Origin of the sequence: Micromonospora sp. 050-3 (assembly GCF_046549335.1) — a bacterium.
Lineage (GTDB): Bacteria > Actinomycetota > Actinomycetes > Mycobacteriales > Micromonosporaceae > Micromonospora > Micromonospora trifolii.
In genome coordinates, this window is sequence record NZ_JAJPVX010000002.1 from 2,270,344 (window position 1) to 2,328,014 (window position 57,671).

A 57,671-nucleotide genomic window follows, 5' to 3' on the forward strand; every position below is an offset into this window, starting at 1 on the left:
GGGCAGGTCGTTAGATTCGGGCGTGATCAGCACATCCGAGCAGGTCCGAACGCGGGGAGAAGTCGATGGCAAGGGCCGCTGGCGGGTTCACTGACCTGCGACAGGTCGAGGCCGGAGTGCTGAACGTCGGCTACGTGGACGCCGGCCCGCCTGACGGGGACGCGGTGATCCTCCTGCACGGGTGGCCGTACGACATCCACAGCTTCGCCGACGTCGTGCCGCTGCTGACCGCCGCCGGTCAGCGGGTCGTCGTCCCGTACCTGCGGGGCTACGGCACGACCCGGTTCCTCTCCGACGACACGATGCGAAACGGCGAACCGGCGGCCATGGGGCTCGACCTCATCGCCCTGATGGACGCCCTGAAGATCGACACCGCGAAGCTCGCCGGATTCGACTGGGGCGCGCGGACCGCCGACGTCGTCGCCGCGCTGTGGCCCGAACGCTGTCGGGGGCTGGTCTCGGTCAGCGGTTACCTGATCGACGGGCAGAAGTCGGGCACCGTGCCGTTGCCGCCGAAGGCGGAGTTCGCGTGGTGGTACCAGTACTACTTCGCCACCGAGCGCGGCCGGAAAGGGTACGACAAGAACCGGCGCGACTTCGCCAAGCTGATCTGGCACACCGCGTCGCCCAAATGGACGTTCGACGACGCGACGTTCGACCGCAGCGCGGCGGCGTTCGACAACCCCGACCACGTCGACATCGTCATCCACAACTACCGCTGGCGGCTGGCCCTCGCCGACGGCGAGCCGCAGTACGAGGAGATCGAGGAGCGCCTGGCCGCCAAGCCGAAGATCACGGTGCCCAGCATCTCCCTGGAGGGGGATGCCAACGGTGCGCCGCACCTGGAGCCCACCGTTTACGGCAAGCAGTTCGCCGGCCCGTACGAGCACCGGACCGTCGGGGGCGGCGTCGGGCACAACCTGCCGCAGGAGGCGCCGCAGGCATTCGCGGACGCGGTGCTGGAGGTCTGAGCCGCTGGCCTCCCGGTCACCGGGGCGTCGGACGTTCCACCCGCACCGGATCGCCGCGAACCAGCTCGTCGTGGATGCGCCACCGGGCGGTGGTGACGGCACGTCGCGCCGCCTCGTCGCCCTGCTCGAGGCGTTGGCGCAGCAGGTCCAAGGCGATGCGGCGGTTGAGGCTGAACTGACGCTCCTCGTCCACCACGACCACCAGGCCCGAAGGGCGGTGCGTTGCGCGTACCGCCGTGCTGGCCTTGTTCCGGTGCTGACCACCCGGCCCACCCGTGCGGCAGGCGACGATGTCGACGTCCGCCTCGCGGAACGTCGTCGGCCGGGCGTCGCTTTCGGGCGGCTGGGCGGTGACGTACCAGTTCTTCCGGCCGACGCCCGACCGGTACGGGCTGGGGGCCTGCCAGCACAGCGTGCCGGTCCAGGAGGCCGCGAACGCCTCGGCGTCGACGCCGGAGATCCGGATCAGCACCGACCGGTAGGTGCCGGCGCGGTCGCCGGGCACCGCCTCGACCTGCTGGATCGTCAGACCTCGGCGGACGCCCTCGCCGCGCAGCCGGTGCAGCAGTTGACTCAGTGCCCAGGCGCACTCCTGTGGCCCACGCCCGGCCGACAACAACAGGAACGCGGTCATGACCGGCCTCGCCGGCCACGGTGGCCCCGCCGGTCCGGCCGTGCGGCGGACCCGAGGTCGGGAGTCTTGTAGGTGACCACTGGCGTCGTGCTGACCACCGGCGTGGCCAGCTGATGCTCCACCAGGTCGGCGATCACCTGCTCGATGCGCTTGTACGCGGTGGGCGCCTCCTCGAAGAGCAGCTGCCGATCACCGCACACCACAAGCGATCCCACCGGGGTACGGCGTAGCTCCTCGACCGTGTGCTTGGCCCGGCCCCGCCGCAGGGCGTCGGCGCGAGACATCTTGCGGCCAGCGCCGTGGGCCACCGAATGGTTGGCCTCCGGCCCGGCGTGCGCGGCCACCAGGTAGGACGCCGTTCCCCGGGTACCGGCGATCAGAACATCGCGCCCGTCGCCCGGCGCCGCGCCCTTGCGGTGCAGGTAGACCCCGTCCCGGACCTCGACCAGGTTGTGGCACTGGTCGACGATCGACGCGGTGGGCTCGGCCCCCAACGCGTGCGCCACCCGGGCGGCCAGCACCCGGCGGTTGAGCGAACCCCAACGCACGGCGTCGTCGTGCATGCCAAGGTAGGCGGCGGGGTCGGGCGCCGCCCCGGCGGCGTGGACCTCGGTGTGCGCCCGCAGGATCCGCTCGCCCAGGCCACGGGAACCGCTGTGCACGATGAGCACCAGATCGCCCGTGTCGAGCCCGAGTCGGCCCGCGTGCCGTACGTCGAAGACGGTGTCGACGCGGGCCAGCTCCACGAAGTGGTTGCCCCGGCCCACCGTCCCGAGACCGTCCAGGTGACCGGCCGGAACGTCACCGTCGACGGCGGCCCAGGCGGGGTCGTCGGCGTCGCGTACCGGGTCGAGCGCCTGGTCGAGGTCGGGGAACCGGGCGGCGAGCCGTTCCGGTACGACCCGCTTGAGCTTGATCGGAAACACGGCGATGCCGCAGCCGATGTCGGAACCCACCAGGAACGGGTACAGCACTGTCGACGCCATGGCCGCGCCGATGGGCGCGCCCTTGCCGGGATGCAGGTCCGGCATCGCGGCGACGTGCCGCATGCCGTCCAGGGCGGCGACCTGTTGACACTGTGCGAGCGCATCGGACTCGATCCAGCTCGCGGGTGAGGCGAACACCGTGACGGTGGCCGGGGCGGACGGGGGCAGGGCCTCCCGAGGGAGGTGGTGCTGGGACAAGGAGGCTCATCTCTGGCTGCAAACGCGAAAGCGGACGGCGTCACGGCCCCCGGGAGGCGTCACCGGTGGCGCGGAGCAGGGGGTGGAGTCCGTCAGTACGTCATGGATGACACTCTGGCCGAGGCGCGCCAGGCACGACAACCGATTTTCCTTCACGACGTACGCTGCCGCGATGAGCGCACCGCGTCGCATCCTGGTCTACGGGGTGTACGGCTCCGGCAAGTCCACCCTCGCGGCGCGATTGGCCGAACACCTCGGACTGCAGTGGTATCCGGTGGACGATCTGCTCTGGCAACCGGGCTGGGTCGAGGTGCCGGTCGCCCAACAGCGCAGCCGGATCGAGGAGGTCTGCCGACGGGACCGCTGGATCATCGACGGGGCGTACCACGGCTGGCGGGACGTCCCGATGGCCCGCGCCGACCTGGTCGTCGGCCTGGACTATCCACGATGGCGCTCGTTCGGACGGTTGCTCCGCCGCACCGTCCGCCGGGTGGTCACCGGCGAGGTGATCTGCAACGGCAACCGCGAGTCGCTGAGCAGTGTGCTGTCCCCGGATTCGATCCTGGTGTGGCACGTCACCGCGTTCGGCCGGGCCCGACGGCGGATGCGGGCCTGGCAGGCCGACCCGTCCGCGCCGCCCGTGGTGTTGCTGCGCTCCCCAGCGGAGCTGGACGTCTGGCTGGCCGGGCTGCCCCGCCGGTGAGGCGCGCGAACGTCGTCGGCCCACTCCCGATGGGGAGCGGGCCGACGACGTGACGTGGCCCGGCCGGGATCACACCGGCCGGGCCACCGTTCAGGACTCCAGGCGTCGACGCCGGGCCAGGAAGAACGCGACAGCGCCCAGCACGACCATCACACTTCCGACGCCGGTCATGGCCGGGACCGCACCGCTGCCGGTCACCGGCAGGATGGGGTGCTTGCCGCCGCCACCAGGTTTCCCGGGAGGTCCGGGGGGTCCGGACGGACCAGGTGCTCCGGGGCTACCGGGTGCTCCGGGGCTACCGGGTGCTCCTGGGCTGCCGGGTGCTCCTGGGCTGCCGGGTGCTCCTGGGCTGCCGGGTGCTCCTGGGCTGCCGGGTGCTCCTGGGCTGCCGGGTGCTCCTGGGCTGCCGGGTGCTCCCGGGCTGCCGGGTGCGCCGGGGCTACCGGGCGGGCCGGACGGGCCGGGCGGGCCGGTGGGCCCGGGTGGGCCGGTCGGTCCGGGCGGGCCCGTCGGCCCGGCGCAGATCGGTGCGGTGATGGTGTTGGTGTCCAGGGTGACGGCCTCGGTGCGCGCCAGCGCGCGGCCCTGGAGGGTCGCGCCCGTGGCCATCGTGATCGCGGCCTGAGCCATGATGGTGCCCACGAACGTGGTGCCGGTGCCGATCGTCGCCGAGCTGCCGATCTTCCAGAACACGTTGCAGGCCGACGCCCCGTTGGTCAGGACGACGCTGCTGTTCGACGCCGTCGTCAGCGAGGAGTCGACCTGGAAGATGAACACGGCCGACGGGTCGCCCTGGCCGTTGAGCGTCAACGCTCCGGTCAGCTGGGCCGCTCCGATCCGGTAGACCCCGGCGTTGAGCGTGTTGCCGCCGAGTTCCGCCGGAAGGTTGGTGAACGGGGTCCGGCCGGCGGCGTCGTTGAAGGCGATGGTCAGGTCGCTCTGGGCCTGGAGTGCGACAGCGTCGCCGAGGTGCACCTCGCCGCCGATGGTTGCCGTTCCGAACCCGGACGAGGTGTTTCCCGGGAATCGCCCGAGACTCTGGGCCAGGAAGCTGGGGCCGGTGTTTGTGGGCTCCGCTCCGGCCAGGACGGAGAAGTCGGCCGCCGTTCCGAGATTGACCGGTGCGTCCGCGGCGTTGGCGGCGGTCGAACTGAAGAGCAGCAGGCTTGCTGCCACCGTGGCGGCGGCGCCAGCCGCGAGCGTCGGCAGGACCACCCGCCGCCGTAGCCAATGTTTGGGTTTAGCTGTCACAGAACACCCTCCGTGGGTACTACTCGCAGGAGACGTCCAGCGAGTGGCGTCCTGCGTGATACGGCTGTATGGCGCCGATAAGCGCGCTGACCACCACATCACGCCAGGTGTTCAAATGTGGGCAAAACGGAAACAATAGCCGAGGTGTATCTATCTGAATTGGACCGACTTTCGCGTTCGTGTTCGCCGCCTCCGCGACGGGCGGGCCGGTGCGGCCAGGCGGCCGAGCGGATTTCGGCCTATCGCTGGACCGTCGGGACCGGCCTGACCGCTCGGCCGAGGACGCAGGGGGAGGAGGGACTGTTGCTGGTGGCCGGGAAACGGAACCTGCGCAGCTCCTCCACCTCGAAGCCGGCCGCGCCGATCGCGGCGACGGTGTCGCGGTTGGTGTGGCAACCGGCGAACAGCTTCGGCCAGAGCGTGGCGTCGACCAGTCGTTGGGCGCGGTGCAGACCGGTGGACTCCTCGGCGGCCACGTGCTCGAAGAACCGCACCTGGCCCCCGGGGCGCAGCACCCGGCTGATCTCGGCCAACGCGCTCGCCTGATCGGGCACTGTGCACAACACCAACGCGACCACCGCCGCGTCGAACTCGCCGTCCCCGGCGGGCAGCGACTCGGCCAGACCGTCGACGACAGTGACCGGAACCGGCGAGGCCGACGCGACGCGCTCGGCAGCGGCACGCAGACGCCGCTCCGGCTCGACAGCGAGGACCTGGGTCACCCCCGCCGGGTAGTGGGCGAACATTCGCCCGTTGCCCGCACCGATCTCGATCACCCGGCCGGACAGGCCGGCGACCAGGTCCCGCCGGAACGCCGCCGTGCCGGCGCGGTCCATGGCGACGCTGAGCCGCTCGTAGACCCGAGCGAACACCGGGTGGGACACCGTGGCCACGTCGACCTCCTGATCTCCGTTGAACTGTTCTCTGGCGATTGTCCTGCATCCGCGCACGCTTTCCGTCTTACTGGTTGGCAGCACGATTCAACTCAGTGCAGACAGGACGTGGTTCGGCCATGAAGATCGTCGTCATCGGGGGCAGCGGCCTCATCGGTTCCAAGCTCGTGGACCGCCTCGGCGCCCAGGGTCACGAGGCGGTGCCGGCATCGCCGAAGACCGGCGTGAACACCCTGACCGGCGAGGGAGTGGCCGATGCGCTCACCGACGCCGAGGTCGTCGTCGACGTGTCGAACTCGCCGTCGTTCGAGGACGCCGCCGTACTGGAGTTCTTCGAGACCTCGACCCGGACGCTCCTCGCCGCCGCGTCGGACGCTGGGGTGAACCACTACGTGGCGCTCTCCATCGTGGGGTGCGACCGGATCCCGGACAGCGGGTACATGCGCGCGAAGGTCGCCCAGGAGAAGCTCATCGTCGCGTCCGGACTCCCGTACTCGGTGGTGCACGCCACCCAGTTCTTCGAGTTCCTCCAGGGCATCATCGACACCGCCACGGACGGCGACACAGTGCACCTCGCACCGGTGCTCATTCAGCCGATGGCCGCGGACGACGTCGCGGCCGCGGTGGCCGAGGCCGCGCTCGGCGCGCCGACGAACTCCGTGGTCGAGGTCGCCGGCCCGGAGCAGTTCCGCCTCGACGAACTGGGCCGATCCCTCCTCGCCGACAAAAAGGACCGTCGTTCGGTGGTGGCCGACCCCGACGCCCGGTACTTCGGCGCCAAGCTGGGCGAACGCTCCCTCGTCCCGGCCGACGGTGCCCGCCTCGCCGGCACCGGCCTGGACGACTGGCGTACCCGGGCGGGCCGGGGACACTGAGCCGGACCGCTACCTCGACGTCCCGGGCGGTCCGGCCCGCCCACCGAGGCGCCGCACCAACTCCTGTACCGCCTCGGTGAACGGCTCGTCCGACTCGCCCGGCCAGTGCCCGCGGATGGCTGGGGCGACGCTGTCGCCGGGGGGCGCCACCAGGCCGCCGGGATCAGCCTGTCGGCGATCCACTCCGGTTGCCGGGTCCCCGGTGCTGAACGACGCGGGTGACGGGCTCGGAGAGAAGATCCAGCCACCGATGGGGTCGGTGTCGCGCCACAGGTTCACCCAGCGCCAACCCACCCGCCGGCCGATCTCGTGCAGTGCCGCGTCGTCGACGTAGGCGGGGAAGAGTCGTGCGTAGAGGCGGCGCAGCGGAGATCCGTGGGTGAGCAGGGCGACCCGGTCGCCGATCTGGGGCGGCAGCCGGAGCACAGTGGCGGCGAGCAGGACCGAGCCGTGGCTGTGCCCGGTGAGCAGCACCGCGTCGCCGCGTTCGACGAGGTAGGTGATCCGGCGGACCAGCTCCGGCACGGCCCGCTCGGCGTAGCAGGGCGGCGCGAACGGGTGGGCGGCCCGGGGCCAGAACGTGCCAAGATCCCAGAGCACACCGATGTGCCGGCGGTACGGCTCGGTCCGGTACGCGAAGATGCCGCCGATGATCAGGCCGAGGATGATCGCCGCGACCACCCAGGCAGCGAACACGATGGCGAACGTGATCGCCGTCGCCGGCACTCCGATGTTCCGCTCGATGACGTCGCCCGGGAACTGCCCGAGCAGGCCGATCGTGGTGGTGGCCGTACCGAGTCCGGCGAGGCAGCCGTAGACCACTGCCAACGGCACCAGTTTCTCGGTGAAGCGAGCCCGGGCTATCGCGTCCCGGACCTGCCGCAGTCGGGGCCCTGCCTCGGCCGGCGGGTTCGGAAAGTCGCGCGCGACGATCGCCGCGGCGGCCCGCCGTCGACCGCGACGGGAGATCAGGATGACGAGGCCGGCGACGATCGCGGTGATCAGCACCGCGCGGAAGAAGCCGTAGATCGCCCAGACGTAGGCCCGGGGTGGGCCGGCGGCGACGCCCTCCGCGGTTGGCACGTCGCGATCCAGGAAATCCGCCACCCGGCCGACCAGTTCGGCCGAGTACGCCACCGCCATGCTGATCCCGGTGGCGGCGACCACGAGAGCGCCCAGCCCGAACAGCGGGATGGCGCTGCGCTCCCGGCACTGCTGCCAGAGCAGCACCACGCCCAGCGCGGTCAGCAGCGTCGTCTGGGCCGCGAACAGACCAGTCAGCGTCGAGTCGTAGCCGGGGAGTTCCCGCTCCTCAGGCCAGGGTTGCGAACTGGTCAGCACGTGCGCCACGACGACCACGGTCAGGATGATGGCAGCGGTCCGGAGGATGCGGGTGACCCGGTCGAGCCGTTTGTCGCCGGGGGCCCGGTCGATCAGGGGCGGCGTGCAGAGCAGCCCCACGCAGCCCGTCAGGATCACCCCCGTGACCGCCGTCAGCGCGATCGTGGCCGCCGAAGCGCCACTCGCGCCGCGGGCCAGGAGCAGTGCGAGGTCCAGCGTCGCGAAGGCCACCGCGACATGGATGGCGCGCAACCGGCCCACCAGTGGCTCGGCGTCCCACTGACCGAGGGTGCCGAGTCGGGACGCGGAGACGTCCTCATCGGGTGCGCGAAACGCCTCGAACGTTCGCTCCGGTCGGCAGCTGACCCGCCAGATCAGGCCGATCGCGGCGGCCGGGACCAGCGCGAGCACCGCCAGCCGCAGTCCGACCGGCCTTCCACTCAGCCAGGACAACCAACTGCGTCCGGACGGGCAGTCGGGCGACGCCAGACATTTCCAGCCGACGAGGTCCAGGGCGACGCCGGCGATGGCGAGCACGTACAGCACTGTGAGCGTGAGTGCCAGCAGCCGGCAGAGGGACTTGACCACCGCCTCGGCGCCGGGGTTCGCCGGGCGCATCCAGATCGCGACGTTGACAAGCATGAAGGGGAGCAGGAAGACCACCGCCAGGGTGCGGGCCACGGTGCCGGAGGGCAGGTCACCCCAGCGGTACGCCTCAAGCGTCACCCCGGGCACGCCGGTGTTGTCCGGGCACCGGTGGCGCACCCGGTAGAACCCCCCACTGCGGTCGCCGGCGACCTGCCCGGTCTGTCCCTGGTCCAGCACCTGTGCGGCACTCGCGCCGGAGACTCCGTGCACCCGAAGTTCCACGACGCCACCGGAGCTGCCCGGCCCGCTCAACCGCTCTGGTCCATCCAACGTCCCCCCGAGGCGTCTCGCCGTCTGTCCCGCGACCCAGCCTCGACGGCACGCGCCGGGTCCGCCGACCGCGGTGACGGCCGGGCCGGTTCTACCCGAACCAGACCCGCTCAACCTCGACCGGCCGGGGCGCTACCACCCAGGCAGGGCCGGACCGGCGGTCACTGCCGCTTCGGGTACGTCGGTTCGCGCGGTCTCCGCCCACGCACGAGACCCGGCCGAGGCCGACCGGCTCTGGGCGTACGCCGAGAAGGCGCTCGCCTCGCGCTGAGGACGGCGGGGCCGTTCCGGCGAGGATTGATCCGGTCGTGGCGGGGTAGGTGCCGCCATGGTCGCTGCCGGTCGGCGCGGAGCGGACGCGGGCCCGTCGACCGTCGCCCGGTGGTGGGACCGCGTGGTGGCCGTGTTGCGCGAGCGGGTCCGTCGGGTACGAACCATCGGCGGCCTGGCCCTCCAGGCTGGCCTGGCGGCGGGGCTGTCCTGGTTTGTGGCGCATTCGCTGCTCCACGTGTCGCAGCCGGTCTTCGCGCCGATCTCCGCCGTCTCGACTCTGGCCGCGTCCGTCGGCCAGCGGTTGCGTCGCACCGTCGAGCTGATCATCGGTGTCACCGTCGGGGTGCTGATCGGCGACCTGCTCCTCCTGGTGATCGGCACCGGGTGGTGGCAGCTCGCCCTGATCGTCGTGCTGGCGATCGTCGTCGCCCTCTTCCTCGCGGGTAGCGCGGCGGTGGTGATCCAGGCCGGGGCGACGGCGGTGCTCATCGCCACGCTCAGCCCGGCCGTCCGGGATCTGGAGATCCCCCGGTTCGTGGACGCGCTCGTCGGGGGAGGAGTGGCGCTGTTGGTCACCGCAGTGTTGCTGCCGCTGAACCCGCTGCGGGTGCTCAACCGGGCCGCGCGGCCGGCGTTGGATCTCCTCGCGTCCCAGCTCGACGCCACCGCCGAGGCACTGACCGAGCGGGATGCCGCTCGGGCCCGTACCGCCCGGGGTGAGCTGCGGCAGAGCGCGGGCCGGTTGAAGGCGTTCGTCGAGGCGACCCAGGGCGCCCGGGAGGCGAGCACCCTGTCACCGGTGTACTGGCATCAACGGCATGGGCCGGTGGGCCGCTACGCGCAGGCGGCGGAGCCGATCGACAGGGCGATGCGCAACAGCGGCACCCTGATCCGACGATCGGTGACGCTCATCGAGGACGGCGAGCCGGTGCCGGAGTCGTTGCCGACGGCGGTGGCCGATCTCGCCGAGGCGGTCCGCCTGCTGAAGCGGCAGTTCGCCGCCGGCAACGAACCGAACCGGGCCCGGGAGCAGGCGCTGCAGGCGGTTCGGACGGCCGGGCACGCCTATCGGGACGGCGTCGGCTTCTCCGGTGCGGTGGTGGTGGCACAGGTCCGGACGACTGTCAGTGACCTCCTGGTCGCCTCCGGGCTGAGCCAGGAGGACGCGAATCACCTGGTCCGAAGGGGTTTCGGCGACGTCTGAGAGTCAGCTGACCCCGGCTAGAGCCACGAGGCGGCACCTTCCTGAGCCATGACTGTTGCACTTTGAGCCAAAGTGGTGCCATGATGGTGCCATGGAGCTGAGGTCATACGTCGAGAACCTGCGTAACGAGTTCGCCGTGGCCGCGGAGGGCGTGGACCCGGAGGCCCGGGCGTTGGCCGAACGACTCTTCGCGCAGTTGGAGGCGGCCACCCGTCTCACTCTGCTCGAAGCGCTGTCGGACGCGGCCGACGAGATCACCCGTGACCTCGCACCGGGTTCGGTGCACGTTCGGTTGCGGGGGCGCGAGCCCGACTTCGTGGTGACACCGGCCAGCCTGCCGGTCGAGGTGGTGAGCGAGCCCAGCGGCCCGCCGCCGCTGTCGGTGCCGGTGTCCGCGCCCGACGGTGACGAGGGCGGCACCTCGCGGATCAACCTGCGGCTCCCCGACCACCTGAAGGCCAGCGTCGAGGACGCCGCCGGCCGCGCCGGTCTCTCGGTCAACGCCTGGCTGGTGCGCGCCGTCGCCGGTGCCATCGGTGCGGGCGATACGGAGCGTCGTCCACCCCACCGGCCGGAGCCGCGCTCCGGCCAGCACTTCACCGGCTGGGCCCGCTAACTTCCCGTACCCCTTCCACCACGCCGCTGACCAGCGGCGACCTTCGCCGACCACAATTCGGGAGACCACCATGCCTGTTTTCGAGACACCAGAACCGATCTCCGTCCAGATCGAGCTGCCGATCGGCGATGCCTGGATCGCCGCGAGCGACCGCACCGACACGGTGGTGACGGTGCGGCCCCGCGACCCGTCGAGCAAGGCCGACGTGAGCGCCGCCGAACAGAGCACCGTCGAGTTCTCCGCCGGGCGACTGGTGATCCGGGTGCCGAAGAGCTGGCGCCGCTACGGGTTCGGCCCCGGGCCGTCGGTCGACGTCCAGATCGAGGTGCCGACCGGGTCACGGGTGTACGCCGAGGCGGCGTGGGCGGCGTTCCGCTGCGAGGGTCGGCTCGGCGAGTGTCGGATCAAGACCGGCAGCGGCATCCGACTCGACGAGACCGGGCCGTTGGAGATCGACAGTAGCCACGGCGAGGTCGCGGTGGAGCGTGTGCTGGGCTCCGCCCGGGTGAAGGCCTCGTCCGGCAAGGTGCGCATCGGCGCGGTCGACGGCACCGCCGAGATCAAGAACTCGTCCGGCGACTGCTGGATCGGCCGCAGCGCTGGCGACGTCCGGATCAACACGGCCTACGGCGATATCACTGTGGACGCGTCCCAGGCCTCGGTGACGGCGCGCACCGCCTACGGCAACCTCCGGCTGGGTGAGGTCACCCGCGGCGCGGTCGACGTACAGACCTCCTACGGCGCGATCGAGGTCGGCATCCGTCGCGGGACCGCGGCCTGGCTCGACGTCAGTTCCAAGCACGGTCGCGTGCACAACGCGCTGGAGTCGACCGACAGCCCGGCGCAGACCGACGAGACGGTCGAGGTCCGGGCGAACACCTCCTACGGCGACATCATGATCCGCCGCGCCTGACCCACCGCCCCGCCGACCACAAATGAGGAGACCATGACCAGCTCCATGAACCCCGCGATCGTCGCCACCGACCTGCGCAAGTCCTACGGCGACAAGGTCGTGCTGGACGGCATCGACCTGATGATCACCGAGGGCACCATCTTCGCGTTGCTCGGTCCGAACGGCGCCGGCAAGACCACCACAGTGCAGATCCTCTCCACCCTGATCGACGCCGACGGCGGTAACGCCCGCGTCTTCGGCCACGACCTGACCCGGGAACCCGACGCGGTACGCGCGCTGATCGGCGTCACCGGCCAGTTCTCCGCCGTCGACAACCTGCTCACCGGTCGGGAGAACCTGACCCTCATGGCCGACCTGTGCCACCTGGACAAGGCCGCCGGTCGGCGGCGGATCGCCGACCTGCTCGACCAGTTCGACCTGAGCGACGCTGCGGGCAAGCCGGTGTCGACGTACTCCGGCGGCATGCGCCGCCGGCTCGACCTCGCGATGACCCTGGTCGGCGAGCCCCGCGTCATCTTCCTCGACGAGCCGACCACCGGCCTCGACCCGCGCAGCCGCCGGGCCATGTGGCACATCATCCGCGCACTCGCCGCCGAGGGCGTGACCATCCTGCTCACTACGCAGTACCTGGAGGAGGCCGACCACCTCGCCGACCGGGTGGCGTTCCTCGACCATGGCCGGCTGATCGCCGAGGGCACGCCGCGCGAGCTCAAGCGGCTCATCCCGGGCGGCCACGTCGTGTTGCAGTTCGCCGACCAGGAGGGGCTCGACTCGGCGGCCCGGACGTTCGAGGCCGCCACCCGGGACGACGCGGCGCTCACCCTCCAGGTGCCGAGTGACGGCGGGGTCGGTTCGCTGCGATCCCTGCTCGACCAGCTCGACAGCGCCTCGATCAGCGTGGCGGGGCTCTCCGTGCACACCCCCGACCTCGACGACGTCTTCCTCACCCTCACCGGTCAGCCTGACACCCGGGCCAGCCGACCCGACCACGAAAGGGCTCCCGCGCGATGAGCACCCTCTCCCTCGCCGTCCGCGACTCGAGCACCATGCTGCGGCGCAACCTGCTGCACATGCGGCGGTACCCGTCGATGACGGTCCTGCTCATCGGCATCCCGATCATCATCCTGCTGCTCTTCGTCTACGTCTTCGGCGGCACGCTCGGCGCCGGCCTCGGCCCGTCCGGCGACCGCTCCCAGTACGCCAACTACGTCACCCCCGGCATCCTGCTCATCACAGTGGTCAGCGCCGCGCAGGGCACCGCCATCTCGGTCGCGATGGACATGACCGAGGGGATCATCGCCCGGTTCCGCACGATGTCGATCTTCCGACCGTCGGTCCTGACGGGTCACGTGCTGGGCAGCCTGGTTCAGACCATGCTCAGCCTCGCGGCCGTCATCGTCGTGGCGCTGCTGGTCGGGTTCCGGCCCACGGCCAACGCTGTCGAGTGGCTCGCGGCGGTCGGCGTCCTCGCCATGATCACCTTTGCGTTGACCTGGCTGTCCGTCGCCCTCGGTCTGGTCAGCGACAGTGTCGAGACGGCCAGCAACCTGCCCATGCCGCTGATCCTCCTGCCGTTCCTCGGTAGCGGGTTCGTCCCCACCGACTCCATGCCGACCGCCGTGCGGCTGTTCGCGGACTACCAGCCCTTCACGCCCGTCATGGAGACCCTTCGCGGCCTGCTGCTGGGCACCGGGATCGGCGCCAACGGGGTCATCGCGGTCGTCTGGTGCGCCGTGATCAGCGTGGGCTGCTTCTTCTGGGCCAAGGCCCTCTACAACCGCAACCGGACGGTCTGATCCGACCGGCGCGCTCGGTCCCGCCATCGCAGGCGGAGAGCCGGCGGCTCGGCCCACAGGGGTCGGGCCGCCGGCTCGTGGCGTCGTGCGACCGGCGGCGCGAGTGCGTGGTCGGGCGGCGGGTCGGCGGCGCGAGCACGTGAAAGGGCGGCGGATTGCCGGCGCGAGTACGTGATCGACTCGACTTTGGTGAAGGTGGCCGATTACGCCGCTGCCTATTCCGCGACATCAAGGAGCGCGAGTGGATCTTGCTTCCGGGGTCGCCCGACGCGCCGTTGGGCGCGTGGGCCGACCGGGCGGCGCGGGCACACCAAGACGTTGAATGTTATCGATAACACCGGGCTGTCGTCCGGCTTCGCGCCGGGCGCGTCGCCCTCCGGAGCGCTCAGCCATGAGCCCGCATGGTCGTCGATGGCTGTCGGGCGGATCCGAGCACGCGACCGCGACGCCCCGGGAATGTTATCGCTGCCATCATTGCCGGGGGGAGAAGTGGTCGGTATCGGACGGCGACGCCGCAATGTGCGGCGCACCGGACCTGTCGCGCCGCCTGTCGACGGGTCTCCGGTCGATTCTCGTTCCGGGCGACGGTCCCATTCGTCGGATGGCTGCCGCAGTTGACGCCAGAATCACATGGTTTGCACCGGTCCGCTATCTACCCTCCCGAGTCGGTCCGACTTCCGCGTTCCGTTACGGAGCTGTTGCGGCTAGATGTCTTGACGAGCCTGGATGTGAGCGTTAACACTATCCCCGTTAACGGTGGAGGTGAACATGAACCGTGTGGACGGAGCTGACGACCGCTACGTCGTCGGTGTCGACTACGGCACCCTGTCCGGGCGAGCTCTGGTGGTCCGTGTCGGCGATGGTGCCGAGTTGGGGACCGCGGTGCACGAGTACGGCGACGGCGTGATCAGCACGGCGCTTCCGGGAGGTCGAACCCTGCCCCCGGACTGGGCCCTGCAGAACCCACAGGACTACCGCGACGTGCTGCGGTACGCCGTCCCGGCGGCGGTGTCCGCCGCGGGGGTGGACCCGGCGGCGGTGGTCGGCATCGGCATCGACTTCACCGCCTGCACCGTGCTGCCGACGCTCGCCGACGGCACCCCGCTGTGCGAGACCCCCGAGCTGCGCGACCGACCGCACGCCTGGGTCAAGCTGTGGAAGCACCACGCCGCGCAGCCGCACGCCGACCGGATCAACGCGTTGGCCCACGAGCGGGCCGAGCCGTGGATCGGCCGGTACGGCGGCAAGATCTCCGCCGAGTGGCAGTACGCCAAGGGCCTTCAGATCCTGGAGGAGGACCCGGAGGTCTACGACCGGGCCGAGCGCTTCATCGAGGCGGCCGACTGGATCGTCTGGCAGCTCTGCGGCACCGAGACCCGCAACGTCTGCACGGCCGGCTACAAGGGCATCCTCCAGGACGGTCAGTACCCCTCCGAGGGCTTCCTGACCGCGCTCAACCCCAACTTCGGCGACTTCGTGGCCAAGCTGGACGGCCCGTTGCTGCCCCTCGGCGCCCGGGCCGGCGCGCTCACCGCCCAGGCCGCCGCCTGGACCGGCCTGCCGGAGGGGATCGCGGTGGCCGTCGGCAACGTCGACGCGCACGTCACCGCGGCGTCCGCGCAGGCGGTGCAGCCCGGTCGGCTGGTCGCCATCATGGGCACCTCGACCTGCCACGTCGTCAACGGCGCGGAGGTCGCCGAGGTGGCCGGCATGTGCGGTGTGGTGGACGGCGGCATCAGCCCCGGCGCGTGGGGTTACGAGGCTGGGCAGAGCGGTGTCGGCGACATCTTCGGCTGGTTCGTCGACCACGCTGCCCCGGCCGGCATCGACTCGCACGAACGCCTCACCGAGCTGGCCGCGAGTCAGCCCGTCGGCGCGCACGGCCTGATCGCGCTGGACTGGTGGAACGGCAACCGTTCCCTGCTGGTCAACCACGATCTCAGCGGGATGATCGTCGGCATGACCCTGGCCACCCGGCCAGCGGACATCTACCGGGCCCTGCTGGAGTCCACCGCGTACGGCACCCGGATGATCATCGAGGCGTTCGTCGACGCCGGGGTGCCGGTGAACGACCTGGTGATCGCCGGTGGTCTCACCAACAACGCGCTGCTGATGCAGATCTACGCCGACGTGACCAGGCGACCGCTGAACATCATCGCCTCGGCGCAGGGGCCGGCGCTGGGCTCGGCGATCCACGCCGCCGTCGCCGCCGGTGAGTTCCCATCGATCCACGAGGCGTCGCAGGCGATGGGTCGGGTGCACGAGGCCGTCTACCGTCCGGACCCCGAGCGGGCCCGCGCCTACGACGCCCTCTACGCCGAGTACCGGGCGCTGCACGACCACTTCGGTCGTGGCGGCAACGACGTCATGCTCCGCCTGCGGGCGATTCGCAACGCAGCGGTCGAGACCGCCGCGACCACCCACGAGGCCCCGCTGGAGGTGGTGGCGTGAACGCCGAGGTGACCCGACAGATCGGCGAGCTGCGCGAGACCGTCGCCCGCCTGCACGCCGAGCTGACCCGGTACAACCTGGTCGCCTGGACGTCGGGCAACGTCTCCGCGCGGGTCCCCGGCCAGGATCTGATGGTGATCAAGCCGAGCGGGGTGAGCTACGACGATCTCACCGCGGCCACGATGGTGGTGTGCGACCTCGACGGCGTTCTCGTCGAGGGCGACTTCGCCCCGTCCAGCGACACCGCCGCCCACGCCTACGTCTACCGGGCCATGCCCGAGGTCGGCGGGGTCGTGCACACGCACAGCTCGTACGCGACCGCCTGGGCCGCGTGTGGGGAGTCGATCCCCTGCCACCTCACGGCGCAGGCCGACGAGTTCGGTGGGGAGATCCCGATCGGCCCGTTCGCGCTGATCGGCGGTGACGACATCGGCAAGGGCATCGTCGCCACGCTCGCCGGGCACCGCTCGCCAGCGGTGCTGATGCGCAACCACGGCGTGTTCACCATCGGCCGCGACGCCCGCGCGGCGGTCAAGGCGGCGGTCATGTGCGAGGACGTCGCCCGCACCGCGCACCTGGCCCACACCCTTGGGCAGCCGGTCCCGATGGCCCAGGCAGACATTGATGCTCTTTATGACCGTTACCAGAACGTCTACGGTCAACAACCAGTCGCACCGGCGGGTTCCTGACCCTGCACCGATCGTCCGAGACCCGTCGGTCTGCACCACGACGCACCAGCACGCACCACCCGCGTACGCCGCTTTTCGCACCTCGGCGGTTGGCGCGGTTACCCACCACATCCAGCCAAGGAGATTCGATGGGAAAGATGCGAACGCAGTCTGCTCCGTGGCGCGCTGCCGCGGTCCTCGCCAGCGTGCTGCTGGTCGGCGGCGTGGCGGCCTGCGGCAATAGCGACACCGGCGGCGGCGGCACCAAGGACGACGGCAAGATCACGATGGGCTTCTCGCAGGTCGGTGCGGAGAGCGGGTGGCGTACCGCGAACACCATCTCGATCAAGGAGGCCGCCACGGCGGCCGGGATCGAGCTGAAGTTCGACGACGCGCAGCAGAAGCAGGAAAACCAGATCAAGGCGATCCGCAACTACATCCAGCAGAAGGTCGACGTGATCGCCTTCTCGCCGGTGGTGGAGTCCGGGTGGGACACCGTGCTCAAGGAGGCCAAGGACGCCAAGATCCCGGTCATCCTGACCGACCGCTCGGTGGACTCGGCCGACAAGTCGCTGTACAAGACCTTCCTCGGCTCGGACTTCGTCAAGGAGGGCAAGCTTGCCGGCGAGTGGCTGGTCGAGCAAAAGAAGACCGCCTCGGGTCCGGTGAACATCGTCGAGCTGCAGGGCAGCACCGGCGCTGCACCGGCGAACGACCGTAAGAAGGGCTTCGCTGAGGCGATCGCCGCCAATCCGAACCTGAAGGTCATCGCCTCCCAGACGGGTGACTTCACCCGGGCCGGCGGCAAGCAGGTCATGGAGCAGTTCCTCAAGGCCAACAAGCAGATCGACGTGCTGTTCGCGCACAACGACGACATGGGTCTGGGTGCTCTCGAGGCGATCACCGCCGCGGGCAAGGTGCCGGGCAAGGACATCACCATCATCACGATCGACGCTGTCAAGGACGGCATGCAGGCTCTCGCCGACGGGAAGTTCAACTTCATCGCGGAGTGCAGCCCGCTGCTCGGCCCACAGCTGATGGACCTCGCCAAGAAGGTCAAGGACGGCCAGGAGGTGCCTGCTCGGATCGAGACGCAGGAGACCACCTTCACGTCCGCGCAGGCCAAGGAAGCTCTGCCCAACCGTAAGTACTGATCGACGACGGGGTCGCCGCGTTCGCGTGGCGGCCCCGCCGCGTCGCTTCCCTACCCGAAACGGACCGGGCTTGGCCCGCGACGACCCCCGTACCACGCCCGCCCGAGCGCCCCTCAGGGGCGACCGGGCGGGCGTGGCGGGAGCGTAGCGGCCCTTCCGTGTCGAGAACCCAGAAGAGGTCTGATGGGATGACGGATAGCCGTCCGGTCCTGACGATGACCGGGATCAGCAAATCCTTCCCCGGGGTGCGCGCACTCCACGACGTCAACTTCCGGCTCTTCCCCGGCGAGGTGCACGCCCTGATGGGCGAGAACGGCGCCGGCAAGTCGACCCTCATCAAGGTGCTCACCGGCGTCTACGACACCGACGAGGGCGCGATCACCCTCGATGGTGAGCCCGTGTCGTTCACCGGGCCGATGCAGGCCACCGCCGCCGGTGTGAGCACCGTTTTCCAGGAAGTCAACCTCTGCACCAACCTCTCGGTGGCGGAGAACATCTTCATCGGCCGTGAGCCTCGGCTCTTCGGCGCCGTCCGTTGGGGTGAGGTCCGCCGCCGCGCCCGGGCCCTGCTGTCCCGCCTCGACCTCGACCTCGACGTCAGCGCGCCTCTCGGCTCGTACTCCCTGGCGATCCAGCAGATGGTCGCCATCGCCCGCGCGATCGACATCAAGGCCCGGGTGCTGATCCTGGACGAACCGACGTCCAGCCTCGACGCCAGTGAGGTGGCACAGCTGTTCCGCATCATGCGGCAACTGCGCGACGAGGGAATCGCGATCCTGTTCGTGACGCACTTCCTCGACCAGGTCTACGAGATCGCCGACCGGATCACCGTGCTGCGCAACGGCGGGCTCGTCGGCGAGTACCTCACCACCGAGCTGCCCCAGCTCTCCCTGGTCGAGAAGATGATCGGCAAGGAGCTCGACGTCCTGGAGGGCATCGAGGAGCACTCCCGGCGGGACCTGGCCGCGCTGGAGGAGGGCACCCCCCTGGTGGCGGTGTCGAACTTCGGTCGGGCGGGTGCGGTCGAGCCGTTCAGCCTCACCATCCACGCCGGCGAGGTGGTGGGCCTGGCCGGCCTGCTGGGCTCAGGGCGTACCGAGGTCGCGCGGTTGTTGTTCGGGGCTGACCGGACCGACGGCGGTCAGGTGACTGTCGACGGCACGGCGAGCAGCCTGCGCACCCCCGCGCAGGCCATCGACCACGGTGTGGGCTTCTGTTCGGAGAACCGCCGGGCCGAGGGGATCGTCGCGGATCTGTCGGTCCGCGAGAACATGATCCTCGCCATGCAGGCTGCCCGCGGTTGGCTGCGGCCCATTCCGCGTCGCCGCCAGGACGAGCTGGTCGACAAGTACGTCAAGGCCCTCAACATCCGGCCCGCCGACCCGGAGGTGCCGGTACGCAACCTCTCCGGCGGCAACCAGCAGAAGGTGCTGCTGGCCCGGTGGCTGATCACCGAGCCACGACTGCTGATCCTCGACGAGCCGACCCGGGGCATCGACATCGGCGCGAAGACCGAGATCCAGAAGCTCGTGACGCAGCTGTCCGACGGGGGCATGGCGGTGCTCTTCATCTCCGCCGAGCTGGAGGAGGTGCTGCGCCTCAGCCACAAGGTGGCCGTGATGCGGGACCGGCAGATGGTCGCGCAGCTCGCCAACGACGAGAGCCTGGACGCCGACCGCATCATGCAGACCATCGCCAGCGGAACCCACCGGGAGGAGGCAGACCGATGAACGACACCATGAGCCGCTACCGGACGATGATCGGTCACCGGCTGTTCTGGCCCGCCGCCGTGCTGTTCGTCATGCTTGCCGCGAACACGATCTACCGGCCCGGGTTCCTGTCCATCGAGCTCAAGGACGGGCACCTCTACGGCACGCCGATCGACATCCTGCGGCTGAGCGCACCGCTGATCCTCGTCGCGCTGGGCATGACCCTGGTCATCTCCACCGGCGGCATCGACCTGTCGGTGGGCTCGCTCTGCGCGATCAGCGGCGCGATCGCCTGCATGTACATCAGCAAGCAGCCCGACCAGAACAGCCTTGGCGTGGTGGTGACCGCCCTCGCGATGGCGATGGGCGTCTCGCTCGTGCTCGGCGCCTGGAACGGGGTGCTGGTGGCCGTGATCGGTATCCAACCGATCATCGCCACCCTGATCCTGATGGTCGCCGGTCGGGGCCTCGCCCAGCTGATCACCGAGGGCCAGATCATCACCATCAACTCCGAGCCGTACCGGGCGATCGGCCTGGGCCACGCGTTGACCCTGCCGCTGGCCATCTTCATCGCGCTCGCCGCGGCACTGCTGGTCGCCGCGTTCACCCGTCGCACCGCCCTCGGCATGATCATTGAGTCGGTGGGCGGCAACGCCATGGCCAGCCGGCTCGCCGGCATCCGTTCCGGCCGGGTCATCTTCCTGACGTACGTGATCAGCGCCGCGTGCGCCGCGGTCGCCGGTTTCATGATGACGGCCAACGTCTCCAGCGCCGACGGCAACGCCGCCGGCCTCTGGGTCGAGCTGGACGCGATCCTCGCGGTCGTCATCGGCGGTACGTCCCTCGCGGGCGGTCGGTTCTTCCTCAGCGGCACGATCATCGGCGCGCTGATCATCCAGACCCTGACCACCACTGTGTACGCCATGGACATCTCACCGCAGACCTCGCTGCTGTTCAAGGCGGTCGTCGTCATCGCCGTCTGCCTCATCCAGGCGCCGGCCTTCCGGGCCCGGTTCAGCCGGCGTAGGCGCAACTCCCCGCCGCCCGCCACCATCGCCGACAAGCCGAAGGAGCAGGTGCCGGCATGACCACTGGAACGCTTACCGCCGGTCGTACCCGGTTCCGGCTGCCGAGGAAGCAGATACCGGTCCTGGCGACCCTCGCCCTGCTGCTGGTGATGTACGCCATCGGCGTCTCGCAGTACACGGCGTTCTCCAACGTCCAGGTCATCTTCAACGTCTTCATCGACAACGGCTTCCTGCTCGTCGTCGCGGTGGGCATGACCTTCGTGATCCTCACCGGTGGCATCGACCTGTCGGTCGGTTCGGTAGTCGCCATGACGGCGATGGTGTCGGCCGCGCTGCTCCAGGACGGGATGCCGGCGGCGCTGGTGCTGGTCATCGCCCTGCTCATCGGCCCGACGCTCGGCCTGTTGATGGGCTGCGTCATTCACTTCTTCGAGATCCAGCCGTTCATCGTCACGCTCGCCGGGATGTTCTTCGCCCGGGGTATGTGCACCTTCATCTCCGGCGCGTCGATCCCGATCACCGACGGTTTCTGGACCTCGATGTCGCAGGAGCGGATCGGGAACCCCCAGGGCAACTTCGTGTCGATCAGCGTGCTGGTCGCCTTCGTGGTGGTCGTCATCGCCGCGTACACGCTGGCCTACACCCGGCTGGGCCGCAACGTGTACGCCATCGGCGGCAACCCGCAGTCGGCGCTGCTGATGGGCCTGCCGGTGGGGCGGACTCGGATCGCCGTCTACACGATCAGCGGTCTGTGCTCGGCCATCGGCGGGATCCTGCTGTCCTTCTACACTCTCTCCGGCGCGCCGCTGATCGCCGTGGGGATGGAGCTGGACGTCATCGCCGCCGTCGTCATCGGTGGCACTGTGCTCACCGGCGGCGCGGGTTACGTCTTCGGCACGGTGCTCGGCGTGCTTGTCCTCGGCGTGATCCAGACCCTCATCACCTTCGACGGGAGCCTCAACTCCTGGTGGACCAAGATCGTGATTGGCGGTCTGCTCTTCGCGTTCATCCTCCTCCAGCGCCTCATCGGAATCCGTTACAAGTGACCGCCCCTCTCGCGGAAGGCAACTCCATGGCACCACACACCGAACCCGAGATCTGGTTCCTCACCGGCAGCCAAGGCATGTACGGCGAGGAGACGCTCCGCCAGGTGGCCGAGCAGTCTCGCCAGATCGCGGCAGCACTCGACGACTCGCCGCAGATTCCCGCCCGTGTGGTCTGGAAGCCCGTCCTGACCAACAGCGGTGAGATTCTGCAGGTCTGCCGGGACGCCGCCGCTCAGGGTGCCGTCGGGGTCATCGCCTGGATGCACACGTTCTCGCCGGCCAAGATGTGGATCTCCGGACTGGACGCGTTGCAGACGCCGCTGTTGCACCTGCACACCCAGGCCAACGTTCTGCTGCCGTGGAACGACATCGACATGGACTTCATGAACCTGAACCAGGCTGCCCACGGCGACCGGGAGTTCGGGTACATCCAGACGCGTCTCGGTGTGGCCCGTAAGACGGTGGCCGGGCACGTCAGCGACCCGCGGGTGACCACTCGGATCGGGGCATGGGCCCGCGCCGCGCTGGGCTGGTCGGCGATGCGGTCGCTGCGCCTGGCCCGCTTCGGTGACAACATGCGCGACGTCGCGGTGACCGAGGGCGACAAGGTCGAGGCCGAGCTGCGGTTCGGGGTCTCGGTCAACACCTACGGCGTCAACGACCTGGTCGAGGTGGTCGGCGAGGTCACCGACGCGCAGGTGGACGACCTGGTCAAGGAGTACGAGGACACCTACCGCATCGTCGGCGAACTGCTGCCCGGCGGCGAGCAGCACGACTCGCTGCGGTACGCCGCGCGCGTGGAGTTGGGCATGCGCGCCTTCCTGGACGCGGGCGGGTTCCGGGCCTTCACGACGAACTTCGAGGACCTCGGGGGGCTGCGTCAGCTGCCGGGCATCGCCGTGCAGCGCCTGATGGCGGACGGCTACGGCTTCGGTGGTGAGGGCGACTGGAAGACCTCGGTCCTGGTCCGCACCCTCAAGGCGATGTCGGTGGGCGTGAGCGGCGGTACGTCGTTCATGGAGGACTACACCTACGACCTCACCCCGGGCAACGAGCTGGTGCTCGGCGCCCACATGCTGGAGGTCTGCCCGACCATCGCCTCCGACGTGCCCAACGTGGAGATCCATCCGCTGAGCATCGGTGGCCGGGAGGACCCGGTCCGGCTGGTGTTCGACGCCGCGCCCGGTCCGGCCGTGGTGCTCGGGCTGGCCGACATGGGGGAGCGCTTCCGGCTGGTGGCCAACGAGATCGACGTGGTGGCGCCGCCGCAGCCGCTGCGCCGGTTGCCGGTTGCCCGGGCCGTCTGGCGTCCGCGCCCCGACCTGCCGGTCTCGGCCGAGTCGTGGATCACCGCTGGCGCACCGCACCACACAGTGCTGTCGCAGGCGGTGGGCGTGGAGGAGCTGCACGACCTCGCGGAGATGAGTCGCACGGAGCTCGTCGTCATCGACGCTGCCACGGAGCCCCGCCGCTTCGCCGACGAGCTGCGCTGGAACCAGGCCTACTACCGGCTGGCCCGCGGCTTCTGATTCGCGCGGCTCGGCCGCACCTCGGACGGGTGGTCCGTCCCTGCCTGAATTTCCTCGGGCAGGGGCGGACCACCCGTTTGCGTATCCGTTAGCACGGTCACGAGCTGATTGGGTTACGTCTTGACTAAGGCCGTGTTATCGCTCACAGTCTATAACCAAGACGGTCGATGTCTGTGGCTGGCCCGGCCGCGATCATCTCTCTCCCCGTGTTCGGTAGATCAGTGCCCTGGACCACGGTGAGTGATGTTAGCGATCACATTGTGCGATCAGGCCAGCTCGGCACACCGCCCAGTGCCGTGGATGACGACCCGGGCCGTTCGGAACGCACTGTCAGAGGAGGATCATGGTTGCCATCGGTCGGGTTCCCTGGACAACACCAGCGCGGGGGCGTGGTCGGCTGTCGCGACTCGTCGCCGCCGCGGTCGCGGTGGTGGTCGGCGGCGCTCTGGCGGCTGTCGCGCCGACCGCCGCGTCAGCGGCGACGGTCGACACCAACGCGTGGTATGTGCTGGTGAATCGGAACAGTGGTAAGGCGTTGGACCTGTATGCCTCGGCTACGAATGACGGGGCGCGGATCAGTCAGTGGACGCGTAACAACGGGGTCAATCAGCAGTGGCAGTTTGTGGATTCCGGGGGTGGCTACTACCGGGTCAAGTCGCGGCACTCGGGCAAGGTGCTCGATGTCAGTGGGTTTTCCACCGCTGACGGTGGTGCGGTCGTGCAGTGGGCTGATCTGAACGGGACGAATCAGCAGTTCCGGTTGGCTGACTCGGACGGTGGTTATGTTCGGTTGATCAATCGCAACAGCAGCAAGGCGGTGGAGGTGCAGGGCGCGTCCACCGCTGACGGTGGGAACGTGGTGCAGTACGCCGACTGGGGTGGCACCAACCAGCAGTGGCAGCTCGTCCAGGTGGGCGGCAGCGACCCCGGCACTCCCGGCACGTCGTACTCGAACCCGGTGGTCTGGCAGGACTTCGCCGACGTCGACATCATCCGCGTCGACAACGCCTACTACATGTCGGCGTCCACCATGCACTACTCGCCTGGCGCGCCGGTCCTGCGCTCGTACGACCTGGTCAACTGGGAGTTCGCCGGGCACTCCGTACCCAAGCTCGACTTCGGCTCGAAGTACGACATGAGCGGCGGTAACGCCTACGTCGACGGGATCTGGGCCTCGACGCTGAACTACCGGCCGAGCAACCGGACGTACTACTGGGCCGGGTGCATCGACTTCGCGCAGACCCACATCTACACCGCGTCCGCCGTCGACGGCACCTGGAGCAAGCACACCACCATCCCCAACTGCTACTACGACGCGGGGATGCTGATCGACGACAACGACACCATGTACGTGGCGTACGGCAACGGCACCATCAGCGTGGCGCAGCTGTCCGCGGACGGGAAGTCCCAGGTTCGGGCCCAGCAGGTGTACACCACGCCATCGAGCATCGGGACGCTGGAGGGCGCCCGCTTCTACAAGCGCAACGGCGCCTACTACATCTGGCTCACCCGCCCGGCCAACGGCCAGTACGTGCTGAAGTCGACGAACGGCCCGTTCGGCCCGTACGAGCAGCGTCAGGTGCTGCTCAACCTGCCCGGCCCGATCTCCGGTGGCGGTGTGCCGCACCAGGGTGGGCTCGTGCAGACCCAGAACGGCGACTGGTACTACATGTCCTTCGTCGACGCGTACCCCGGTGGTCGGATGCCGGCCATGGCCCCGATCACCTGGACCGGCGACGGCTGGCCCGTGCTGCAGACGGTCAACGGCACGTGGGGCAGCACGTACCCGAAGCCGAACCTGCCCGCGCCGCCCCGGGCGGTCAAGCCGCTCACCGGCTCCGACACGTTCGCCGGCACCACGCTCGGCCCGCAGTGGGAGTGGAACCACAACCCGGACAACAGCAAGTGGTCGGTCAACAACGGGCTGAACCTGCAGACGGCCACCGTCACCGGCGACCTGTACAAGGCGCGCAACACGTTGACCCACCGCATCCAGGGCCCCACCTCGACCGCGACGATCGAGTTGGACTACTCCACCATGCGCGACGGTGATCGCACCGGCCTGGCGGTGCTACGCAACTCGTCGGCCTGGATCGGAGTCCGACGGGACAACGGGTCCACCCGACTGGTCATGCAGAACGGGCTGACGATGGACGGCAGCTGGAACACCACCAGCACCGGCAGCGAGGTGGCGAGCACCGCCGTCTCCGGCGGCCGGATCTGGTTGCGCGCCAACGCCGACATCAGACCCGGCTCCGGCCGGCAGGCCCGTTTCTCGTACAGCACCGACGGGGTCAACTTCACCTCGTTCGGCAACGCCCTGACGTTGGCGAACAACTGGCAGTTCTTCATGGGCTACCGATTCGCCATCTTCAACCACGCGACACAGGCGCTCGGTGGCGCGGTCACCGTGCGGCGGTTCGACCTGACCACTCCGTGACACCAGTCACACGACGATCGCTCTGACCGGTGGCGCTGGCAACGCAGGCCTGGCGGCATGTGTAGTCCGCGCCACCGCGTCAGGTCCTCGCCGGCCCGCTCCACGCTCTGTCCAGGAGCGAGGGCAGGCCGGTGTAGCACTTCGGGACCTGCCCCGTACCTGTTGCTGGGGGACTGCGGACGGGCACCGCGTTGTACGGCTTTGGCGCGTCGCGCGGTCCCCGCACAGCCGTGCCGTGTTCGGGGCCGTTGCTGGCGTAGACTGTCGGCGATCCAGCGCTGGTCACCTGGGATTCAGCACCGGCGTGGTGACTGAGCGAGGGGGATCGGGCCGGGCCGCTCCAGTCGACGTCGACGGGCCGCGGGCCGGAGATGTAGCGGGGGGAGTGAAATGGCCGTCCACGGTCCCGCGATGACGGACGTTGCTCGTCTCGCCGGTGTCTCCCATCAGACGGTGTCGCGGGTGCTCAACGGGCACCCCAACGTCCGTGAGCAGACCCGGCTTCGGGTACGCGCGGCGATCGCCGAACTCGGCTACCGCCCCAATGGCGCGGCACGCGCCCTGGTGACCGGTCGATCGCAGGTCATCGGTGTGGTCGCGCAGAACACGACGCTCTACGGTCCGGCGTCGCTGCTGGCCGCGCTGGAGCAGACCGCCGCCGAAGAGGGTTTCGCGGTCAGCGTCGGCAGCGTGCGAAACCTGGACCACCGCTCCATCTCGGCGGCCGTCGAGCGGCACCTGTCGCACCGGGTCGCCGGCATCGTGGTCATCGCCCCGGTCGAGTCGGCCGGTGAGGCGCTGGAGCGCCTGCCCAAGGATGTCCCGCTGGTCACTGTCGACGGTGACCCGAGCCGGCCGGTGCCGCTGGTGACTGTCGACCAGGTGGCGGGCGCCCGGGCGGCGACGCAACACCTGCTCGACGCCGGGCACCGCACCGTCTGGCACGTCTCCGGGCCGACCGACTGGTTCGACAGCGTGGGTCGGATCGACGGCTGGCGGCAGGCGCTGCTGGCCGCCGGGTTGGATCCGCCGCCGCCGATGCCGGGGGACTGGTCCGCAGCGTCGGGTTACCGGTGCGGGCAGATGTTGGCGCGGATGCCGGAGGTCACCGCCGTCTTCACCGCCAACGACCATCTCGCGCTGGGCGTGCTGCGGGCGCTGCACGAGTTCGGTCGACGGGTGCCGCACGAGATCAGCGTGGTCGGCTTCGACGACGTGCCGGAGGCGGCCTACTTCATTCCGCCGCTGACCACCGTTCGACCGGACTTCGACGCGGTGGCGCGGGCGAGCCTTCAGATGCTGCTGTCCCAGATCGAGTCGGGCACCGGTGGGGCGCTGCGGCAGACCATCGCCCCGGCTCTGGTCGCCCGCGAGAGCGTCGCCCCACCTCGTCGCTGACGGCCGGACCAACCGGAGTTCGCCTCCCGCGGTGTGGGGGAGCAGTCCCGCCGCCGCCGCTTCGCGCCCACTGGGTCCGCGCCAGCGTGCGCCAATGTTCGGCTGCTCTGCCCGATAAGACGCAACTCGATGGGTTGCAGAGTGTGACCAATCGATGCCAGGCGATACGACGCCGTGCAGGTATTGAACCTCGTGAAATGTCGCCGTAACATGATGGGCGTCTCTGTTAACGCTAACAAAATTGGCGTCCCACTATCGGCGTGCCGACCAGAGATCGTAAACACGGGCGGGCGTCACCGACAAGGAGGCTCGATGAACCGCATTACCCGAGGTCGTCGCTGGGGGAGCGTACTGGCGGCCGGAATACTGCTCGCCGGTGCCCTGGTCGGCCTTCGCGCGCCGACGGCGCAGGCACTGGACAACGGCGTGGCGCGCACTCCCCCCATGGGGTGGAATTCGTGGAACTCGTTCGGCTGCAACATCAACGAGGCGCTGATCCGGCAAACGGCGGATGCGATCGTCAGCAGCGGTATGCGGGACCTGGGCTACAACTACGTAGTGGTCGACGACTGCTGGTTCAACCCCAACCGGGACAGCTCCGGCAACATCCAGGGCGACCCCAGCCGGTTCCCCAGCGGGATGAAGGCGCTCGGCGACTACCTGCACGCCCGGAACCTGAAGTTCGGCCTCTACCAGGTGCCGGTCGACAAGACCTGCGCGCAGTACTTCGGCGCCTACCCCGGCGCGACCGGCAGCCGTGGCCACGAGGTGCAGGACGCGCGCCAGTTCGCCGCCTGGGGCGTCGACTTCCTCAAGTACGACTGGTGCTCGCCGGAGGGCAGCATCAACGACCAGGTGACCACCTTCGCCAAGATGCGTGACGCGCTGGCCGCCACCGGCCGACCGATCGTCTACAGCATCAACTCCAACAGCATCCACGCCAAGACCGGCCCACAGCGCAACTGGGGCGACGTGGCGAACATGTGGCGAACCACCGAGGACATCACCAACGCGTGGGACACCGGCCAGAGCAACGGCTACCCGATGGGCATCCAGAACATCATCAACGTGACCGTTCCGCTGGCGTCCTACGCGAGGCCGGGTGGGTTCAACGACCCGGACATGATGGAGGTCGGTCGCGGCGGCATGAACGACACGGAGATGCGGAGCCACTTCGCGATGTGGGCGATCATGGCGTCCCCGCTGATCGCCGGCAACGACGTGCGGAACATGAACGCCGCGACGCAGACCATCCTCAAGAACGCCAACCTGATCGCCATCAACCAGGACTCGCTCGGGTTGCAGGGGACGCAGGTGTCGTTCGACGGCACGCGTCGGGTGCTGGCCAAGCGGCTCGCCAACGGTGACGTCGCCGTGGCCCTCTTCAACCAGGGCGGCTCGACGACGACGATCTCGACCACGGCCGCGGCCATCGGCAAGTCCGGCTCGTCGTTCACCCTGGTGGACGCGTGGACCGGTGGCACCAGCTCCAGCAGCGGGACGATCAGCGCCAGCGTCCCCGCGCACGGCACTGTCGTGTACCGGGTCAGCGGTGGTGGGACGACTCCTCCGACGACGCCGCCGCCGACCACGTCGAGCGCGTACGCCAGCGCCGCCTCGGGCCGCTGCCTCGACGTGCCGAACAGCAACACGACCAACGGCACGCAGCCGGTCATCTGGGACTGCAACGGCGCCGCCAACCAGCGCTGGACCAGCAGCGGTCAGACCCTGCAGGCCCTCGGCAAGTGCCTGGACGCCCCGCTGAACGCCGCGGCCGGCGCCAAGGTGCAGCTCTGGGACTGCAACGGCGGGACCAACCAGCAGTGGACGGTCAACACCAACGGCACGATCAGCAACACGCAGTCCGGGCTCTGCCTGGACGTCAACGCCAACGCCACGGCAAACGGCACCACGGTGATCCTCTGGACCTGCACCGCGGCCGCCAACCAGCGGTGGTCGCAGCGGTAGCCGATCGGGTCCGCCGACCGCAGAGCTCGCGGCCGACCCACCTGATCCGGCGGTAGTGCTGGTGCCCGCGGACGACAGACGTCGTCCGCGGGCATCGGTCTGTAGAGTGCTGCGGACGACACGCTGAGTCGCCGCATCCTGCCCTTCCGGCGGATCGGCCACATGGCTACGCTCGCCTGGATGCTCCGTTACGAGACCGTGACACCGGTATTTCAGATCTGGTGTTGACGCAATCTATGTGAGCGCTAACACTACCCGAAAGATGACACTTGGCCCCGGCAGTCGGCGGGGGAGTCCAGAGAGGAGAAGCCCGTGGGCAGGAAATTCCTGGTTGCTCTCGGCGGCGCGGCACTCGCGCTCAGTTTGGCGGCGTGCAGCGGCGGGGGTGCGGGCAGCGGCGAGAAGAGCGGCGACGAGAAGCCCAGCGATCTGACCATCGGTGTCTCGATGCCGACCCAGACCTCGGAGCGGTGGATCGCCGACGGCAACGCGGTGAAGTCGAAGCTGGAAGCCAAGGGCTACAAGGTCGACCTCCAGTACGCCGGCGACGACATCCCCACGCAGTCGCAGCAGGTCGACCAGATGATCACCCAGGGTGCGGATGTCCTGGTCCTCGCGGCCATCGACGGCACCGCGCTCAGCAGCCAGCTGCAGGCCGCCGCGGCCGCGAAGATCCCGGTCATCTCCTACGACCGACTGATCCGTGGCAGCAAGGACGTCGACTTCTACGTCAGCTTCGACAACTACAAGGTTGGCGTCGCCCAGGGCACCGCGCTGCTCGTCGGTCTCGGCCTGCTGAACAAGGACGGCTCGAAGGGCACGGCCAAGGGGCCGCTGAACGTCGAGCTCTTCGCCGGCTCGCTGGACGACAACAACACCCAGTACTTCTTCGGCGGCGCTATGGACACGCTGAAGCCGTTCATCGAGAACGGCACGCTGGTCGTCAAGTCCAAGCAGACCACCCCCGAGCAGGTAGCCATCCTGCGGTGGCAGCAGGAGACCGCGCAGAAGCGGATGGAGAACCTGCTCACCTCCAGCTACAACGACGGCTCGAAGGTCGACGGGGTGCTCTCGCCGTACGACGGCATCTCCCGCGGCATCATCACCGCCCTGCAGAACGCCGGCTACGGCAAGGGCGCGAAGAAGCTCCCGGTGGTGACCGGCCAGGACGCGGAGATCGCCTCGATCAAGTTGATCAACGACGGCGTGCAGAGCTCCACGGTCTTCAAGGACACCCGGCTGCTGGCCGAGCAGGCCGTGAACGCGGCCGAGGCGTTCCTGCAGAAGAAGCAGCCGCAGGCCAACGACACCCAGACGTACAACAACGGCGTCAAGGTCGTTCCGGCGTACCTGCTGCCGATCGCGACCGTCTACAAGGACGACATCAAGGCGACGCTGATCGACTCCGGCTACTGGACGGCGGAAGAGGTCGCCGCCGGTCAGGCCAAGAAGTAAGCCACTCGTCGGGCCCGGCGGTCACCCGCCGGGCCCGACGCCTGGGCGCGTACCACGTCCAGACCTGACGGAGGACAGTGACCATGGACGACACCATCCTCGAGATGCGTCGCATCACCAAGACCTTCCCCGGCGTGACCGCGCTGGAGGACGTCACCCTCGCAGTGCGCCGCGGGGAGATCCACGCCATCTGTGGTGAGAACGGCGCCGGCAAGTCCACCCTGATGAAGGTGCTGTCCGGCGTCTACCCGTCCGGCTCGTACGACGGCGAGATCTTCTTCGACGGCAAGCCGATGCAGTTCCGTGGCATCCGCGACAGCGAGGCCAACGGCATCGTCATCATCCACCAGGAGCTCGCCCTGGTGCCGTACCTGTCGATCGCGGAGAACATCTTCCTCGGCAACGAGCGGCGCGGCCGCAGCGGGCTCATCGACTGGAACTTCGCCAACGCCGAAGCGGCGAAGCTGCTGGCGTCCGTCGGGCTGCACGAGAACCCGGTCACCCCGGTCATCCAGCTCGGCGTCGGCAAGCAGCAGCTGGTGGAGATCGCCAAGGCGCTGTCGAAGAAGGTGCGCCTGCTCATCCTGGACGAGCCGACCGCCGCGCTCAACGACATCGACTCGGCGCACCTGCTCGACCTGCTGCGGGCCCTCAAGGAGCAGGGCATCACCTGCATCATGATCTCGCACAAGCTCAACGAGATCACCGCCATCGCCGACTCGACCACAGTCATCCGCGACGGACGCGCAGTGGAGACCCTCGACATGAGGTCCGACGAGGTGACCCAGCAGCGGATCATCCGGGGCATGGTCGGGCGCGACCTGGACAGCTTCTACCCCGACCGCGAGTCGTCCCCCGGTGACGAGGTCCTGCGCATCGAGGACTGGACGGTGCGCCACCCGGTCCAGGACCGGATGGTCGTCGAGGGCGTCGGCCTCTCCGTACGCGCCGGCGAGGTCGTCGGTATCGCGGGCCTCATGGGGGCCGGGCGGACCGAGCTGGCCATGAGCGTCTTCGGTCGGTCCTACGGGCGCGACATCCGGGGCCGACTCTTCGTCCACGGGCGGGAGGTGCAGGCGCGCACCGTCGCCGAGGCGATCGACAACGGCATCGCCTACGTCACCGAGGACCGCAAGCGCTACGGCCTCAACCTCATCGACGACGTGCGGCGCAACGTGTCCGCCGCCGCGTTGGACCGGCTGTCCCGCCTGGGCTGGGTGAACGGCAACGAGGAGATCAAGGTTGCCGAGGCGAGCCGCAAGGAGATGAACATCCGGACGCCGAGCGTCATGGCGGTGGTCGGCAAGCTCTCCGGCGGCAACCAGCAGAAGGTCGTGCTGTCGAAGTGGCTGTTCACCGACCCGGACGTGCTGATCCTCGACGAGCCCACCCGCGGGATCGACGTCGGCGCCAAGTTCGAGATCTACACGATCATCAACCGGCTGGTGGCCGCCGGTAAGGCGGTGATCGTCATCTCCTCCGAGCTGCCGGAGCTGCTCGGAATGTGCGACCGCATCTACACCCTCGCCGCCGGCCGGATCACCGGCGAGATGCCGGTGGCCGAGGCGACTCAGGAGAGCCTCATGGAGCTGATGACCAAGGACAAGGAGCTCGTCGGATGACCAGCATCAAGACCCCTTCGACGGAGCGCCCCACGCCCCCGGACAGCACGCCCGCTGCCGCCCTGCACAGCGGGACGAGCGACCTGCGGGCGCTGGTGTTGAACAACCTGCGGCAGAGCGGGATCTACGTCGCCCTGGTCGTCATCGTCGCGCTCTTCGCGGTCCTGACCGACGGGGTGTTGCTGAGCCCCGGCAACATCACCAACATCGTCCTCCAGTACTCGTACATCCTGGTCCTCGCGATCGGGATGGTCATCCTGATCATCGGCGGGCACATCGACCTGTCGGTCGGATCGGTCGTCGCGCTCACCGGAGCGGTCTCCGCCGTCCTGGTGATCCAGCAGGGCCACCCGTGGTGGATCGGCGTCGTCGCGGCGCTGGTCGTCGGCGTCGCGGTCGGCGCGTGGCACGGGTTCTGGGTGGCGTACGCCGGCATTCCGGCCTTCATCGTGACCCTGGCCGGCATGCTGCTGTTCCGGGGTCTGACCCTGCGGGTGCTCGACAACATCTCGCTGTCGCCGTTCCCGTCCGAATACCAGCAGGTCGCGGCGGGCTTCCTCAACGGCCTGCTCGGCGGGCAGGGCTTCGACGCCTTCACGTTGCTGATCGGCGCCATCGCCGTGGCCGGCTACGCGGTCAGCGGCTTCCGCACCCGCGTGGCGCGTATCCGCTACCAGCAGCCCGTCGAGTCGTTCCCGCTCTTCGTCGCCCGGGTCGTGCTGGTCGGCGCGGTCCTCATGTACTTCGCCTGGCAGTTGGCGCACGCCCGAGGGCTGCCGATCGTGCTGATCATCCTGGCGGTCCTGGTGCTGGTCTACGGCCTGCTCACCCGGCGTACCGTCTTCGGCCGCCAGGTCTACGCGATCGGCGGCAACCTGTCGGCGGCGGCGCTGTCCGGGGTGAAGGTCCGCACCGTCAACTTCTGGATGTTCGTCAACATGGGCTTCCTGGCGGCGGTGGCCGGCGTCATCTACTCGTCGCGGTCGAACGGCGCCCAGCCCGCCGCCGGCAACATGTTCGAGCTGGACGCGATCGCCGCGGCCTTCATCGGCGGCGCGGCGGTCACCGGTGGCGTGGGCACCGTTGTGGGCGCGATGGTCGGTGGTCTGATCATGGCGGTGATGAGCAACGGCATGCAGCTGATGGGCATCGACCAGTCGACCCAGTCCGTGGTGAAGGGTCTCGTCCTGCTCGTCGCTGTCGCCTTCGACGTCTACAACAAGCGTCGCGCCGGCACCGCCCGCTGACGTTCCGACGGTACGCACGTGCCCCCTGCCCGCCTGGCGGACAGGGGGCACGCGTCCGTTAGTGGCAGGTGGTGGTGCCGGTGTCGGTGTAGGTCTGGCCGGCTACCGGTACGAACTGCCAGTCGTAGCTGTTGGAGTGCAGGGTGAACTTCAGGACGCCCCAGGCTGAGCTGTTACGCGCCTCGCTGTTGGGCTGGATGGTGCCGAAGCCGTAGTGGCCGGCGCCGCCCATCCCGGCGACGAAGCTGCGCAGACCCCGGCTGGAGTCGGCGCCACCGGCCGGGTTCATCGGGGCGAACCGCTCGTACACGTGGTTGTGCCCCCACACCACGACGTCGGCGTTGTAGTCGTAGAGGGCCTGGTACAGCGGACGCGTCGACGTCGACGGCGCGTGGTTGGAGCTGGACGTGAAGAGCGGGTGGTGCCAGTAGGCGAGCGTGCACGGCCTGCTGCTGGCGGCCAGGTCCGCGCGTAGCCACTGCTCCTGCGTCGAGCCGGCCGACATGCTGATGTTCGAGTTCAGCGACACGATGTGCCAGTTGCCGAGGTCGTACGAGTAGTAGCCGCGACCGCTCGGGCCGGCGGACGTACCAAAGTAGTTGTAGTAGCCGGTCGCGCCCGACGTGTTGTAGTCGTGGTTGCCCGGCGACGGGCGGGTGCGGGACTTGTGCCGACCCCAGGTGGGCTCGTAGTAGCTGTTGAACTGCGACGCAGTTCCGCTGTCGTAGACGTTGTCGCCGGTGGTGAAGACCGTTCCCGGGATGCTGTCGAGCAGCGTCGCGGTGGCGCTGTCGCCGGAGCCCGAGTCGGCGATGTCGCCGGCACCGACGAACACCGGGTCGCCCGACGGGGGTGGCGTGGTGCTTCCGGTGGTGACCACCAGTTGCGGGGCGTCAGCGCCGCTCTCGCGGGTGTCGTAGTAGGCGCCGTCACCGCTGGCCGAGGTGGCGCCGAAGCTGTACGTGCCGTTGCCGGTGACCGCGGCCGTGACGTCGACCTCGTACCAGGTGTTGCCGCTGACCGCACCGATCGTGCCGAGTGTGGCCCCGTCGATGGTCGGCTGGTTGTTCCAGGTGGTGCCGGTCTCCGACCAGGTCGTGTTGGACATCCGGCGGAACGTGCCACCGGCGTCGCTGCCGCTGTTGCCGCTGATGGTGCGCAGTCGCAGCTTGGCGCCGGTCACCGTGCCGCTGACACCGCTCACTGTGAAGCGCAGGAACGAGCGCCGCACCGGCGAGTTGTCGACCACGACCTGCGTGGAGGTGCCGTAGTTGGTGGTGGCCGTGTCGTTCTGGACGTAGGTGTCGGCGACCGGCGTGAAGGTCACGCTCGCCGCCGACGCCGCGCCAGCGCCGGTCACGACGACGGCGGCGGTCGCGGCGACGATCACCGTGACCACCCCCAGCGTCACCGACGGACGGGGGAATCGAATGTCCATCCAGGACTCCTTACCTCGTGGGAAGAGCGCAAGGAATGTAGGAAGGTCGATGAGCCGACGGGCGACGGGTGGATGAACAGTGCGTCCCGGCAGGCGAACACCTGGGTGTTGTCAGCCCGTTCACCCGACCCTCGTCCGGAGGCCATCCGTGGTCCGTTGTGCCTCCTCCACTGAGTACGGACGATGGCTGCCCGTCAACCGTCGATCCGAGGAGATGCTCGTGTACCTGTCGACCGTCTCCCGACCGGTCGCCGACGACCCCGGATCGGGACCCCGACGCCGCCGGTTCGCGATGGTCAGCGGCAACGTCGTGGCGCTCGGCACGGTCAGTCTGATCACCGACGTGTCGGCCGAGATGGTGGCCGCGGTGCTGCCGCTCTATCTGGTGCTGGGCCTGCACCTCAGCCCGGTGGCGTTCGGCGTGCTGGACGGCGTCCACACCGGCGCGACCGCGCTGCTGCGGGTCGTCGGTGGTTTCGCCGCCGACCGGTTCCGGCGGCGCAAGCTGATCGCCGGCGTCGGGTACGCGCTCTCGGCGGTCGCGAAGCTCGGCCTGCTGCTCGCCGGCCGGTCGATCCCGGCGATCGGCGCCGTCATCGCCGTCGACCGGATCGGCAAGGGGGTGCGGAGCGCGCCGCGCGACGCGCTGATCACGCTCTCCACGCCCCCTGAGGCGCTGGGTCGGGCGTTCGGGGTGCATCGGGCGATGGACAGCGTCGGCGCGTTCCTCGGGCCGCTCGCCGCGTTCGCGGTCCTGCTGGTCGTCGGGCAGTCGTACGACGCGGTCTTCGTCACCAGCTTCTGCATCGCGGCCCTGGCCGTGGTGGTGTTCGTGCTCTTCGTCCGGGAGCGGCCGGACGGTGAGGCGGCGGGCGGCGAGGGGGCGGGCGAGACCAACGACCCGAAGGTCTCCGTCCGGGAGGCGTTCGGGCTGTTGCGCGTGGGACCGGCCCGGCGGCTGGTGCTGGCCGCCGCGATGCTTGGGCTGGCCACCATCGGCGACGGCTTCGTCTACCTGCTGCTGCAACGCCGGATGGACCTCGGCCTGCGCTGGTTCCCGTTGCTCGCGGTGGGGACCAGCCTGGCGTACCTGCTGCTCGCCGCTCCGCTCGGCGTCCTCGCCGACCGGATCGGTCGTCTGCCCGTGGTGATCGGCGGCTACACCGCCCTCGGTGCGACGTACCTGCTGCTGGCCGGCCCGGTCGACGGGTGGCCGCTGATCGCCCTGGCGCTGACGCTGTACGGCGCCTTCTACGCGGCCACCGACGGCGTGCTCATCGCGCTCGCCGCTCCGGTGCTGCCGGCGCGCCTGCGAACCACCGGAATCGCGTTGGTGCAGACCGGGCAGGCGCTCGCGTACCTCGTCTCCTCCGTGCTGTTCGGGCTGGCCTGGCAGGCGTGGGGGCCGGAGAACGCGATCCGCGTGGCGGCCGTGGCCGTCGCCGGCGTCCTGGTCGGCACGCTGCTCCTGCTGGCCTCCCCGTCCCGACTCACCACCCGGAAGGTGCCCCGATGACCGCGATGTCGACCCGAGCGAAGCTCGGCGTGGTGGTCGCTTCGGCCGTGCTGCTGGGCGCCGTGGCGGCCGGCTACGCCGCCACGGCCGCGCAGGCTCCCGGGACGCCGCCACCCGCCGGCGGCGAGCAGGCGGTCACCCTGGCGCCCGGGCCGCGCCTGCTGGCGATCACCGACCGGCACGTCTCCACAGTCGCCGCTACCGACCCCACCGGGCCGCGCACCGTCGCCGGCCTGGAGTGCCTCCGGGTGTACGCGGCGGCCGGCACCGGGGTCTGCCTGAAGCCGGAGACCGCGTGGTCGTACCAGGTTGTCGTGCTCGACACGACGCTGCGCCAGACCCGGGCGGTCAGTGTGCCGGGGCTGCCGAACCGGGCCCGGGTCTCGGCCTCCGGCCGGATGGTCTCCTGGACGACGTTCGTCGGTGGCGACTCGTACACCTCCAGTGGCTTCTCCACCCGCACCGGGATCCTCGACACCCGCACCGGCACCACTGTGGCCTCGCTCGAAGAGTTCGCGATCACCCGGGACGGCCGGGGCTACCGCAACGCGGACGTCAACTACTGGGGCGTCACCTTCACCGCCGACGACAACCGTTTCTACGCGACCATGGCGACCGGGGGTAGGAGGTACCTCGTCCGGGGTGACCTCGCCGCCCGCACCGTCGAGACGCTGAAGGAGAACGTCGAGTGCCCGTCGCTGTCACCGGACGGCACCCGGCTCGCGTTCAAGGAGGCTGTCGACGCCGACCCGGCGAAGGGCTGGCGGCTGGCGGTCCTGGACCTGGCGAGCATGCGGGTCACCGCGACCGCCGAGGTCCGCAGCGTCGATGATCAGGCCGCGTGGCTGGACAGCGGGAAGCTGGCCTACACCCTGCGCCGGGACGACGGCCAGCCCGACGTCTGGAGCGTCCCGGCGGACGGGTCCGGCACACCGACGCTGGTGATCCCCGGCGCCGAGTCCCCGTCGCCGCTCACCTGACGATCCGGCCCCCGGCGCCGGCGGTCCGGACACCTGAACGCCTTGGCGCGGACAGCATTCCGTCATGTCGGATTCCGCCGCGCAGCCATCGCCGTTCATCGACGTTCCCGAGGCTGTTGACCATGACAAGGCTGAGCCGTCGCATCTTCGTCCTTAGTGGACTGGTGACCGCCGGGGTCGCGGTGACACCCCGCCAGGGTGCCCGCGCCGCGGCGCCGTACCCCTTCAAACTCGGTGTGGCGTCCGGTGATCCGGCGCCCGACAGCGTGGTCCTCTGGACCCGGCTGGCACCGTCCCCGCTCAATGCCGACGGGCAGGGCGGCATGGCCAACGCCGACGTGACAGTGGAGTGGCAGGTGTCCACCACCGACCGGTTCACCTCGCTGGTCGCCTCCGGCTCGGTGGTCGCCCGGTACGCCGACGCGCACTCCGTACACGCCATCGCGGGCGGGCTCGCCGCCGACTCCGACTACTACTACCGGTTCCGGGCCCAGGGCCAGATCTCGCCGGTCGGGCGGACCCGGACCACCCCGGCGCCCAGTTCCTTCGGCCGCGACCTGGTGATGGCCTTCGCCTCCTGCGCCCACTACGAGGCCGGCTACTACACGGCGTACCGGCGGATGGCCGAGGACAACCCGGGCCTGATCCTGCACCTCGGCGACTACATCTACGAGGGCGGCGTCGGCAGCTCCACTGTGCGGCAGCACGTCGGCGCCGAGATCGTGTCGCTGGCCGACTACCGCCGTCGGTACGCGCTGTACAAGTCCGACCCGGACCTGCAAGCTGCTCACGCGGCGGCACCCTGGCTGGTGGTGCCGGACGACCACGAGGTGGAGAACAACTACGCCAACATGGTCCGCAACGACAGTAGCCCCACGCTGACCGCCGCCCAGTGGACCGCCCGGCGCGCCGCCGCGTACCGGGCCTACTACGAGAACATGCCGCTGCGACCGGCGTCCGCCGCCAGCGGCAACAGCATCCCGCTGTACCGGCGCGTCCGGTGGGGGCAGCTCGCCACCTTCCACATGCTCGACACCCGGCAGTTCCGTGACGACCAGGCCTGCGGTGACGGTTGGAAGGTCTGCGCCGACGCGGACCTGGCCTCCCGGTCGCTGACCGGCGCCAGCCAGGAGGCGTGGCTGCTCGACGGGCTGGCCCAGCGCTACGGCACCTGGGACATCCTCGGCCAGCAGGTCTTCTTCGCCCAGCAGCTCGACGCGAACGGGGCGGCGAGCATGGACGCGTGGGACGGCTACCGGGCCTCCCGCAGCCGCATCCAGACCGGCTGGCAGCAGCGTGGGGTGCGCAACCCGCTGGTGCTCACCGGCGACGTGCACCGCTCGTGGGCCAACGACCTCAAGGCCGACTACGCCAACCCCTCCTCGGCCACCATCGGCACCGAGCTGGTCTGCACCTCGATCAGCTCGACCGGCAACGGCAGCGGCAGCACCACGGTCCCGAACGCGGCGGCCAACCCGCACCTGAAGTTCTACTCGGACCGGCGCGGCTACGTCCGTACCACGATCAGCCGCAGCCAGGTCCGCGCGGACTTCCGCGCGGTGAACACCGTGACCGAGCACGGCGCGGCGGCGTCCACAGTGCGCTCGTTCGTCATCCTCGACGGCCAGCCCGGCCTGCAGGCCGGCTAAGGGAGAGAGCCACCATGACCGTGACAACCGCACTGCTCACCGCGTCCCTGCTGGTCCCGAACGTGCTTCTCGGCCCGACCGCGATGACCGCCGAGGCGGTCACCTGGACCACCGCGAACAGCGTCGCCACCGGCGACCAGGACCTGCCCTCCATCGCCATGAACCGCAACGGCCACGTCGCCGTGGTCTGGGAGGACGACCGGGACAGCACCGCCCCGGAGGACGACACCCACAGCGAGATCTACCTGCGGCTGTTCCGCGACGGCACACCCGCGTACGAGCTGAAGCTCTCCACCGGGGGAACCAGCGGAGCCGCCTGGCGGCACCTCAGCCCCGACGTGGGGCTCGACGACCGGGGCAACGCCGTGGTGGTCTGGGCCGCCGACGGCGACGGCAATGGCGTCTATAACATCCAGTACCGGGTGGTGTCGCCCACCGGCGCGGTGCTCGGCTCGGGGCAGGCCAACGCCAGCGACGCCGGGCAGCAGATCTGGCCGAAGGTCTCGGTCGACCCGGACGGCGCGCCCACCAACCCCACAGCTGTCGGCTTCACTGTGGTCTGGGAGGACGTGCAGGGCACCGCTCCCGCCACTGTCAAGGCCGCCGGCTTCACCGCCGCCACCACCAAGGCGTACGAGGTGACGGCCTCGCAGACGACGGGCACGCACCACCGCCCCGACGTGGCGGTGTCCGCCTCCGGCGAGGCGCTGGTGGTCTGGGACGAGGACGCCGACGCGAACGGCTCGTACAACATCGGGCTGACCCGGCTGGCCCGGTCCAACGGTGCCGTGGCGCTGTCGCGGCGGACGGCCAACGCGCAGAACGGCGGCCAGCAGCAGCGGGCCTCGGTGGCGGCGAACTTCGCCGGTGACTTCACCGTCGGGTGGGAATCCGACCATCTCGGCACCCGGGGTGTCTGGGCTCGATCGTTCGCCGCTGCGGGCACGGCCCGGCACGACGAGGTTCCGGTCTCCACCGGAACCGGTGCCGTCGCCCCGGGGGTCGGCATCGACGACCAGGACAACGTGGTGGTGGGCTGGACGGTGTCCGGCGCCAACCCGGACGTCTGGGCGCGGGGCCTCAACCCGGACGGCACGTCCACCGGTCGGCTCGCGGCCCAGACGCTGAGCCAGACCACGACGGGTCGCCAGGAGCACTTCGCTGTCGCCGCGTCGCCCTGGGGCGAGGTGAGCGTCTGCTACACCGACGACAACGACGGCAACACCTTCGACCAGGTGCTCCTCGGCCTGGGTACGACGAACTCCACCTGGCTGTTGTCCGCCGACGAGCTGCGCCGACTGAAGGCGCGGGCGGGCGTCACGACCCACTGAGCCGGTCGTGGCCCGGCTCGCCGCTGGCCCGTGCCACCCCGTCGTCCCCGTCACCGGACGACGGGGTGGCCACCGCGCGCAGAGTGATCGACTGATCGGTGTGGTCGACCTCGAAGAGCGTGCCGGCCGGGAAGGTCGCCACCGTCTCGGGCGGCAACTGGATCGTGCCATCGCCGGCCACCACGGCGAAGTCCCGGCCGTCACGCCCCTCGGCCCCGACCCGGCCGTCCCGGATGGTGACGGCGCGGCCCAGCCGGGCACCGACCTCACCGTCGTGGGTTACCACGACCACAGTGGTGCCCCGCTGGGCGTTGACGGTGGCCAGCGCCGTGAGCACCTCGTCCCGACCGGACGCGTCGAGCTGGCTGGTCGGCTCGTCGACCAGGAGCAGCCCGGGCCCGGCCGCGAGCCCCTGCGCCAGAGCGGCCCGCTGACGCTGCCCCGGGGTCAGGTCGCCCACCCGCCGCGCGCCCGCGCCGGCGAGACCGACGAGGTCCAGGATCGCCTCCGGTGGGTCGAGCCGCCGCCCGGCGAGGCGCGCCGCGGGTCGCTGGGCCAACCAGATGTTGCGTGACAGCGACACGTACGGCAGCAGATTGCGTTCGGCGCCCTGGAGCACGGTGCCGACGGTGGCTCCACGGAGGGCCGCCAGGCCCTTGGACGAGAGCCGGGACAGCTCGTGGTCGCCCACGTGCACGCGGCCGGCGGACGGTTGCAGGAGCCCGCCGAGGATCGCCACCAACGTGGACTTTCCCGAGCCGGACGGCCCCACCAGCGCCAGCATCTCGCCCGGCGAGATGTGCAGGTCCACGCCGGAGAGCGCGACGACGTCGCCGGTGCCGGTGGAGTAGATGTGGATCAGCCGATGGCAGGTGACGGCCACGCCCCCGGCAGAGCTGGTCGTCGGCCCGCCGCGCGGCGCGGAGGCCACCGCCTCGTCCTGCGGCGCGGTGGTCATCGGCTGCTCCGGCGGCGTACCGAGGCGGCGACGACCCGACCGAGCACGACCGCCGTGAGGGCGAACAGCGCGATGGTGGGCACGATGAACATCAGCAGACGGCCGACGTCTGGCCAGTCGGGCAACGGGACCGGCGAGCGGCCGTCGCTGAACAGGCGCTGCCCGCCCCGGGTGAGCAGCCAGATCACCAGGGTCGCGAGGCCGCCCGACACGGCGGCGACCGCGACCGGCCACCCGTAGCCGCCCCGGACGGCGCGTGGCGGCAGCCCCTGCCGACGCAGCGCCACCAACATGGCCACCCGGGCACGCTGCTCGGCCGCCGCCATCGCGATCAGGCCGGCCGCCCCGATCAGCACACCGCCCAGGGCGGCGAACAGGTTGAAGCGCAGGGCCAACGCCGCACCCTGCCGATCGAAATCCTGTCGTACGCCGGCGGTCGTCCGCTCGGACTGGACGACCAGACCCTGGGCGCGAAGCCGATCGAGGACGTCGACGGGAGCTGACCGCGTCAACCAGACCTCCTCGTTGCCGCTCTGGCTGGCGACGGCGAGGCGATCCGCGTACTCCAGGTCGACGACCAGGCCCGACCCACCGAGCCGCGGCAGACGGCCGGCCACGCCACTGACCGTCGCCATGGTCGGTGTTCCGTCGACGCCGTCGTACGGGTGCGCTCCACCGAGCGGCGTCCCGACCGATCGGGTCAGGTAGCCGGGGAGTGGGAACGGCGCGTCGACAACAGCGATGCCGGCCGGCGTCGCACGCCGGTTTTCCGTCACTGTGAGGACCAACGCCGGGTCCATTCCGCTCGCGGTGTCGAGGAACGTGTCGTCCGGGTCGGACAGCCGCCACCGCTGCAGGTCGGCGAACTGTGCGCCGGTCAGCACCACCGTCTCGCGTCCGCCGTCCTCGTCGCTGTTGCGCAACTCCTCGAAGCGGACCTCCAGGTCCCGGGAGACCACCGGAGCAACGATTTCGACCTTGATCACTCGGCATCCCTGCGCGCACTCGGGCACCTCAAGGGGGTAGGCCTCGCGGACGGGCTCGATGTCCTTGCGGGAGAGGACCACTCGGGTGCCGTTGGCGCTGGCGACCGTGACCGCGAGGCGGACCAGATTCCCGGCGAAGGCCTGGGCGTCGAATTTGGCGGAGAGGACCATGGTGAGCAGTCGCCCCCGGACGTACAGCGGCTCACCCGGTGCGGGTGGGCGGATCTTCTGCGCGACGTCCGCCAGGGACATGCCGTAGGACGGATGCGGCGTCGCCACCGTCGCCAGGCGGTCGGAGTCCACCGCGAGCAGCGGTGTGCCGGCCTCGGAGGACGCGGTCGTCACCACGGCGGCCATCGCGAAGCGACCCTCTGGATCAGCGGCCCGCACGGCCGACAACAGGTGCGAACGGGACGTCGCGTCGACCTGGACCACGCGCGGCGCGCCGACCTCGACGACTGCCCGGTCGCTGTAGGCGGCCGACGCCACCTCGCTCGTCGCGGCGGTGAAGGAGAGCATCGCGACGACCACGGTGAGCAGCGCGATCAGGAGTCGGAAGCGTGGTTGCCGAGCCACCTGCAGCAGGGCGAGACCGGCGGCCGTCCGGCCGCGCGCCAGTAGCGCCGCGCCCGCCGCCCCGCCGATGATCATCGCGACCCGCGCCAGCAGCACACCCGCGGCGAGCGCCCCGACGACCGGTGCCACCAGGGCCAGCCCGCTGGGCGGTCCGCCGGAGCGCACCTGCACCACGGCCGCCGCGGCGACGGACACCGCGACGAGGTCACCGATGGTCGCCCGCCACCCGCGGATCCGTGCCGGCACCCGACGCAGCAGATCGACGACCGACGCGGACAACATTCGAGCCTGGGCCAGCAGCACCGCGGCGAGCGCGCCGGCCGCGCCGACGGCGGCGAAGCCGATCACTGTGGCGTCCACCGTGACGTCGGTCCGGGCCGGGAGGGTGTGCGCGGCGAGCAGCGTGGTGGCGGCGACGCCGAGCAGGCAGCCGAGGGGGATCGCGATCAACACGGGTACGGCGTACTCGCCGATCGCCAGCGCCCACAGCCGTCGGCGCTGCACCCCACGGAGCAGGAGCAGGCCCTGCTCCGGCCGTCGCTGGTCCGCCGCTGAGCTGACCGCGACGAAGAGGACCAGCCAGCAGAGCAGGACGAGCAGCCCGGCTCCCAGCGTCACGCCGTCGGCCAACTGCCCACGTTGCAGGGCCACCCGGTCGAGCAGGCTGGACAGGCTGGTGCCGCCCCCGAGGCCCTCGCGGCTCCCGTCGCGCGTCACCACCGTGACCGCGGCCCGCAGGTCCGCCACGGACCGGGTGTCGAACAGGCGCTCGGTGACGTAGAGGTCGGCCGTCGACCGATACAGGATGGCCTGGTCGTCGGTCAGGGGCGCGGCCTCGGCGGTGAAGATGGCGTCCTCCGCGCTGCCCACGGCCGACGTGCTGGTCGGGCCCGCTGCGGCCGGCCGAATGTATTCCGCACCCAGCCAGAACGGATCGGTCGCCTCCAGCGGCTGGTAGATGCCGGCCACCCGCACCGGCACCGCGCCGAACGTGAACTGGTCGCCGACGGCGACACCGAGACGCGCGGCGGTGTGCGTGCCGACCATGACCTCGGGGAGTTGCCCCCTTGAGGTGGCCCGGGGGCAGGCGCCGGCCACTGTGACCCGCTCGCAGACCCCCGCCCGGAAGACCAGACTCGAGGTCACTGTCCCGGCCCGACCGGCGGCGACGCCACCACTCTGGGCACCCAGGACGACCTCGAAGCCGGCCGGCGTCAGTTTCTTGACCGTGTCGGCGAACGGCGTCCGTGCGGGGTCCCCGGGCACCCCCGGATATTCGACGGGATCGGCGAGCCGCAGCCGAAGCTCGTTCGGCGTCGCCCTGGAAACCTCGTAGCGGGCCAGGGCCTGGCCGGCGGCGGCACCATAACTCGGCGCGGCCGCTGCGGCGGCACTGGCGAGCACCGCGAGCAGGAGCACCGCCAACGCCTGTGCCCGGCGGGCCGCGATCGCACCCCAGATGACGGTCAGCATTGACGCCGAGGCTATCGAGCCGTCCGCCGGCCCGCCGCCCCGTGCGACCGGACCGAGACCTGCCGGTTACCGGCGTCCTCAGTCGCGGAGGATCTCCGCCCGCCCCTCGACGAGGTGCAGCTCTGCTTCGCAGGCGGCGGCCACCTCCGGGTCGTGGGTGGCGAACACGACGGCCGCGCCCCGCCGCGCCTCGTCGTGCAACAGATCCAGAACCCGCTGCCGGTTGCCCGCGTCCAGTTCGCTCGTCACCTCGTCGGCCAGCAGCACACCCCCACGCAGGGCCAGGCCGCGGGCGACGGCCGTACGCTGTTGTTGGCCACCGGACAACTCCTCGACGAGCTGGTCGGCCTGGCCGGCAAGGCCCAGCAGATCCAGCATCGCGGCGGTCTGCCGGAGGGCCTCCGGTGGTGTCACGCCACCGGCCACGAGCGCCACTTGAAGGTTCTCGGCCGCGGTGAGGATGGGAGCGAGGCCGTTCTCCTGCGGGATGAGGACGATGCGGTGCTCGACCGCGTGATCACGGTCGCGCAGCGGCTGCCCGTCGACAGTCACTGAGCCGTCCCATGGCCGCAACAAGCCCGCCATCGCGTTGAGCAGGGTGGTCTTGCCGGCGCCCGACGACCCGGTCAACGCCAGGACCCGACCCGGTCGGACCGTCACCGAGATGTCAGTGAGGACGGCCGGCGCGTCGCCGTAGCCGACCGAGACCCCGTCCATGCTCAACATGTGCCACCGCCCCTCACCGGCACCGATGACGCGCAGACTGCCACGGCGAGCGGGAGTCGCACAATCCCGTCGATCTGTCGGCGGTACGACGTGGTCACTCGGTGCGGGGTAGCCGCTCGTACAGGACCAGGGCGGTGAGGAAGGCCGCCAGCAGGCCGAGGGCGGCCAGCGCGGGCAGGATCCGGGCAACCGGCAGCAGCAGGAGGACGACGCCGATCGCGACGAGCTGACCCGACGAGCCGCCGACGGTCAGCCGGAGGAACAGCAGACGGCCGATGAGGTAGAGCGCGGCGCCGCCGTAGAGCACTGTCGTCGCCGGCCATCCCATCGGCTCCCCGGCGGGGTGCCGAGGCTGGTCCGTCAGGCTCGCGAGGATCAGGTGGATGCCCAGGGCGAAGTAGACAACCCGGCGACCAGCGGCAGATGCGCCAGCGTGTACGCGTCCGACGCCAGCTGTTGACGGCGTCGGGTGCGCGGCGAGGCCGAGGTCAGCACCTTCGCGGCGGCAGGGGCGACGCCCACGAAGTAGAGCCACCACAGGCACACGGTCGCGGCGAAGCCGAACACGGCGGCCACCAGCACCGGCCAGACGATCATGGCCCGGCCCACGCCGGCTCCGGCCGACAGCAGGGACTCACCGAGCACGATGATCAGCACCAGGCCGTGGCGTTCGGCGAAGTGGGCCCCGCTGCGGACCTCCCCGAAGCTGGCGGCGGTGGCGATCCGGCCGCCGCCGTAGTCCACGAGGAACGCCACGGTCCACAGCACGGTCTGCGCGGTCCCGCCGAGGACGGCTCCCACCAGGAGCGGGACCCAGGCGAGTGTGGTGGAGACGGCGAAGCGCAGGGTCTGCCGGCGGTACTGCGGGTTGCCGGACGAGGCGTAGGTCATGAGGCCGAGGTGCAGCCCACGGACCACGATGTAGGCGATGGCCAGGGTGAGCGGCGGGCTCAACGCGCCGTCGTGGCGTCGCCACGCCTCCGGGATCACCAGCGCGCCCACGAAGATGGCGGCCATCGCCGCGAGCATCCCGGCCAGCACGGGGGCGTTGTCCGCGCGGACCTGATTGGCCAGCCAGGCGTAGCAGCTCCACGCGTACCAGAACCAGAGCAGGAGCAGCAGCCCCTGGTAGAGGGTGAGCGGCCCTAGCGATTCCGCCATGAAATCGATGAGCCGCGTCAGTGCGAACACCAGGACCAGGTCGAAGAAGATCTCGAAGGTGGTGGCCCGGTGTGCCTCCTCGACCAGCACCGGCCGGGACCGAAGGGCACGGCTCATCAGTTCATCCTCGTCGGTCCATCACCCTGCCCGGTGGTCGATGCGCGAAATCGGACGATGTAGAAAACCTTCGGTTTGTGCGTTGACTTCGACGTTTTACTACACAACAATCGGCATCAATATCGACGCTCATCTCCGTTGATGTGCGATAACCGCTGGTCAACCCTGCCAGTACCCCACCCCTCAGCGGCCGCGGGCGCTCCATCGCTCCGGCCTGGACCCCCATCGAAAGCGAGGGCACGATGAAACACGGTCGACGATTGGCCGGCCGCGCAGCCGCGGCCCTGTTGATGGTCACGAGCCTGATCGGGGCGGCGCCCAGCGCCGCTGCCTCGGCGGTCACCCCCGCGCTCACCGCCGCGGTGACCGCCAAGCTGCTCGGCTCCGCCGAGCTGTCCACGGCCGACGTGCGACCGGACACCCGGATCACCGTCAGCCGCACCAGCGGCAGGTGGGCATTTGGCACCGCCGTCGTTCTCGCCCCCCGACAGGAGGACGCTCACCCGACCGGGTCGATCTTCATCGCTCGGTCCGAGCCCGCCGGGTGGCGGATCGCCTTCGACGGCGAGGCCGCCTTCGGTGCGCTGGCCGCCGAGTCGCCCCTGATGACGGGTCAGGAGAGGAGCGTGCTCACCACCACCCCGACCCCGATGTACGCGGGCGGCGACTACCGGACCGGAATGGCCCTGCCGTTCGGTGTGGGCCAGACGTGGACGCTCACCAGTGGCCCGCACGGCTGGGGCGGAACCGAGTCGCCGTACAGCTCGGTCGACCTGGCCGGCGGCGACCAGGTGGTCCGCGCCGCCCGGGCCGGAGCGGCGTACACGATGTGCCAGGGGTGGATCCGCGTCATTCACGACCGGGGCTACTCGACCGACTACTACCACCTCTGGAACAGCATCTCCGTCAACGGCGTCAGCGTCGGTCAGGGTGCCGTCCTGGGTAACACCGGCACCGACGTCACCTGTGGCGGCGCCGCCTACGGCCGGCACGTCCACTTCGGGCTCCGCCAGAACAGCGCCTACGTGCCGATCGCCGGACACGACATCGGCAAGTGGGTGCTGGCCAACGGCGCCGCCGCCTACCAGGGCGGGGCGCGGCACGGGTCGGCCTGGGCCGGTGCCGGCGCGGGCCTTTACAACTACGGCGCGCTTGGCTTCAACCAAGGGGTGGTCGACGCGAACGGCGGCGGAGTGCTCACCCGACGTGCCGGACCGGGGACCGGCTACGGCTCGCTCGGCTCGGTGGCAGACGGTGCCACCGTCACCATTTCCTGCTCCGCCAACGGCACCTCCCACACCGGGCGGTACGGCACCACGGCGCTCTGGAACCGGTTGAGCGACGGCAGTTGGGTTTCCGACGCCTACCTGTCGACCGGTGTGAACGGTCCGATCAACGGCTGGTGCTGACGAGTTCGACCGCCGAGGTTGGCGGCTCACCGGCCGCCAACCTCAGTCACCGCAAGGAGTGCTCATGTCCGTTCGTAGCTTCCACCGAGGCCGGAAACTGCTCGCCCTGGCCACCGCCCTGACGGGAGCCGTCGCGGTCGCGTCACCGGCCATCGCCGAACCCGGTGGGAGGCCAGCGCCGGCCGCCCCGCTGGCCGTCGCGTTCGACACCGCCGCCGCGCGGTACGACGTTCCGCGCGACCTGCTGATAGCGCTGGGGTACGCCGAGTCGCGGCTGGACATGCACGGCGGCACACCGAGCGCGGCGGGCGGTCATGGGCTGATGCACCTCGCCAGCAACCCCGGTGTGCGCACCCTGGACGAGGCTGCCGCGCTCACCCGGCTCAGTCCGGCCGCGCTGCGGACCGAACCCACGGCGAACGTACTCGGGGCGGCGGCCGTGCTGCGCTCGTACGCCGATCAGGCGGGCCTCACCGCCGCGACGCGCGACGACGTGGACGGTTGGTACGGACCGGTCGCCCGGTACGGCGGCGCCAGCGAGGCGTCGGTCGCGCGGCTCTATGCGGACACCGTCTACGACCTGCTGCGTGCCGGGTTCACCGGGCGTGGCGAGGCGGTGGCCGGGCGGCCGGTCGCGCCCCGGCGGGGCGCCCTGGAGCGGGCCGCCGTGCTCGGCGGGATCGGCACCCTCAGCACCGACTACGGGCCGGCTGCGTGGGCGCCGGCCAGCACGAGTAACTACACGGTGGCCAGCCGCCCAGGTAGCCACCCGGTCACCCGCATCGTCATCCACCTGACGCAGGGCTCGTACGCCGGCGCTGTCAGCTGGTTCCAGAACCCGGCCGCCCAGGCCAGCGCGCACTACACCTTCCGCTCCTCCGACGGGGCCGTCACCCAGTCGGTGCGGGAGAAGGACATCGCCTGGCACGCCGGCAACTGGACCTACAACACCGAGTCGATCGGCATCGAGCACGAGGGGTACGTCGATAATCCCGCCTGGTTCACCGACGCGATGTACCGCGCCTCGGCCGCGCTCACCCGCAGCCTCGCTACGAAGTACGGCATACCCAGGGATCGGGCGCACATCATCGCCCACCGTGAGGTGCCCGGTGCCACCCACACCGACCCGGGCCCGAACTGGAACTGGACCTACTACCTGCAGTTGGTGAACGGGATCACCGGCATCGGCTCCGGCACGGTGAACACGGAGGCGTCCAGCCTCAACGTGCGCTCCGGCCCCGGTGCCAGTTATCCGGTCGTCGGCTCCGTCTCCGACGGCGCAACCGTCGCCGTCTACTGTCAGGCCGCCGGCAGCACGGTCACCGGCCCGTACGGGACGACCGCCGTCTGGAACCGGATCGGCACCAACCGCTACGTCTCCGACGCCTACGTGCTGACCGGCTACGACGGGTACATCCCGAACGTGCCGCGCTGCTGAGGGCTCGGTACGACAGCGACCGCTCAGGCCGCCGCCGACGAGCCGAAGAGCAGGTCCAGCTGGGCGTCCAGCGCGCCCAGCGCCTGCTCGGCGGTGTACTGCCCGCCCAGCAGGTAGACACCGAGCCCCTCCATCAGCGCCAGCAGGCCGGCCGCGGCGGCGGTGCCGTGCCGGTCGGGCAGGACGCTGGCGATGAACCCGGTGAACTGCGCGGTGTCCTCGTGCAGGCTGGGCGCGGTCGACGGCCGCACCGCCGTGTAGGCGAGGAACGCGAGTGCCACCCGCCCGTTGTCCCGGGTGCCTCCGTCGAGCGGCAGCAGCGCGGCGAGCATCGTGCGCAGCAGGAGCCGAGGCGACGGGGTCTCGCCCAGTCGTGCCACCGCCTCGGTGACCCGGCGTTGGCTGCGCTCACGCACCACGCTCAACGCGAACGCCATCATCTCGTCCTTGGTCCGGAAGTAGTGCTGGACCATCCCGGCCGACACGGCGGCCTCGGCGGCCACGTGTCGGAGGCTGACGGCCTCCAGGCCCTGATCCGCGGCGACCCGCATCAGCGCGTCCGCGATGAGGGTGCGTCGCTCCTGGTGATCGACCTTCTTGGGCATGGCCTCGATCGTTTCACAGTGGGTGGCCCGGAGACTCCGCCAGCGCGGCGGTCACCGGCTGACGGTCTGGCTCACCGGAGTGCCCCGCGCGCTGCGCAGCAGGCCGTCCGGGTCGTCGGCGTACAGTCGCAGCTCGTTGACCGGCGTGGACCCGGTCTCCGGCAGGTCGAAGGTCAGCGGCCGGCGCAGCAGGACGTCGATGCTGGTCTGGCTGCCGACCGAGATGGACACCATCCGCCGGTCGCCCTCCTGCTCGACCTGCACCGATTTGCTCGACGGCAGCGAACGGTAGCGCTTGCGCAGCGCCTCGACGTCCGTCCACGGGATCCAGATGTCGATGCCCCAGCTGAGCCGCACCCGCAGGCCCCGGTCGCCCACGACGTGGGGGTGGATCGTCATGCTGGCGAACAGGCCGATCATCCAGAGCAGACCCCAGATGCCGAGGCCCAGCACGATCCAGCGGGCGGGCCGCCACGGCACCACGTGGGTGACCACCACGTCGAAGATCGGGATCTCCACGACCGACAGGCCGATGAAGATGCCCAGGATCGGCTTGACCACGCCGAGGTAGCCGAACGGCTCGTCGCCGGGCTCCAGCGGCAGTGGACGACGCCGCGCCCACACGTACAGGCTGCGCCACGTCGCGGCCTCGACCTCGGCCGCCCGACGTAGCAGCGGGCCCACCCGCGCCCTGGTCGGTGTCTTCGTGTCGGTCATTGTGGTCCTTCTTGCTCGGGGGCCGACGGGTCAGTGCAGCGTGACGGTTCCGGCGCCGCCGTCCACTGTGACGAGCTGCCCGGTGGTGATGGTCCGGGTGGCGTCCGGCACGCAGATGACGGCGGGAATGCCGTACTCGCGGGCCACCGTCGGGCCGTGCGCCATGATCGCGCCGGTCTCGGTGACCAGCGCCGCCGCGGTGAGGAACAGCGGGGTCCAGCCGGGGTCCGTGGTTGCGGCCACCAGGACGTCGCCGGGCTCGACGTGGGCGGTGGCCGGGTCGTGCACCACCCGGGCGGGGCCGGTCACCCGGCCCGCCGACGCACCCACTCCGGCGAGCGTCCCGTCGCCGGTCGATGTCGCCGGCAGGACGGTCTCGACATCCGTACCGTCGGAGAGCAGTGCCACCGGGACCGTCCGACGCCGCAGCTCCCGGCGGTGCACGGCCCGCCGGGCGGTGACGGTGCCACGCAGATCAACACCCTGGTGTACGGCGGTGTGCACCTCGTCGAGGGTCAGGAACATGATGTCGTCGGGCTGGTCCAGCAGGCCGGAGCCGTGCAGGTCGGCGCCGATGAGCAGCAGTTGGCGGCGGGTCTCGCGCAGCGGGTACAGCCCGGCGAACTTGCCGGCCTCGCGCAGGCCGGCCAACGATCGCGCCCGGCGCAACAGGAAACCGGCGATCCTGCCCCGCACCGGCCGCCGACGGCGAGCCCGCGTGACCAACTCCCGCAGCGCTGTTTCCGCCGCCGAGGCGGCCCGCTGGAAGCGCTGGTCGGGGCCCTGTTGCGGATCGGTGACCCGCAGGTAGTTGGCGACCGCGGCGAAGACCGGCGTCGGGTCCTCCGCCCAGCGCGGCACCCCGAGGTCGACTTCGGCGACGCCCCGGTGACCGTAGCCGTCCAGGAAGGCCGCCATGCCGATGTCGGGCAGCGTGCCGCGCAGGTGCCGTGCGGCCAACTCGGCCGGCGGGGTGTCGAGGAGGAGCTGGCGGTGCTCGCCCACGCCCTGGGCGAGCCGCCACAGGGCCAGGTCCATCTCGATGGTGACGTTGTGCGGCATGCCGCCCAGCACGGTGTGGATCTCATCCGGGCCCGCGACGCCCTTGAGCAGCGCGGTCGGCAGGGCGGCGGCGAGCATCCCGGCCACGATCGGCCACATGATCGCGTCGGCGCCGTCGTCGGCGTCGGCGTCCTGCGCCTGCACGAAGCGCAGCCGGTCGGCGGTGGTACGCAGGTCGGCGGGGGCGGCTGAGCGTACTCTCAGCTGCTCGATCGCCTCGAACATCCGGGCCCGCGCGGCCTCGGGACGGGCCAGCGCGCGCAGGATGCCCACCACCGCGCGACCGGCCGTCCGCAGCGACGCGGCCCCCGGTGCCCCACCGCGCCGGGCGCCGCCGCTGGTCGGGGCGAACCGGGGATCGGTCAGCACGTGCTGCATCACCGCCTGGGCGCGCGGCCCGAAGTCGACAGCCAGGAGCTTCACCAGCCGCTTGCGGGACGACCGGTCGCGCGCGAGGTCGGTCAGGTCGCCGTAGAGGCGGCCGCCGATGTCGACGATCTCGACCCGTACCCCGAGCGCGGCGAGCATCGCGGCGATCTGCGTCCGCAGGGTCGACATGCCCATCGGGGTGACCGGTTGCAGCATGCCCTGGACGTGCCCGAACTCCAGGTAGACGCGGGGGAGGGGCTTCTCGCTGCGCGGTGGGGCGGGGAACAGGCTGGTGATCGGCCGGGACTGGAGGAGCCACAGCACGTCGTCCGCGTCGATCGCCCACTCGACGTCCTGTGCGCACCCGAAGTGGGCCTGCAGCCGCTCGCCGGTGGCGCGGAGGCGGGCCAGCTGCGTCGACGTCAGGCATCCGGCCTCGGCGCGCGTGACGTCGTCGAGAATGTAGTGGTCGACGGCCGTGGCGCCGTCCACCACTGTCGTGCCGAGGCCGGGCGCGGCGTCAACGGCCATTTCGTCGCGGCGGCCGGTCAGGGGGTTCGCGGTGAACAGCACTCCTGCCACAGTGGGTGTGACCATTCGCTGCACGACGACGGCCATCCGCACCGTCTCATGATCGATGCCACGGGCGTCGCGGTACGCGGTCGCGCGGTCGCCGTGCAGCGAAGCCCAGCATTTCTCGATGGCGGCGATCAGCTCGGCGGTCCCGGTGACGTTGAGGACGGTGTCCTGCTGCCCGGCGAAGCTCGCGTCCGGCAGGTCCTCGGCGGTGGCGCTGGAGCGCACCGCCACCGGGCCCGCACCGAGCCGCTGGTACGCGGCGACGACCTCGGCCGTGGGGACGACGCCGAGCCGGTGTGCCTCGGTGGTGACGCAGAAACCGTCGGGGACCTGCTCGCCGTGCCGGATCAGCTCGCCCAGCCCGGCCGCCTTGCCGCCGACCAGGGCGGTCATGGCGGCGGTCACCTCGGACAACGTGATCACGTGCATGGCGGCCCACTCTCTTTGCAATACGACTGCATTGCGTCCCACGCTATCTCGTTCACGATGCGACTGCAATGTCACTGCTCGAGGGGTGCAACCTCGGAATCGACATGTTGCCGGGATCTGCCATGCTCGGGCCGGTGACGACCGGCCGCCCGACCAGAGCCCGTTCCCACCGCCGCCCTCGAAGCCGTGCCATCCGTGTCCTCCTCGCGCTCGTCGCGGCGGCGGCAGTCCTGGGCGTCGCGGTGGTCGCGGTGCCGATGCTGCGACCGGCCGGGCCGCGCCCGCTCTTCCAGATGCCGGTGACCTGCGGCGAGACATGGCAGCTCAGCACCTACCCCGGTCACGACGACTACGACGTCGACTTCTTCCCGATCGAGGGCGAGACGTGGGGGCGGCCGGTGCTCGCGTCGTACGCCGGCACTGTCACAGTGGCGGGCATCAACGGCTCGCTGGGCGGCCGGAACCCGGAGAACCCGGAAGGTCCGCGGGGGCGCGGCGGCGGCTACTGGGTGAAGATCGACCACGGCGGCACGTGGGAGACGCAGTACCTGCACATGCTCGAACCGCCACTGGTCACCGTCGGTCAGAAGGTCGCCCAGGGTGACCAGATCGGGCGGCTGGGCAGCACCGGCAACTCCGGCGCGCCGCACCTGCACTACGAGCAACGCCGTGGCTGGGACAAGGTCGAGACCCACTTCGACGGCACGCCGTCGGGCATCACCACCGACGAGCGTGAACAGATCCTGCGGCGGGTGAGCAACAACTGCCCGGCCGTCTCCTGAGGACCGCGGTTTGCCCGGCCCGGCTCTGGGCACTGATTGGGGGGACAGTTCAGACGCAGGGAGGGAGCCGGCCATGGCCAAGGGTGATGTCGACACGTACCACGAGGACGGGCAGTGGAAGAACAAGCCGGAGGGCCACGAGCGGGCCACCAGCACGCATGACGTGAAGGCCGACGCGCAGGCCGAGGGTCGCGAGATGGCGGCCGACCGCGGCGTCGAACACGTGATCAAGAAGCAGGACGGCACGATCGGGGAGAAGAACACCTACCCCCGCAGCCGTGACCCCCGCGACATCGAGGGCTGACAGCTACCTGCGGACTGACCTCCTCGGCCGCGCCGAGCAGGTCAGTCCGCGTCAGCGCACGCGGCGACCGGGCGTGGGTTGTGTTCGTTGTCGTCGAGCTAGATGCCAGCCGACCAGCACGAGCAGCACCAGCAGTGCCGCGACGCCGACCGCGTAGGCGAGCCAGATCGGTCTCGGGGACTTGGCGACCTCCATCGGCGCCGCGACGGGCAGGGTGATCCTCCCCTCCGCCTTTCGTTCCACCAGGCCGCTGGCGAGGAGCACCTGTACGTCCCAGGCGCCCGCGGGCAGGGACTGGCTGACGTCAATGCGGACCTTGCCGCTCTGGCCCGGCAGGATCGTCACGCCGTTGGTGACCTTGAACGGCCCGGCCTGGACCGCTCCCTTGCTCAACGTCAGGCGTCCGGTCATGTCCAACGCCCGTTCGCCCGTGTTGGTGACGTTCGCGGTGACCACGGGAAACTCACCGTTTCCGCGCTCGGCCGCCAGTTCGTCAATGCGGAAGTCGGTCGGCGGCTCGCCGCCCGGACCAATGTCGAGGTAGACGCGGATACCCACCCGGTGAACCTGCACGACATTGCCGTTCTGCTTCGACGCACTGGTCACCTGTGCCCAGATGGCGGCGTACCGCTCGCCCTTGGATGCGTTCTTCGGGACGGCGATGTCCACCGCGACCGAATCACGTACACCTGAGGCGAGCTCGAGGGTGGCCGTCTTCAGCTTGATCCAGCCGCTGAGCTCGTTACCCGTGCGGTCTTCGGGCACGGTGAAGGCGTCATTCTCGACCGAGGCCGCCCCGGCGTAGAGCTCGATCTTCTGCGTCGCCGGGGAGTCGTTGCGTACCTCGACCCGGCGGCTGATTGTCGCGCCGGGCTTGAGGTGGTCGATGATGTAGACCCGGGCGCGGGGATCCTCCGCCCGGGCGGCGGGGATGTCCAGCAGCCTCAGGTTGATCGCGGCTGGATCGTCTCCGGGTTCGTACCGCTGCTCCCGCGCGGCAACGGCTGGTGCCGCCGACGCCCCGAACGCTACGAGAGCGACCGAGGCCAGTAGCACCAGCCGGCCGAGCGGCTCAGAGCACCGAATGTGTCACCGTCCCGGTGTAGACGCCCTCGACGGTTCCATCCGGAATGTTCACCTGCAACGTGGGGTTCCAGCTCGCGAAGTTGTTGCCTGTACCACCAGTCTTGCTGAACGCGGTCCGCGGGACATTGATGATCACGGCCTGAGCTGCGGTCGGCTGCCCAGGCGTGAAGGTGCCGGTGCCGGCCGTCCCGGTCGCGGGACCCGACCAGTACAGGACGTTGATGGCGGGAATCGTCTCTCCGGAGCTGCCGCCGCCGGTGACGAAGTCGGTGGAGACGACGGTGGCGGTCCAGTTCGGGGTGAGCGATCCCCGTTGGTCCAGCACGGTGACCGGGCCTAGCTGGCCGGAGACGGTGGTGCCCTCCACGCCGTTTCCGATGTTCGCCGTCGCGGGCACCGTGATCGAGAGGCCACCGGCGGCGTTGACGGTAAGGGTCACGATCGTGTCGCCCGTCGTGTCCGCGGCGGCAGGCCCGGCGAGGGCGGCGACCGCGGCGAAACCGGCCAGGCCGGCGGCGAGAAGTTTGCTGCGCATCAAGTCTCCTTCGTCCTGACATCCCCCGTGGGATGCACTGTTGAGACTATCCGCGCAAAAGAGCCTATTTCGGACGAAGAGCCTGTTTTCCACCTGCGAGGGGCACGCGGCTGCCTGGTCAGGCGGGGACCACGTACGGGAACTGTCCGGCGCGGGCCGCTTTGGTCACCTCCGGGGTGAGCCCAGAGGTCGTGCCGGTGTTCAACACGAGGGAGAACATCACCTCGGGCGCGTTGTCGGCCAGGGTGCGGCCGTTGCGGACCGCGAAGCCGAAGTTCGCGGCCGTGCCGACCTTGTACGACAGCAGGTCGGGGTAGAGCCCTCGGGCGACGCTCCAGCCGTACGCCTGCGGATCCGATGCGGTGCCGTTCGCCTTGACCACCCCGGCGACCGCGTTCGCGATCTCCTCGCCGCCCTCGGTGAGGTCGGTGCTGGGGTGCCGGAAGTTGGCGGGGTCGGAGAAGTCGGTGTCGTGGGGCCAGAAGATCGGCCACATCATCGGGTGGCCGGCGCGGTTGATCTGGCGCCATCCGCCGGCGTCGGTGGCCAACATGGTGCGACACCACACGCCGATCTCGGTGCCGTCGCGCAGCAGCGGCTCGTCGTGGGAGACCTCAAGGACGATCGACTCGACGGTGGTGCCGGCGAAGCTGTTCTTGGCCTGGTCGACCCGCCACGCGGAGCGGTCCACCCGCGAACCGTTCTTGACCGCGCCGTTGATGGTGGCGAGTTCGTCGAGGTCGACGAAGAAGGGGTCGGTGATCCGGCCGGCCCAGATCCGGACGTTGCCACCGGTCGTCACCTCGCCGGTTCGCCCCTCGGCGATGGGGGTGCCCATCGCGGCGTCGTCGCGGGCATCCGCTCCGGTGAGCTCGTACAACCGGAGGGCCTGCCGGGCATCGCCGTCCGGCTCGCCGAAGGCGAACCGGTAGGTCAGGTCCTCCACATCGGTGCCGTTGATGTGAATCTTGATCTCGTAACGCGCCTCGGCGTGGAAGCCGCGCTTGATGTCGGCCTTGGTCACCGAGCTGTTGACATCCATGACGAACACTGTGGCGCGGTCACCGTTGAAGACGTACAGGTCGTCGATGTACAACTGGCCGCCCTGGGCGGCCAGGGGCGTATCGAGGTGGTGCGACATGAGCTCACTCCCGGAACTGCCGGATTTTGGACTAATCCGACCATAGTGGGCGTAAGCCCGGCCTCCCCGTCCATCAAGTAATCCGGTTCTACGAGGTGAGCGGGAGCCCTCAGCGGCGGTGGGCCGCCCGAATCTCTCCTCGGACGGCCCACGCCTTCGCGCTCGGATCGTCAGATGCGAGACCACTTCTGGTTGGCGGCGCCAAGGCAGTCCCACAGGTGCAGCTTGCCGCCGTTGTTGGGGTTGGCCTCCCGTACGTCCACGCACTTGTTGGCGTTGAGGTTGACCAGGTCGCCGGAGGCGTTGAGGGTGAAGCGTTGCGCGGTGTTGCCGTTGCAACTGACCAGGTTCACCTCGGTGCCGTTGGCGGTGCCGGCCCAGGCCGGGTCCATGCACTTGCCCATCGCGCGGACGGTCCCGTCGGAGGCGAAGGTCCAGCTCTGGGCCGCCGTGGTGTTGCAGTCCCAGATCTGGAGCTTGGCGCCCTCGACCGGGTTGGCGCCGGGGATGTCGATGCAGCGACCGCTCTGCGCGCCCCGGATCCGGTTGGTGCCGGGAGTCGGGTCGCCCCCGCCACCGGAGGTGTAGCTGGACACCCGGACGTAGTCGACGAGCATCTGCTGCGGGAACTGGGTCGAGCCGTCCGGGTAGCCGGGCCAGTTACCACCGACCGCCACGTTGAGGATCATGAAGAAGGGGTGGTCGAACACCCAGCGACTGCCGCCGAGCCGTGCGGGATCGACCCGGTGGTACTGCACCCCGTCGACGTACCAGGTGATGACGTTCGGCTCCCAGTCCACCCGGTAGGTGTGGAAGGTGTCGGCGAGCGGCGCGCCCAGGGTGCGGCTGCCCGTGATGCCGCCGCCACCGGAGTAGCCGGGCCCGTGCACGGTGCCGTAGACGGTGTTGGGCTCCCGGCCGATGTTCTCCATGATGTCGATCTCGCCGGCGTCGGGCCACCCGCCGCCGGTGCCGAGCATCCAGAAGGCCGGCCAGATGCCCTGACCACGCGGGACC

General features: G+C 70.2%; 45 protein-coding genes and 1 pseudogene (1 of these 46 running past the window's edge). 29 read left to right on the forward strand and 17 right to left on the reverse strand.

Features of this window, described 5'->3' with window-relative positions; translation table 11 throughout:
• Positions 1-65: 65 nt before the first annotated feature.
• Positions 66-971, forward strand: coding sequence for an alpha/beta fold hydrolase (locus ACLJOK_RS25545; protein WP_410821119.1), 906 nt, complete (start codon positions 66-68; stop codon positions 969-971).
• Between the two features lie 16 nt (positions 972-987).
• On the opposite strand, the gene prfH is transcribed toward ACLJOK_RS25545, so the two are convergent.
• Both prfH and ACLJOK_RS25555 read right to left on the reverse strand, forming a co-directional pair.
• Positions 988-1,605, reverse strand: coding sequence for a peptide chain release factor H (gene prfH, locus ACLJOK_RS25550; RefSeq protein ID WP_410821120.1), 618 nt, complete (start codon positions 1,603-1,605; stop codon positions 988-990).
• The gene (locus tag ACLJOK_RS25555; protein WP_410821121.1) at positions 1,602-2,789 is read right to left on the reverse strand and encodes an RNA ligase RtcB family protein; all 1,188 of its coding nucleotides are present in this window, start codon (positions 2,787-2,789) and stop codon (positions 1,602-1,604) included. The genes prfH and ACLJOK_RS25555 overlap by 4 nt, the downstream gene beginning before the upstream one ends.
• 172 nt (positions 2,790-2,961) lie before the next feature.
• On the opposite strand from ACLJOK_RS25555, the gene ACLJOK_RS25560 reads away from it, so the two are divergent.
• On the forward strand, positions 2,962-3,492 hold the full coding sequence (locus ACLJOK_RS25560; protein ID WP_410821122.1) for an adenylate kinase: 531 nt from the start codon (positions 2,962-2,964) through the stop codon (positions 3,490-3,492).
• Positions 3,493-3,582: 90 nt separating this feature from the next.
• Here ACLJOK_RS25560 and ACLJOK_RS25565 read toward each other — a convergent pair whose 3' ends face one another.
• On the reverse strand, positions 3,583-4,743 hold the full coding sequence (locus tag ACLJOK_RS25565) for an ice-binding family protein (RefSeq protein WP_410821123.1): 1,161 nt from the start codon (positions 4,741-4,743) through the stop codon (positions 3,583-3,585).
• A gap of 239 nt (positions 4,744-4,982) precedes the next feature.
• A complete protein-coding gene (locus tag ACLJOK_RS25570) occupies positions 4,983-5,636 on the reverse strand; it encodes a methyltransferase domain-containing protein (RefSeq protein ID WP_410821124.1) in 654 nt (217 codons plus the stop codon).
• 119 nt (positions 5,637-5,755) lie between these two features.
• On the opposite strand from ACLJOK_RS25570, the gene ACLJOK_RS25575 reads away from it, so the two are divergent.
• Positions 5,756-6,511 carry an SDR family oxidoreductase gene (locus ACLJOK_RS25575; RefSeq protein ID WP_410821125.1) on the forward strand — a complete coding sequence of 252 codons (756 nt, stop codon included), beginning with the start codon at positions 5,756-5,758 and terminating at the stop codon, positions 6,509-6,511.
• Positions 6,512-6,520: 9 nt separating this feature from the next.
• Here the strand turns inward: ACLJOK_RS25575 and ACLJOK_RS25580 are convergent, their stop codons facing one another.
• Positions 6,521-8,722, reverse strand: coding sequence for a hypothetical protein (locus tag ACLJOK_RS25580; protein WP_410821126.1), 2,202 nt, complete (start codon positions 8,720-8,722; stop codon positions 6,521-6,523).
• A 376-nt stretch (positions 8,723-9,098) separates the two neighbouring features.
• On the opposite strand from ACLJOK_RS25580, the gene ACLJOK_RS25585 reads away from it, so the two are divergent.
• From ACLJOK_RS25585 to mmsB, 18 genes are all read left to right on the forward strand, one after another.
• Entirely contained in the window at positions 9,099-10,247 is a 1,149-nt protein-coding gene (locus ACLJOK_RS25585) for an FUSC family protein (RefSeq protein ID WP_410821127.1), read from the forward strand.
• Between the two features lie 91 nt (positions 10,248-10,338).
• Entirely contained in the window at positions 10,339-10,863 is a 525-nt protein-coding gene (locus ACLJOK_RS25590; RefSeq protein ID WP_410821128.1) for a hypothetical protein, read from the forward strand.
• A gap of 70 nt (positions 10,864-10,933) precedes the next feature.
• Complete coding sequence (locus tag ACLJOK_RS25595; RefSeq protein ID WP_410821129.1) at positions 10,934-11,776, forward strand: DUF4097 family beta strand repeat-containing protein; 843 nt, start codon at positions 10,934-10,936, stop codon at positions 11,774-11,776.
• 33 nt (positions 11,777-11,809) lie between these two features.
• Complete coding sequence (locus tag ACLJOK_RS25600) at positions 11,810-12,787, forward strand: ATP-binding cassette domain-containing protein (RefSeq protein WP_410821130.1); 978 nt, start codon at positions 11,810-11,812, stop codon at positions 12,785-12,787.
• Complete coding sequence (locus tag ACLJOK_RS25605; RefSeq protein WP_410821131.1) at positions 12,784-13,572, forward strand: ABC transporter permease; 789 nt, start codon at positions 12,784-12,786, stop codon at positions 13,570-13,572. Before ACLJOK_RS25600 ends, ACLJOK_RS25605 begins: the two co-directional genes overlap by 4 nt.
• A gap of 768 nt (positions 13,573-14,340) precedes the next feature.
• Positions 14,341-16,023: a ribulokinase gene (gene araB, locus ACLJOK_RS25610; RefSeq protein WP_410821132.1), complete on the forward strand. Its 1,683-nt coding sequence runs from the start codon at positions 14,341-14,343 to the stop codon at positions 16,021-16,023.
• On the forward strand, positions 16,020-16,712 hold the full coding sequence (locus ACLJOK_RS25615) for an L-ribulose-5-phosphate 4-epimerase (RefSeq protein WP_238682221.1): 693 nt from the start codon (positions 16,020-16,022) through the stop codon (positions 16,710-16,712). Before araB ends, ACLJOK_RS25615 begins: the two co-directional genes overlap by 4 nt.
• Before the next feature lie 128 nt (positions 16,713-16,840).
• Complete coding sequence (locus ACLJOK_RS25620) at positions 16,841-17,845, forward strand: ABC transporter substrate-binding protein (protein WP_410821133.1); 1,005 nt, start codon at positions 16,841-16,843, stop codon at positions 17,843-17,845.
• A gap of 188 nt (positions 17,846-18,033) precedes the next feature.
• Positions 18,034-19,575, forward strand: a complete 1,542-nt coding sequence (locus ACLJOK_RS25625; protein WP_410821134.1) for a sugar ABC transporter ATP-binding protein — start codon at positions 18,034-18,036, stop codon at positions 19,573-19,575.
• Positions 19,572-20,642: an ABC transporter permease gene (locus ACLJOK_RS25630; RefSeq protein WP_410821135.1), complete on the forward strand. Its 1,071-nt coding sequence runs from the start codon at positions 19,572-19,574 to the stop codon at positions 20,640-20,642. The genes ACLJOK_RS25625 and ACLJOK_RS25630 overlap by 4 nt, the downstream gene beginning before the upstream one ends.
• Positions 20,639-21,628, forward strand: coding sequence for a galactofuranose ABC transporter, permease protein YjfF (yjfF, locus tag ACLJOK_RS25635; RefSeq protein ID WP_410821136.1), 990 nt, complete (start codon positions 20,639-20,641; stop codon positions 21,626-21,628). The genes ACLJOK_RS25630 and yjfF overlap by 4 nt, the downstream gene beginning before the upstream one ends.
• Positions 21,629-21,654: 26 nt before the next feature.
• On the forward strand, positions 21,655-23,157 hold the full coding sequence (araA, locus tag ACLJOK_RS25640) for an L-arabinose isomerase (protein WP_410821137.1): 1,503 nt from the start codon (positions 21,655-21,657) through the stop codon (positions 23,155-23,157).
• 343 nt (positions 23,158-23,500) lie between these two features.
• Complete coding sequence (locus ACLJOK_RS25645) at positions 23,501-25,597, forward strand: family 43 glycosylhydrolase (protein ID WP_410821138.1); 2,097 nt, start codon at positions 23,501-23,503, stop codon at positions 25,595-25,597.
• A 411-nt stretch (positions 25,598-26,008) separates the two neighbouring features.
• Positions 26,009-26,995, forward strand: a complete 987-nt coding sequence (locus ACLJOK_RS25650; RefSeq protein ID WP_181539476.1) for a LacI family DNA-binding transcriptional regulator — start codon at positions 26,009-26,011, stop codon at positions 26,993-26,995.
• Positions 26,996-27,307: 312 nt separating this feature from the next.
• Positions 27,308-28,963 carry a glycoside hydrolase family 27 protein gene (locus tag ACLJOK_RS25655; RefSeq protein ID WP_410821139.1) on the forward strand — a complete coding sequence of 552 codons (1,656 nt, stop codon included), beginning with the start codon at positions 27,308-27,310 and terminating at the stop codon, positions 28,961-28,963.
• 312 nt (positions 28,964-29,275) lie between these two features.
• On the forward strand, positions 29,276-30,418 hold the full coding sequence (chvE, locus tag ACLJOK_RS25660) for a multiple monosaccharide ABC transporter substrate-binding protein (RefSeq protein ID WP_091401170.1): 1,143 nt from the start codon (positions 29,276-29,278) through the stop codon (positions 30,416-30,418).
• 83 nt (positions 30,419-30,501) lie between these two features.
• Complete coding sequence (gene mmsA / locus ACLJOK_RS25665; RefSeq protein WP_410821140.1) at positions 30,502-32,040, forward strand: multiple monosaccharide ABC transporter ATP-binding protein; 1,539 nt, start codon at positions 30,502-30,504, stop codon at positions 32,038-32,040.
• Complete coding sequence (gene mmsB / locus ACLJOK_RS25670; protein WP_238677030.1) at positions 32,037-33,287, forward strand: multiple monosaccharide ABC transporter permease; 1,251 nt, start codon at positions 32,037-32,039, stop codon at positions 33,285-33,287. Before mmsA ends, mmsB begins: the two co-directional genes overlap by 4 nt.
• Before the next feature lie 58 nt (positions 33,288-33,345).
• On the opposite strand, the gene ACLJOK_RS25675 is transcribed toward mmsB, so the two are convergent.
• Positions 33,346-34,725, reverse strand: a complete 1,380-nt coding sequence (locus ACLJOK_RS25675) for a DNRLRE domain-containing protein (protein ID WP_410821141.1) — start codon at positions 34,723-34,725, stop codon at positions 33,346-33,348.
• A 220-nt stretch (positions 34,726-34,945) separates the two neighbouring features.
• On the opposite strand from ACLJOK_RS25675, the gene ACLJOK_RS25680 reads away from it, so the two are divergent.
• The 4 genes from ACLJOK_RS25680 to ACLJOK_RS25695 all read left to right on the forward strand — a co-directional run bounded on the left by ACLJOK_RS25680 (position 34,946) and on the right by ACLJOK_RS25695 (position 40,201).
• Entirely contained in the window at positions 34,946-36,241 is a 1,296-nt protein-coding gene (locus tag ACLJOK_RS25680; protein WP_410821142.1) for an MFS transporter, read from the forward strand.
• Positions 36,238-37,221, forward strand: coding sequence for a TolB family protein (locus tag ACLJOK_RS25685; protein WP_410821143.1), 984 nt, complete (start codon positions 36,238-36,240; stop codon positions 37,219-37,221). Before ACLJOK_RS25680 ends, ACLJOK_RS25685 begins: the two co-directional genes overlap by 4 nt.
• Before the next feature lie 122 nt (positions 37,222-37,343).
• Positions 37,344-38,870, forward strand: coding sequence for an alkaline phosphatase D family protein (locus ACLJOK_RS25690; protein WP_410821144.1), 1,527 nt, complete (start codon positions 37,344-37,346; stop codon positions 38,868-38,870).
• Positions 38,871-38,884: 14 nt separating this feature from the next.
• Entirely contained in the window at positions 38,885-40,201 is a 1,317-nt protein-coding gene (locus tag ACLJOK_RS25695) for a hypothetical protein (RefSeq protein WP_410821145.1), read from the forward strand.
• Here the strand turns inward: ACLJOK_RS25695 and ACLJOK_RS25700 are convergent.
• The 4 genes and pseudogenes from ACLJOK_RS25700 to ACLJOK_RS25715 all read right to left on the reverse strand — a co-directional run bounded on the left by ACLJOK_RS25700 (position 40,188) and on the right by ACLJOK_RS25715 (position 46,198).
• Complete coding sequence (locus ACLJOK_RS25700; RefSeq protein ID WP_410821146.1) at positions 40,188-41,159, reverse strand: ABC transporter ATP-binding protein; 972 nt, start codon at positions 41,157-41,159, stop codon at positions 40,188-40,190. The genes ACLJOK_RS25695 and ACLJOK_RS25700 overlap by 14 nt on opposite strands.
• A complete protein-coding gene (locus ACLJOK_RS25705; protein ID WP_410821147.1) occupies positions 41,156-44,194 on the reverse strand; it encodes an ABC transporter permease in 3,039 nt (1,012 codons plus the stop codon). Before ACLJOK_RS25705 ends, ACLJOK_RS25700 begins: the two co-directional genes overlap by 4 nt.
• Before the next feature lie 78 nt (positions 44,195-44,272).
• Positions 44,273-44,920 (reverse strand): ABC transporter ATP-binding protein, encoded by a 648-nt coding sequence (locus tag ACLJOK_RS25710; protein WP_410821148.1) that lies wholly within the window; start codon positions 44,918-44,920, stop codon positions 44,273-44,275.
• A 94-nt stretch (positions 44,921-45,014) separates the two neighbouring features.
• Positions 45,015-46,198, reverse strand: a pseudogene (locus ACLJOK_RS25715) (low temperature requirement protein A).
• Between the two features lie 260 nt (positions 46,199-46,458).
• On the opposite strand from ACLJOK_RS25715, the gene ACLJOK_RS25720 reads away from it, so the two are divergent.
• Together ACLJOK_RS25720 and ACLJOK_RS25725 are read left to right on the forward strand one after the other, a co-directional pair.
• On the forward strand, positions 46,459-47,607 hold the full coding sequence (locus ACLJOK_RS25720; protein ID WP_410821149.1) for a peptidase M23: 1,149 nt from the start codon (positions 46,459-46,461) through the stop codon (positions 47,605-47,607).
• A gap of 64 nt (positions 47,608-47,671) precedes the next feature.
• A complete protein-coding gene (locus tag ACLJOK_RS25725; protein WP_410821150.1) occupies positions 47,672-49,045 on the forward strand; it encodes an N-acetylmuramoyl-L-alanine amidase in 1,374 nt (457 codons plus the stop codon).
• Between the two features lie 23 nt (positions 49,046-49,068).
• On the opposite strand, the gene ACLJOK_RS25730 is transcribed toward ACLJOK_RS25725, so the two are convergent.
• From ACLJOK_RS25730 to ACLJOK_RS25740, 3 genes are read right to left on the reverse strand one after another with little or no spacing between them, the layout of a single operon-like run.
• Complete coding sequence (locus ACLJOK_RS25730) at positions 49,069-49,650, reverse strand: TetR/AcrR family transcriptional regulator (protein ID WP_410821151.1); 582 nt, start codon at positions 49,648-49,650, stop codon at positions 49,069-49,071.
• A 51-nt stretch (positions 49,651-49,701) separates the two neighbouring features.
• Positions 49,702-50,367: a hypothetical protein gene (locus tag ACLJOK_RS25735; RefSeq protein WP_410821152.1), complete on the reverse strand. Its 666-nt coding sequence runs from the start codon at positions 50,365-50,367 to the stop codon at positions 49,702-49,704.
• A gap of 30 nt (positions 50,368-50,397) precedes the next feature.
• Positions 50,398-52,806 carry a PEP/pyruvate-binding domain-containing protein gene (locus ACLJOK_RS25740; protein WP_410821153.1) on the reverse strand — a complete coding sequence of 803 codons (2,409 nt, stop codon included), beginning with the start codon at positions 52,804-52,806 and terminating at the stop codon, positions 50,398-50,400.
• A 122-nt stretch (positions 52,807-52,928) separates the two neighbouring features.
• On the opposite strand from ACLJOK_RS25740, the gene ACLJOK_RS25745 reads away from it, so the two are divergent.
• Positions 52,929-53,588: a M23 family metallopeptidase gene (locus ACLJOK_RS25745; protein ID WP_410821592.1), complete on the forward strand. Its 660-nt coding sequence runs from the start codon at positions 52,929-52,931 to the stop codon at positions 53,586-53,588.
• Positions 53,589-53,661: 73 nt separating this feature from the next.
• Positions 53,662-53,892 carry a DUF2188 domain-containing protein gene (locus ACLJOK_RS25750; RefSeq protein WP_410821154.1) on the forward strand — a complete coding sequence of 77 codons (231 nt, stop codon included), beginning with the start codon at positions 53,662-53,664 and terminating at the stop codon, positions 53,890-53,892.
• A 51-nt stretch (positions 53,893-53,943) separates the two neighbouring features.
• On the opposite strand, the gene ACLJOK_RS25755 is transcribed toward ACLJOK_RS25750, so the two are convergent.
• The 4 genes from ACLJOK_RS25755 to ACLJOK_RS25770 form a co-directional block, all read right to left on the reverse strand.
• Complete coding sequence (locus ACLJOK_RS25755) at positions 53,944-54,948, reverse strand: hypothetical protein (RefSeq protein ID WP_410821155.1); 1,005 nt, start codon at positions 54,946-54,948, stop codon at positions 53,944-53,946.
• A 16-nt stretch (positions 54,949-54,964) separates the two neighbouring features.
• Positions 54,965-55,513, reverse strand: a complete 549-nt coding sequence (locus ACLJOK_RS25760; RefSeq protein ID WP_410821156.1) for a hypothetical protein — start codon at positions 55,511-55,513, stop codon at positions 54,965-54,967.
• Between the two features lie 118 nt (positions 55,514-55,631).
• Positions 55,632-56,654: a DUF4331 family protein gene (locus ACLJOK_RS25765; RefSeq protein ID WP_410821157.1), complete on the reverse strand. Its 1,023-nt coding sequence runs from the start codon at positions 56,652-56,654 to the stop codon at positions 55,632-55,634.
• A gap of 170 nt (positions 56,655-56,824) precedes the next feature.
• Positions 56,825-57,671: the 3' portion of a family 16 glycosylhydrolase gene (locus ACLJOK_RS25770; protein ID WP_410821158.1), read on the reverse strand. The gene runs 413 nt beyond the window's last position; only the last 847 of its 1,260 coding nucleotides appear in the window; its start codon lies beyond the right edge, outside the window; it ends in the stop codon at positions 56,825-56,827.

Excerpts from the sequence above, each read along its gene's own strand:
- ACLJOK_RS25545 (WP_410821119.1), top strand. The coding sequence starts at position 66 with ATGGCAAGGGCCGCTGGCGGGTTCACTGACCTGCGACAGGTCGAGGCC.
- prfH (WP_410821120.1), bottom strand. The coding sequence starts at position 1,605 with ATGACCGCGTTCCTGTTGTTGTCGGCCGGGCGTGGGCCACAGGAGTGC.
- ACLJOK_RS25560 (WP_410821122.1), top strand. The coding sequence starts at position 2,962 with ATGAGCGCACCGCGTCGCATCCTGGTCTACGGGGTGTACGGCTCCGGC.
- ACLJOK_RS25575 (WP_410821125.1), top strand. The coding sequence starts at position 5,756 with ATGAAGATCGTCGTCATCGGGGGCAGCGGCCTCATCGGTTCCAAGCTC.
- ACLJOK_RS25585 (WP_410821127.1), top strand. The coding sequence starts at position 9,099 with ATGGTCGCTGCCGGTCGGCGCGGAGCGGACGCGGGCCCGTCGACCGTC.
- ACLJOK_RS25590 (WP_410821128.1), top strand. The coding sequence starts at position 10,339 with ATGGAGCTGAGGTCATACGTCGAGAACCTGCGTAACGAGTTCGCCGTG.
- ACLJOK_RS25595 (WP_410821129.1), top strand. The coding sequence starts at position 10,934 with ATGCCTGTTTTCGAGACACCAGAACCGATCTCCGTCCAGATCGAGCTG.
- ACLJOK_RS25600 (WP_410821130.1), top strand. The coding sequence starts at position 11,810 with ATGACCAGCTCCATGAACCCCGCGATCGTCGCCACCGACCTGCGCAAG.
- ACLJOK_RS25605 (WP_410821131.1), top strand. The coding sequence starts at position 12,784 with ATGAGCACCCTCTCCCTCGCCGTCCGCGACTCGAGCACCATGCTGCGG.
- araB (WP_410821132.1), top strand. The coding sequence starts at position 14,341 with ATGAACCGTGTGGACGGAGCTGACGACCGCTACGTCGTCGGTGTCGAC.
- ACLJOK_RS25620 (WP_410821133.1), top strand. The coding sequence starts at position 16,841 with ATGGGAAAGATGCGAACGCAGTCTGCTCCGTGGCGCGCTGCCGCGGTC.
- ACLJOK_RS25625 (WP_410821134.1), top strand. The coding sequence starts at position 18,034 with ATGACGGATAGCCGTCCGGTCCTGACGATGACCGGGATCAGCAAATCC.
- ACLJOK_RS25630 (WP_410821135.1), top strand. The coding sequence starts at position 19,572 with ATGAACGACACCATGAGCCGCTACCGGACGATGATCGGTCACCGGCTG.
- yjfF (WP_410821136.1), top strand. The coding sequence starts at position 20,639 with ATGACCACTGGAACGCTTACCGCCGGTCGTACCCGGTTCCGGCTGCCG.
- araA (WP_410821137.1), top strand. The coding sequence starts at position 21,655 with ATGGCACCACACACCGAACCCGAGATCTGGTTCCTCACCGGCAGCCAA.
- ACLJOK_RS25645 (WP_410821138.1), top strand. The coding sequence starts at position 23,501 with ATGGTTGCCATCGGTCGGGTTCCCTGGACAACACCAGCGCGGGGGCGT.
- ACLJOK_RS25650 (WP_181539476.1), top strand. The coding sequence starts at position 26,009 with ATGACGGACGTTGCTCGTCTCGCCGGTGTCTCCCATCAGACGGTGTCG.
- ACLJOK_RS25655 (WP_410821139.1), top strand. The coding sequence starts at position 27,308 with ATGAACCGCATTACCCGAGGTCGTCGCTGGGGGAGCGTACTGGCGGCC.
- mmsA (WP_410821140.1), top strand. The coding sequence starts at position 30,502 with ATGGACGACACCATCCTCGAGATGCGTCGCATCACCAAGACCTTCCCC.
- mmsB (WP_238677030.1), top strand. The coding sequence starts at position 32,037 with ATGACCAGCATCAAGACCCCTTCGACGGAGCGCCCCACGCCCCCGGAC.
- ACLJOK_RS25675 (WP_410821141.1), bottom strand. The coding sequence starts at position 34,725 with ATGGACATTCGATTCCCCCGTCCGTCGGTGACGCTGGGGGTGGTCACG.
- ACLJOK_RS25685 (WP_410821143.1), top strand. The coding sequence starts at position 36,238 with ATGACCGCGATGTCGACCCGAGCGAAGCTCGGCGTGGTGGTCGCTTCG.
- ACLJOK_RS25690 (WP_410821144.1), top strand. The coding sequence starts at position 37,344 with ATGACAAGGCTGAGCCGTCGCATCTTCGTCCTTAGTGGACTGGTGACC.
- ACLJOK_RS25695 (WP_410821145.1), top strand. The coding sequence starts at position 38,885 with ATGACCGTGACAACCGCACTGCTCACCGCGTCCCTGCTGGTCCCGAAC.
- ACLJOK_RS25700 (WP_410821146.1), bottom strand. The coding sequence starts at position 41,159 with ATGACCACCGCGCCGCAGGACGAGGCGGTGGCCTCCGCGCCGCGCGGC.
- ACLJOK_RS25705 (WP_410821147.1), bottom strand. The coding sequence starts at position 44,194 with ATGCTGACCGTCATCTGGGGTGCGATCGCGGCCCGCCGGGCACAGGCG.
- ACLJOK_RS25710 (WP_410821148.1), bottom strand. The coding sequence starts at position 44,920 with ATGTTGAGCATGGACGGGGTCTCGGTCGGCTACGGCGACGCGCCGGCC.
- ACLJOK_RS25725 (WP_410821150.1), top strand. The coding sequence starts at position 47,672 with ATGTCCGTTCGTAGCTTCCACCGAGGCCGGAAACTGCTCGCCCTGGCC.
- ACLJOK_RS25730 (WP_410821151.1), bottom strand. The coding sequence starts at position 49,650 with ATGCCCAAGAAGGTCGATCACCAGGAGCGACGCACCCTCATCGCGGAC.
- ACLJOK_RS25735 (WP_410821152.1), bottom strand. The coding sequence starts at position 50,367 with ATGACCGACACGAAGACACCGACCAGGGCGCGGGTGGGCCCGCTGCTA.
- ACLJOK_RS25740 (WP_410821153.1), bottom strand. The coding sequence starts at position 52,806 with ATGCACGTGATCACGTTGTCCGAGGTGACCGCCGCCATGACCGCCCTG.
- ACLJOK_RS25745 (WP_410821592.1), top strand. The coding sequence starts at position 52,929 with ATGCTCGGGCCGGTGACGACCGGCCGCCCGACCAGAGCCCGTTCCCAC.
- ACLJOK_RS25750 (WP_410821154.1), top strand. The coding sequence starts at position 53,662 with ATGGCCAAGGGTGATGTCGACACGTACCACGAGGACGGGCAGTGGAAG.
- ACLJOK_RS25760 (WP_410821156.1), bottom strand. The coding sequence starts at position 55,513 with ATGCGCAGCAAACTTCTCGCCGCCGGCCTGGCCGGTTTCGCCGCGGTC.
- ACLJOK_RS25765 (WP_410821157.1), bottom strand. The coding sequence starts at position 56,654 with ATGTCGCACCACCTCGATACGCCCCTGGCCGCCCAGGGCGGCCAGTTG.